Origin of the sequence: Gordonia sp. OPL2 (assembly GCF_003797825.1) — a bacterium.
Classification (GTDB): Bacteria; Actinomycetota; Actinomycetes; order Mycobacteriales; family Mycobacteriaceae; genus Gordonia.
In genome coordinates this window covers 55,088-112,758 of the sequence record NZ_RKME01000013.1, presented here as the reverse complement: position 1 = coordinate 112,758, position 57,671 = coordinate 55,088, and the positions used below count along the sequence as shown (strand labels likewise).

Genomic DNA, 57,671 nt, shown 5'->3' with positions numbered 1-57,671 from the left:
CGGCCTCGCCGACTCGAGACTTTCCACGGCGGTCGGATCATGGTCCGAGGATCACCGGCACGACGAAGCGTTCGAGCATGGCCCGCTCGTCGTCCGGATTCTCGCCGGGGGAGGTCAGCAGGGACACGATCACGCGGACCAGCCATCGCCCGCGCTCGCGCAGATCGGCGGGATCGGGATCGCGCACGCCGACATCGGCGCGGATGTCCGCGAGGAAGCCGTGCACGATCTCCTCGATCGCAGGGGACAGCAGTGCGAGGTTCGACGACGCCCCGGCGGTGTCCGCCGCGAACCACGCCGACAGTGCCGGATTCGCCCGCACCGCCTCGACGGCCGTCGTGACCGCGGAGATCAGCCGTGTTCCGGGGTCGGTCGTGGCGCCGGTGGCCCCGGCGATCGCGACACCCATCTGTGCGGCCGCGCGTTCGACGTAGGCGGCGAGCACCTCGGACTTTCCCGGGAAGTGCCGGTACAGCGTCGCACGCGAACAGCCGACGGCCGTGGCCAGTGAACGCATGGTCACGGCTGCGACCCCGTGCTCGACGAAGAGTCGTTCCGCGACGTCGAGGATGCGCTGGGTGCCGAGTTCGGCGCGATCGGGCGCGAGCCAGTCCGCTGTGCGCATGTCAGGCATGAAAGCCGACGTATGTGGGTCGTCGTACGTAATTTCCTTCTGCCCAACGGATTCCGTCGATGTCGACGGTGAACTGCGGGTGCCGGGCGAGGAGTTCCGTGAGGGCCACCCGAGCCTGCATCCGAGCCGCGGCGGCGCCGAGACAGTGGTGGTTTCCGTGGCTGAACGTGAGGATGTTGCGAGGGCCTCGGGTGACGTCGAGCGCGTCGGCGTCCGGCCCGTACACCGACGGATCGCGGTTCGCCGACCCGTAGCACAACAACACCTTCCGGCCTGCGGGGATCGTGGCACCGCCGTCGGGGGTGTCCGGATAGTGGACGTCGCGAGTCGTCGTCCGGGCGAGTCCCTGGACCGGCGAGGTGAGACGAAGTAGTTCGTCGACGGCTCCGGGGATCAGTTCCGGGTCGTCGACGAGCCGCTGTCGCTGATCCGGAAAGCTGTGCAGCAGAGCAACACTGCCGCCGAGCATGCCGGTCGTGGTGTCGTTGCCGCCGGCGACCATGGTGAAGGTGAACGCCAGGATGGACAGCAGCCCGTGCGGGTCCCCGGGGTCGTCGGCCAACCCGGCGGCGACCAGCGCAGAGACGGTGTCGTCGGCGGGATGGCGCTTACGGAACTCGATGAGTTCGGTGAAGTAGCCGAGCATCTCCATCGTCGCGGCGCCCGCCGATTCGGCGGCAGACCCCGCGCCTGCGATGCCACCGGCGGCCGACGTCGCGCCGACCACGGCCTCCGTCCATCCGTCGAACCGCGACCAATCCTCCTCGGGCACACCGAGGTAATGGGCGACGACCATACTGGGCAGTGGTTTGAACAACTCGCCGACGATATCCGCAGGACCGTCGGAGGGGAGGCGCTCGAGACGATCGAGGACGAACTCGCGCACCGTCGGCTCGATCGCGATGACCTGACGCGGGGTGAATCCCCGGGACACGAGTCGGCGGAATGCGGTGTGGGCCGGCGGATCCTGCATCACCATCGGCGGGTGATCGGCCATCCCGATCGCGTCGAGTTCACCGTAGGCGACGGTGAGTCCCTGGGCCGACGAGAACGTCGTCGCGTCGTTGGCCGCGGCGAGGACATCGGCATGACGGGTGAGGACCCAGTAGTCGCCGTCGGCGAACTGTTCGTCGCTGTCCCCGGGCTTGTCTGGTTCGACGTGATGAACCGGGCAGTGCCGTCGCAGTGCGGCATACATCGGGTAGGGATCCGCCCACGTCGAACCCGATCGGAGCGAGAACCGGGCCTCGGACACATCGACTGTCATGTATCGACAATGAGACACAATGGCTCAAGTGTCAACCACGTGCGGGCGGCGCACAAGGGCGGTGTGCCCGGGCGCGCTGAGCGGTGATGGCGCTTTCTCTAAGCTGGTGGGATGACCAGCCCCCCGTTGCCGCGGCGAGTCGCACTCATCTCCGTGCACACCTCGCCGTTGGCCCAGCCGGGTACCGGCGACGCCGGGGGCATGAACGTCTACGTCTGGCAGACCGCCACCCGCATGGCCCGGCGCGGCATCGAGGTCGAGATCTTCACCCGCGCGACGTCGTCGTCGGATGCGCCGACCGTCGCCGCGGCACCCGGCGTCACCGTTCGCAACGTCGTCGCGGGGCCGTTCGAGGGCCTGGACAAGCGCGATCTGCCGGCCCAGTTGTGTGCCTTCACCGCGGGGGTGTTGCGAGCCGAGGCCATGCACAAGCCCGGCTATTACGACCTCATCCACTCGCACTACTGGCTGTCCGGCCAGGTGGGCTGGCTGGCGCGCGACCGCTGGGGTGTGCCGTTGGTCCACACCGCCCACACCCTCGCGGCGGTCAAGAACGCGTCGTTGGCCAAGGGCGACACCGCGGAGCCGATGCTTCGGGTGATCGGTGAGCAGCAGGTCGTCGACGAGGCCGACCGGATGGTGGTCAACACCGAGACCGAGGCGACCGAACTGATGTCGATGTACCACGCCGACCGCGGACGGATCGACGTCGTCACCCCGGGTGCCGACCTCGACATCTATGCGCCGGGGCCACGTGACGAGGCCCGCGCCGAACTCGGTCTGCGGCCCGACGAGACGGTGCTGACCTTCGTCGGCCGCATCCAGCCGCTCAAGGCCCCCGACGTCCTCCTCGCCGCGGCCGCGCCGATCGTCGAGCGGTCTCGGCGTGTGGGCCGGCCCGTGCGTGTACTCGTCGTCGGCGGTCCGTCGGGCACCGGCCTCGCGCAGCCGACAGCGCTCATCGATCTCGCCGCCGAGCTGGGCATCAGCGACGCCGTCACGTTTCTGCCGCCACAGCCGTCGCATCGCCTCGCCCAGGTCTATCGCGCGTCGGATGTCGTTGCCGTACCCAGCTATTCGGAGAGCTTCGGACTGGTCGCGATCGAGGCGCAGGCGTGTGGGACGCCGGTGGTCGCCGCCGACGTGGGTGGCCTGAGTGTCGCGGTCGCCGACGGCCGCACCGGGCTGCTCGTCGACGGACACGACGTCGAGGACTGGACCGCAGCGATCGGCGGACTGCTCGACGACCCGGACCGGCTCGCCGGTATGCGGCGCAACACGCGCACACATGCCGAGCAGTTCTCCTGGGAACACACCGCGACGCAGCTGTTGTCGAGCTACTCCGACGCGATGGCGTCGTTCGCGGCGCGCAACCCGGGGACGACCGGCGCCGCCTCGGTACGTCGGGGGTCGCGTCGCTGGCGTCGTCGCCGACCACGAATGACCGTCAAACAAGGGTGAACGGGTGAACCAAGCCGAGATCGTCGACCTGCTCGAATCCACGCTCGCCGAACGGGACATCCCGTTCAGCCGCAAGGACGCCGGTGGTGCGCAGGCCGATCACCTCGTCCTCGAGCTGCCCGGCGAGCGCAAGCTCACGACGACCGTCCTGCTGACGGCGGGCCCACACGGTGTGCGGGTCGAGGCCTTCGTCTGCCGCCGACCCGACGAGAACCACGAGGGCGTCTATCACTATCTGCTCCGACGCAATCGTCGGCTCTACGGCGTGGCCTACACCATCGACAACACCGGGGACATCTACCTGGTGGGTCGGATCTCGGGGGATGCGCTCAGCGCCGATGAGGTCGACCGCGTGCTCGGGCAGGTGCTCGAGGCCGCCGACGGCGACTTCAACACCCTTCTCGAGATCGGTTTCCTCTCGTCGATCCAGCGGGAGTGGGCATGGCGCGTCTCGCGGGGCGAGTCGCTGCGGAACCTGCTCGCGTTCGAGCACCTGATCGACAAGGATGCGCTGCCGGAGCCGGGGGAGCCGCTCGAGGGGCGATACGAGCCGGGCGTCACGGCCGTGGATCGGGCGGGTGAGCAGCCGGAGGCGGCCACCGAGGACGACGAGAGCTGAGCCACGGCAGATCTGGCGTCGCCCATGCGGGGAGTCGAGACGCTCTGGCTGCTCACTCGTCCACGAATTCGAGAAGATCGCCGGGCTGGCAGTCGAGCACGCGGCACATGGCCTCGAGGGTGCTGAATCGGATCGCCTTGGCTCGGCCGTTCTTCAGCACCGATACGTTGGCGGCGGTCAGCCCGACCCGCTCGGCGAACTCGGCGACACTCATCTTTCGACGGGCCAGCTCCACGTCGATCCGGACCACGATCGGCATCAGATGACCGCATCCATGTCCGTGCGCAGCGCGGTCGCCTGCCGCAGCAGTGCGCGCATCACCACCATCAGCAGACCGAGGACTCCGGCGGTGACCAGGCACAGGAACATCAGCAGTGGGAGGCCCGGGTCGTCGGCGTGCACACCGACGTAGAGGAAGGCCGCGGCAAAGGCGATCCAGCCGGCCACGATCGACCACACGATCACATCCACCCAGATGAGCGAGGCGGCGGTGAAGATCCGGTCGCCGCGAACGAGCGTCAGCAGTCGCCAGATGCAGATCACCACGATCTCGACGCAGAGGATCAGGAACGCGGCGAGCGCCGTCGACGGCCAGCGGAGGTACGCCATGTCCGGGGATTCGGTTGCCATGTGCGCGAACTGACCGGGTAGCGACAGTGTCTGCAGGACCACCAGGAGCGCGAAGAAGACGAGCAGCGCCGCTCGGAGGACGAGTACCACTCGTTTATCGACGTTCACATATCGATAATCGATGTACAAGTATCGATTGTCAATACGGCTGAAAGGGGCCGGTCATTTTCGCGCAGTCGGGGGTTCGGGTGAGTACCGCCACGTAGAGTGGTGCGCTGTCGAGGCAGAATCCGATTCGCGTGAATCGGACGATGCGGACATGTGTTCAGGTCAATCGTGACAACGCGTGTTGCTACGATTCTCCTGGAGTCCCCCAACGGAGGTGTCATGAGCTTCACGAGTCCTTTTCCCGATGTCGAGATCCCGAATGTGAGTGTCTACGACTTCCTGTTCGGTTCGATCAGCGATGCCGATCTCGATCGGGTCGCGCTGGTCGATCCGAAGTCCGGTGACGAGACGACCTACGGGCGGTTGATCGGACAGATCCATGCGGCGGCCGGCGCCTTGGCCGCGCGTGGCATCGCGGTGGGGGACGTGGTGGGGGTCCTGTCCCCGAACATCCCGGCGTTCGCGACGGTCTTCCACGGCATCCTGCGGGCGGGCGGCACGGCCACCACGATCAATGCGTTGTTCACCGCGCCGGAGATCGCGAAGCAGCTGACGGACTCGAAGGCGAAGATGCTGATCACCATCTCGCCGATGTTCGAGCAGGCCGCGGCCGCGGCCAAGGAGGTCGGGATCTCCGACGAGAACCTCATCGTGCTCGACGGTGAGGGCCAGAAGGCGACCGGCCATCCCAATGCCGTCGACCTGCTGGGCCCGAATCTCCCGGCACCGGAGGTCACGATCGACCCGGCAACCCATGTCGCGGCGCTGCCGTACAGCTCCGGCACCACGGGCAACCCGAAGGGTGTCGCGCTCAGCCACCGCAACCTGGTCGCCAACGTCGCCCAGATCAAGCCGCTGCAGGGGATGACTCCCGATGACGTGGTGATCGCGGTGCTCCCGTTCTTCCACATCTACGGGATGACGGTGCTGCTCAACGCCGCGCTCTACAACCGCGGCCGGCTGGTCATCATGCCGCGCTTCGACCTCGTCGAGTTCCTGGAGAACATCCAGAATTACAAGGTCACCAGCGCCTACATCGCGCCGCCGGTCGCGGTCGCGCTGGCCAAGCACCCCATCGTCGACAACTACGACCTGTCGTCGCTGCACACGATGATGTCGGGTGCGGCGCCGCTGGACGACGAGCTGGGCAAGGCGGTTGCCAAGCGGCTGAACCTGCACATGCTGCAGGGGTACGGCATGAGCGAGTTGTCGCCGGTCAGTCACCTCATCCCGTTCGACACCCAGGCTGCACTGGGCCGCGAGGACCCGCCGCTGTCGTCGACCGGCTGGGCGATCCCCAACTCGGAGAACAAGATCGTCGATCCGGCCAGCGGCGCCGAGATCGACCTGCCGTCCGAGGGGCTCTCCGAGCCCGGTGAGCTGTGGGTGAAGGGGCCGAACGTGATGCTCGGATACCTGAACAACGAGCAGGCCACCGCCGACACCATCGATGCCGACGGTTACCTGCACACCGGCGACATGGCACAGGTCGACCCGACCGGCTGCGTCTACATCGTCGACCGGCTCAAGGAACTCATCAAGTACAAGGGCTACCAGGTGCCGCCGGCCGAACTCGAGGCCCTGCTGCTGACCCACCCGAAGATCGCCGACACCGCGGTCATCGGTGTCAACGACGATGAGGGCGAGGAGATCCCGAAGGCCTTCGTCGTCGCCCAGGCCGACACCGACCTGACCGCCGAGGAGGTCATCGAGTTCGTCGCGGCCAAGGTCGCCCCGCACAAGAAGGTCCGCGCCGTCGAGTTCATCGACGCCATCCCCAAATCGGCGTCGGGCAAGATCCTGCGAAAGGATCTGCGGAAGTAGCCTCGGACGCAGGTGGTCTCGATACGCCGGTTCGCCTGGCGGCTCGCGGGCTACTCGACCAGCGGGGAACAGATCTCGCTGGTCGAGTAGCCCGAGTGCGTATCGAGACCCGTCAGTTCACCTCTTCGAGATGTCCCTCCGGGATGTGTCGACGCCGGTGGTGCCAGTACGTCAGCGCCCACAGGATCACGCCCAGCAACAGGAGCCATCCGGCGATCACGTACTGCTCCGTGTCGCGGCCGGTGACCGGCAGCGTCAGGTAGCCGCACGTCACCGCGCCCAGTACGGCGACGGGCGTCCAGGTGCGGAAATGCTTGTGCTGCACCGGCTTGCGGCGGAGCACGAGGACCGAGATGTTCACCACGGTGAACACGGCGAGGAGTAGCAGCGCGGTGGTGCCGCCGAGCAGACCGACGACCGAACTCTCCGGGTCCGCGCTGACGTACACGAGCAGGCACAGGGCGATGACGGTGGTGAAGATGATCGCCGCGACGGGTGTCCGACGACCCGGGTGGACGTAGGAGAGGAAGCCCGGCAGCACGCCCTGCTTGGACATGCCATAGAGCAACCGGCTGGCCATCATCATGTTGATGAGCGCGGTGTTGGCGACGGCGAACATCGAGATCCACGGCAGCAGTTCACCGATCGGGAAGTCGGGGGCGGCGGCCTGCACCACGTCGACGAGCGGCGTCTCACTCTCGGCGAGAACGCCGACCGGCACGATCGCCACCGCGCAGATCGAGATCAGCACGTACACCACCGCGGTGATCGCCAATCCGCTCAGCATCACCTTGGGGAAGATGCGGACCGGCTCCTTGCACTCCTCGGCCATGTTCACCGAGTCCTCGAATCCGACGAGCGCGAAGAACGCCAGGGACGTCGCCGCCGTGATCGCGATGAAGACGTTCTTGTCGTCGGGGGTCTCGAAGGCCACCACCGCATCCCAGTGATCGGCGTTGCCGCCGACGATGAACCAGTAACCGATGAAGATCACCATCAGCAGACCGGACAACTCGACCAGGGTGAGCACCACGTTGATGCCCACGCCCTCGGCGACGCCACGGAAGTTGATGAACATGACCACCAGGAGGAAGGCAATGGCGAAGAAGAGCAGTGCCGGACTGGTGGTGTCGGGCTTGTCGCCGCCGCTGAACGCGGTCAGCATGTTCACCGCGAACGCCCGGGAGGCCGTCGTCGCCGACGTGATGCCCGAGCACATCACCGTGAACAGCACGATGAACGTGATGAAGTGGACGCCGAACGCCTTGTGGACATAGAGGGCCGCGCCCGCGGCCTGCGGGTACTTCGTCACCAACTCGAGATACGAGAAGGCGGTCAGCGTCGCGACGGCGAAGGCGATCAGGAACGGGACCCACGCGGCGCCGCCGACCTCACCGGCCACCTGGCCGGTGAGCGCGTACACGCCGGTGCCCAGGATGTCGCCGATGATGAAGAGCAGCAGCAGCTTCCATCCGAGGACGCGTCTGAGTTCGGGTTGGTCGGTACTCGGCGCACCGGCCTCAGGGGTGGCTGTCATGGATCAACGCTAGACCCAGAATGTCCGGTATGTGAGATAAACGCACCGGATCGAGACCGTGTGTGCAGGCACTGATTCGCCGACCGGGCCCAGATTCTCGCCGACCGTGTCGGCGAATCCCGCTGACAGTGCTCACCGGCGCCGCGGATCGGCCCCGTCGCGTCGGCGCTGTCGCCGGCCCGGGCTCGGTCGGCGGGAGGGCCGACTCGGCGGGGGTGACGGCTGTGCAGGGGAGAAGCCGCGACCCATCTGTGCAAAACTTTGTGGCATGAGCAACGGCACCTTGATTCTGATGCGGCACGGCGAGAGCGAGTGGAACGCGTCGAACCAGTTCACCGGCTGGGTCGACGTCGCGCTCACCGAGAAGGGCGAGGCCGAGGCGGTCCGCGCGGGCGAACTGCTCGTCGAGCACGACGTCCTGCCCGACATCCTGTACACGTCGTTGCTCCGACGGGCCATCCAGACCGCGCAGATCGCACTGGACAAGGCCGATCGCCATTGGATTCCGGTGACCCGCGACTGGCGACTCAACGAGCGTCACTACGGCGCCCTGCAGGGACTCAACAAGGCGGACACCCTCGAGAAGTACGGCCAGGAGCAGTTCATGCTCTGGCGCCGCAGCTACGACGTCCCGCCGCCGCCGATCGAGCGCGACGCCGAGTACAGCCAGTCCGACGACCCGCGGTACGCCGACCTGGCCGAGGTCCCGCTGACAGAATGTCTCAAGGATGTCGTCGCCCGGATGATCCCGTACTTCACCGAGACCATCGCCGCCGACATCCGGGCCGGCAAGACGGTGCTCGTCGCGGCGCACGGCAACTCGTTGCGGGCGCTGGTCAAGCACCTCGACGACATCTCCGACGCCGACATCGCCGGCCTCAACATCCCCACCGGCAATCCGCTGCGCTACGACCTCGACGAGAACCTCAAGCCGCTCAACCCGGGTGGCACCTACCTCGATCCGGAAGCGGCCGCGGCCGGGGCGGCGGCCGTCGCCGCGCAGGGGCAGAAGTGACCCCCGGGTCGCGGGTGCACCTGTAACACAATCGTCATGGTGCCGAAGGTGTGACGCGCGCTACATTGGATGCCATGGCGGATGTCGGGATTCTGAGAATCAACCATTCCCCAGCTCAGGAGCGTTACGAAGCGATATTGAGCTCGGATTCGACTGCCGACGGGAGCGGCGACGAGGAGACTGTCGGATATCTCGACTATGTCTCGGAGCCCTATCAGGTCGTTCTCACCCATACCGTGATCCGCGAGCAGTTCAGCGGTCACGGATATGCGGGCCAGCTCGTCCGTGTCGTGCTCGACGACATCCGAACGACGGGCAAGCAGGTGGTCCCGGTCTGCTCGTATGTCCAACGGTTCATCTCGCAGAACCCGGAGTATGCCGACATGGCGGTTCCCGTTCCGCAGTGAGGGCGTCGGACCGGGTCCGGGGAGCCGCCGTTTCCCCCGCGTAGCACCGTCGTGTCGCAACCGTGTCCGGTTGGCCGAACAGTGCGTGAACACCCGCGGAACAATGGCGACGAACGTGCAGTGCGCGTTTGTCGAGCCGTAAGCTGCCATTGTGACCGTTGCACTGGTTTTCGCGGCGATCGCGCTCGCATTGTTCTGCGGGGTCCTCCTGGGACTCGGCTGGCACGGACGCGGCTGGAGTGCCTGGCACGTGCGGAGATCGGTGTCCCCGGCCGACGCACGTGTGTCGCAGTCGACCTCTGTCCCGGTCACCACCGACTTGGTCGCGAGCCGGTTGAACCAGGCGAACGCGCCCCGCGAGGTCGCCGAGGCCGCCGAATTGCGCGACTCCGATGTCACCGTGACCACCGACGACGGCCGGATGACCAAGGCGGGGCTGCTCAGCCTCATCGTGCGCAACAGTGAGTCGGCGGTCGCCGTCGTCGATCAGTTCCGTGACGTCGTCCTCTACAACCATCAGGCCGTCGAGATGGGTGTGGTCCGTGACCGCCTGCTCGCCGACGAGGTGTGGGACGCCGCGAAGGAGGTGCTCGACACCGAGGTCGAGGCCCGCTTCGAGTTCAGTCCGCCGCAGTCGTCCCTGGGCTTCATCTCCACCGGACGCACCACCGCGCGCCACTTCGAGTCGGTGCGCTGCCTGATCCGCCTGGTCGCGCACGACGACGAGCGTTATGCCGTCGTCTACGGCGTCGACGACACCGAACACAGTCGCGTCGAGGCGACCCGTCGCGACTTCGTGGCCAACGTGTCCCACGAACTCAAGACCCCGGTCGGTGCGATCGGACTGCTCACCGAGGCCCTGCTGGAATCCGCCGACGACCACGAATCCGTCGAGCACTTCGGCCGTCGGGTGCTGACCGAGGCCGATCGGCTCGGCAACATGGTCAGCGAGCTCATCGCGCTGTCCCGGTTGCAAGGTGGCGAGACGTCGGCGTTCACGACCGTCGACGTCGACGAACTCGTGTCCGAGGCCATCGACACGGCCACCACCTCTGCGGAGGCCGTCGGGATCACCCTCAAGGCCGACATGCCGGCCGGGCTGACCGTGCGCGGCGACCGTGTGCTGCTGCTGACCGCGTTGAGCAACCTCGTCGTCAACGCGATCGCGTATTCGTCGGAGAACACCACCGTCTCGATCAGTCGCCGCGTCGCCACCGTCGACGGCCGCCCGATGGTCGCGATCGCTGTCACCGACCGCGGGATCGGGATCGCGCAGGAGGACCAGGAGCGCGTCTTCGAACGGTTCTTCCGCGTGGACAAGGCTCGCTCACGACGCACCGGCGGCACCGGGCTCGGTCTCGCGATCGTCAAACACGTCGCCGCCAATCACGGTGGCACGATCGGGCTCTGGAGCAAGCCCGGCACCGGCTCGACCTTCACCCTCTGCATCCCGCAGGACCTGACCCCCGACGTCGTCGACCCCGACGACTCCGGTATCGCCGACACCCACCCGGGTGCGGCCACCGACCGTGTTCCGCTGCATCAGTCCGCGGCGGAACGTCCCTGACTACCAAAGGAATCCCATCGGTGACGCACGTACTTATCGTCGAGGACGAGGAATCCCTGGCCGACCCGCTCGCCTTCCTGCTCCGCAAGGAAGGGTTCGAGGCCAGCGTCGTCAACGACGGTGCCCAGGCGCTGTCGGCCTTCGATCGGGTGAGCCCCGACATCGTCCTCCTCGACCTGATGCTGCCGGGCATGTCCGGAACCGAGATCTGCAAGTCGCTACGGGCGCGCTCGGGCGTGCCGGTGATCATGGTGACCGCCCGGGACAGCGAGATCGACAAGGTCGTCGGCCTCGAACTCGGTGCCGATGACTACGTCACCAAGCCGTACTCCGCCCGCGAACTGATCGCTCGCATCCGGGCCGTCCTGCGCCGCGGCGGCGAGGCCGCCGAGGAGGAACTCGCGATCGGGGTCCTCGAGGAGGGGCCGGTGCGGATGGACGTGGAGCGCCACACCGTCGCCGTCAACGGCGACGCGATCACCTTGCCGCTCAAGGAGTTCGACCTGCTCGAGTACCTGCTCCGCAACTCCGGACGCGTCCTGACCCGCGGTCAGCTGATCGATCGGGTGTGGGGCGCCGACTATGTCGGCGACACCAAGACGCTCGACGTCCACGTGAAGCGGTTGCGCTCCAAGATCGAACCCGACCCCGGCAACCCCAAACACCTCGTCACCGTCCGCGGCCTGGGCTACAAGTACGAACCGTAAGAGAGGCACTCAAGGCCACCAGCACGGAGGCTGACTGTGCCCTGTTTTGCGCCGACTGTGCCCGGCCTTCAGTGCAACGCCGGCCGATCGCGCAAGTCCCGGGCACAGTCGGCGCAAAACAGGGCACAGTCAGCGCGAAAGGCCTCCGTGCTGGTGGCGTTGGGAGGTTGGCTTCCGACGGCCTGACCCCGAGCGCTACTCGTCCATCAACTCGTACTTGATGTCGGTCTCGCGGCGGGTGGTGGCGGCAGTCGTCGCCGGATGGACGGCGATGAGCCCCAGGCCGTTTCGACGACGGCACGCGGCGGCGAGGACGTCGTAGGCGGGTTGGCCGATCAGTTCGACGAGTTCCGGGGCGTACGACTCCCACACCTGGGTGGCGCCGACGTGCGCGTCGGGTGAACCGGAGCAGTACCACTTCAGGTCGTGCCCGCCCTCGCCCCAGCCGCGACGGTCGAACTCGGTGATCGTCGTGCGCAGCACCTCGGTGCCGTCGGGCCGCTCGACCCAATCCTGTTCGCGCCGAACGGGCAATTGCCAGCAGACCTCGGGCTTCACGGTCAGCGGTTCGATGCCGCGGCGCAGTGCCATCGAGTGCAACGCGCAGCCGGTTCCGCCGGCGAACCCTGGGCGGTTCAGGAAGATGCACGCGCCCTTGTACTTTCGCGTCTTGAGTGCGGGCTCGTCGTCGAGGTCGCCCTCCTCGAGGTAGCCACGCGGACCGAGCGGGTCCTTGCCGGAGCCCTTCTTGTAGTACTGCCAGTCGTCCTCGGTCAGCATCGCCATGGCCTTCGCCAGCTTCTTGCGATCGTCCTTGTCCGACAGATAGGCGCCGTGACTGCAGCATCCGTCGCTCTCGCGACCCTCGATGATGCCCTGGCACGCGGGGGTGCCGAAGACGCAGGTCCAGTGCGACAGCAGCCACGTCAGATCCGCGTTGATCACATGTTCGGAATCGGCCGGATCGGCGAATTCGTACCATTCGCGAGGGAAATCCAGATCGACCTCCGGCGCAGGTGTCATGCGCTCGGGTGCCTGTCGCGGGGCTTCTGTGCGGGTCACACTCTCAACGGTAACCGCCGTCGGCGAAGTCGCACGGCGGCGGGCGATCGCGTCGGAATTCCACTCCGCGTGCCGAGAACCCCATGCACGGACTAGCCTTGGAGAACGTGCGTCTAGGAGTGCTCGACGTGGGCAGCAACACTGTCCACCTGCTGGTGGTCGATGCTCATCGCGGTGGTCATCCCACCCCCATGAGTTCCACGAAATCCGTGCTTCGGCTCGCCGAGCAGATCGATGAGCGCGGTCGGCTCTCCGATCGCGCGGCGGCCAAGCTGATCGAATCGGTGGACGAGTTCACCCACATCGCGTCGACGTCGGGTTGCGAACAGATCATGGCGTTCGCGACGTCCGCGGTCCGCGACGCGAGCAACAGCGACGAGGTACTGGCCGCGGTCGCGGACAAGACCGGCGTCCAGGTGGCGGTGTTGTCGGGACGTGACGAGGCCCGGCTCACGTCGCTGGCGGTGCGCCGCTGGTACGGCTGGAGCGCCGGTCGCATCCTCGCTCTCGACATCGGTGGCGGGTCGCTCGAGATGTCGAACGGCGTCGACGAGGAACCCGACTCGGCGTTGTCGCTGCCGCTCGGTGCGGGCCGTTTGACCCGGGAGTGGTTACCGGGGGATCCGCCGGACCGTCGTCGTGTCGCCGTCTTGCGCGACTGGCTCGACGCGGAGTTGCGGCCGGCCGCGAAGGCGCTGATCGAGCCCGGTCGTCCCGACCTCGCCGTCGGCACGTCGAAGACCTTCCGCAGTCTGGCCCGCCTCACCGGCGCCGCCCCGTCGAGCGCGGGCCCACGGGTGCAACGGCAGCTCACCACCAATGGTCTGCGACAGCTCATCTCCTTCATCTCCCGGATGACGCGCGACGACCGGGCCGAACTCGAGGGTGTCAGCGCCGACCGCGCTGGTCAGCTCGTCGCCGGTGCTCTGGTGGCGGAGGCGGCCATGCGCGCACTGGCAGTCGATACACTTGAGATCTGTCCGTGGGCGCTGCGCGAAGGCGTCATCCTGCGCCGGCTCGACTCCGAGCCGGTACAGGCCGCCGAGGCCGTCGGAATTGAGACGGTCGGAACCGGATCATCGGGAACCGGGTGACCCGGCCGCGGCGTTGGATGAGCTGACACAGGTCCCGCGTGGGGGCGGGTTTTGATCTCGAGGACGGAGAGCGCACTCTATGGCCAACGAATCGGAGACGGGCGGGCAAGGACGACGCGGGTCGGATGCACCCGATTCCCGGCCTATTTCGGTCTCGGAGTTGTTGGCGCGCAGCCGTGAGCAGGGCGACGCGGGCGCCGGGACACCACGTGAGGGCCGCGGGCGCCGTCGGGTGGGACGTGAGGGATCGGTTTCGGTCTCGGAACTGACCGGCGAGATCCCGCGCGTGCAGTCGGCCGAACCGGCGACCGGACCCGACACGTCCCGACCGTCCGATGCGACGACACGCTCGGCCCCGGACCCCACCTCGGCACGCCCGACGACGGGCCCGACCACACCTGTCGGCCGCCCCAGCGGCGACACCGGCGCGTTCCCGCGTTCGGCCAATCCCGTCGCACGGCGATACGCCGACGACCGGCCCATCGCGGACCGTCCCGCCACGGCTCCCGGCCGTGGTCCGGCCGACGGCGCACGACCGTTCGGTGAACCGCAGGCGCGTCCTACCTCGAGTGGCATGCCCGGCTACGCGCAGCCGGCGACCCGTGACTTCAGTTCGTCGGCGGTCGCCGGCCGGATGGCCGACGACGCGAACGCCAACGCGGTGACCGGAATCATCCCCGTCGTCGGCGATCAGGACGCAGACGGTCTGGCCGTCGTCGAATCCGACGATGTCGATCTGGCCGATCTGTCGGCGCCGGCCACCGATCCCACCTCCGACACCGGCGCTCGGCCGACCAGCGGCTTCGCCGAGGTGATGGACGACGACTTCGAGGCGTACCGCAATTTCGCCGACGTCGAGGACGACGAACCCGAGCCCAAGAAGCGACGCTTCGGCGGCTGGCGCAAGAAGAAGGCCGACCGGACCGCACGACCGGCGGCCGCCCGCCTGCGGGAGAACCTGGACGAATCGGACGAGACCGCGCCCGTCCCGGTACCTCCGGTACCCACCACGTCCGTCTTCGCCGCGCCGGTCGGACCGAGCCCGGCACCCGACGAGTCGCCCACCGGCGATGTGTCCGACGCGCTCGTCGACGACGCCGCCACCGACACCACCGCCGCCGACAACGACGTCGACACCGCTGCCGATGAGGTGCAAGTGCCGCCGACGACCGGTGACGCGACGGCCACGGATCCCGCAGGTCTCGCGGTCCCCACCGACCGCACCCTCGACGCCGACGACCTCACCAGTACGTCCGTCGACGACGCAGCCACCGCGCCGGCCACCGACGAGGCACCTGTCACGGCCCGGCCCGAGCCGGTCGCCGACGATCCCGCGCCGACCGTCGCTGCACCCGAGGTCGACACCGAGGCGTCGGAACATCCCGGCCGGGAGTTCTCGCCCGTGGTCGCGTGGCTGTTCATCATCGGGCAGGCCCTCGCCGGGCTGGCCGTCGGTGTCGGGCTCTTCTGGGGCTTCACCGAGCTGTGGAAGTGGAACGTCTACTTCGCGCTGGTGCTCGCGGTGCTGGTGATCTTCGGCATTGTCACCTTCGCCCACCTGGTGCGGCGGACCAAGGACCTGACCACCACGTTGCTGGCACTCGGCGTCGGTCTGATCGTCACGATCGGTCCACTCGTGCTGCTGGCGACCTAGTCGCGGCCCGTGACCGCACCTGCGCCCGGCGCGCCACACGATGCGCCCGACATCCCGATCGGTCTGTCGACGGCGTCGGTGTACCCGCAGAACACCGAGGCGGCCTTCGCCTACGCGGCCGAACTCGGGTTCGACGGCGTCGAACTGATGGTGTGGGGTGAGCCGGTCAGCCAGGACATCGCCCACGTCGAGTACCTGTCGGAGCGCTACCAGGTTCCGGTGCTGTCCATCCACGCGCCGTGTCTGCTGATCTCCCAACGGGTCTGGGGTCGAGACCCGCTGGTCAAGCTGGCCCGATCGGTGCAGGCCGCCGAGGATCTCGGCGCCTCGACCGTCGTCGTGCATCCGCCGTTCCGCTGGCAGCGCGCCTACGTCGCCGGGTTCGACGACATGGTCGCCGAACTCGAGGAGGACAGCGGCATCGCGATCGCGGTGGAGAACATGTTCCCCATGCGTGCCGACCGCCTCTTCGGGGCCGGGCAGCGATCCGCGCGGCGGCTCCTCGACCGCGGCGGACCGGGACTGGCGGCGTCGGCGTTCGGGAAATCGATCGACCCGACCGACGACGGCTATGCGCACTACACCCTCGACCTGTCGCACACCGCGACCGCGGGCGCCGACGCCCTGGCCATGTTCGAGCGCATGGGCTCGTCCCTGTCTCACCTGCACCTGGCCGACGGCGACGGGGCCGCGACCGACGAGCATCTGCTGCCCGGCGACGGCAATCAGCCCTGCGCCGAGGTGTGCCGTCGGCTCGCGCAGAGCGACTTCCCCGGTGCGGTTGTGTTGGAGGTCACCACCAGCGGCGCCCGCACCAAACCCGAGCGCAGTGCACTGCTGGGTCGTTCGCTAGATTTTGCTCGCCAGCACCTCGCCCGGGGACTGGGGACCGACGATCCCGGGCGGGTTCGATCAGAACGTGGCTGAGAGCGCCGGCGTCGCCCGTCACGCGCCTCCCACGACGCAACCAAGAGCGGAACGATGACCCGAAAGCTTGACGACGTACGCATCCTCACCGAGGTGTCGCGATCCGGATCGGACCGCATCACCTATCGCGCGGTGATCGATCCCGTGTTCACCATCGGGCCGAAGGTGCACGGCGGCAGCCTGCAGATGGTCGTCGCCGCAGCCGCCGAACGCGCACTCACCGAACTGACCCCGTCGTCGGATCCCGCCGACGACCACGACGCGCCCAAGATCCCGGTCGCCATCGCCAGCGACTACCTGCATGCGCCGGACGCCGCCGAGGTCGACCTCGAGGTCCTCGTCCGCAAACGCGGCCGGACCGTCACCGTGATGACCGTGGACGCTGTGCAGAACGGGCGGACGACGGTGTCGTCGTCGATCACGTGCGCACGGCCGGATACCGGTGCGCCACACCATTCGTCGCCGACCGTGCTCGACGGCACGCCCGCCGAACCGCCCGCCGACGGGATCGCGCTCGACGACTCACCCGTCGCCGAGGTCAACCACCTCGGTCCGGCGATGGACCTCGTGCTCGACGCCGCGACGTTCCCGATCGTGCGCGGGGAGACCGGTGAGCCGGTGGTCCGTGGATGGGCGCGACCGAAGAGTGGCGACCCCGACACGGGGTTCGCCGTCCTCGTGTGCGACATCTCGCCCCCGGTGGTGATGAACCTGGCGCTGTTCGGCTGGGCACCGACGGTCCAGCTGACGACCTATGTGCGACGACATCCCGCGCCGGGCTGGTTGCGATTCGCCGCCACGAGCACCGAGGTGGGCCCCGGGATGTTCGAAGAGGATCACGTCGTGATGGACTCGACCGGAACGATTGTCGCGCAGTCGCGGCAGCTGGCCCTCATCCCGCAGCGGTCCTGACCTGCGTCCGGCGATCGCCGCGACCTCGACCGAGACCCCTCGACTCTGAAAGAAAGGCACTCACCCGTGACCGAACGCATCGCCATCGTCGGCGGAGGCAAGATCGGCGAGGCACTGCTGGCCGGCCTGATCCAGTCCGGCAAGCAGACCAAGGACCTCGTCGTCGCCGAGAAGATGCCGAAGCGGGCCAAGGAGATCGCCGACGAGTACGGCGTCCTGGTCACCGACGTGACGTCGGCTGCCGAGGGTGCGCAGTACGTCTTCCTCGCCACGAAACCCGACGACGTCGACGCCGTGCTGCGTCAGCTCTCCGGGGCCGACGACGACGCGGAGTCCGAGCGGGTGACCGTCACCCTGGTTGCCGGTATCCCGATCTCCCGATACGAGAACGCCCTGCAGGCCGGGTCGCCGGTCGTGCGTGTCATGCCGAACACGCCGATGCTGGTCAACGAGGCCATGTCCGCAGTGTCGGCGGGACGCTACGTCGACGAGGACCAGCTCGCCGCGGTGGTGCGGTTGCTCGAGTCCGTCGGCAAGGTCGCCGTGGTCCCCGAGAAGCACATGGACGCCGTCACCGCGATCTCGGGCTCCGGGCCGGCCTACGTGTTCCTCATGGCCGAATCGATGATCGACGCCGGGGTGGCGCTGGGTCTCACCCGCGCGCAGGCATCCGAACTCGCTGTTCAGACGGTCAAGGGCGCCGGCCTGCTCCTCAGTGAGTCGGGACTGTCCCCGGTCGACCTGCGTGCTGCCGTCACCTCTCCGGGTGGCACGACGGCCGCCGCAATCCGCGAGTTCGAGGCCAACGGCTTCCGGCACGGCGTGTACCAGGCAACTCGTGCCTGCGCGGCTGCGAGCGCCAAGTCAGGGCATCGACCAGACGTTGAGGGTTTGAAGGGTAGCCGGAGCGACACGGACACCCCATGATTTGTGGTCGAAGGCCATGAAAACCCCAGCATGTTGGGGTCCTCGCCACTTTCGGCGCAATTTCCACACAACTCACGTCGCTTTTTTCACATCAGCCACGCTAAGCTCCTTTAAGCACGTGCGTGTCTGATGTCCGCCGGAGGGGAAGCCGGCGGCCGCGACGCGTGCTCCGGAGGTATGAGTAATTCATGGCACCTGCAGAAAAGCCTGGTGACAGGACCGGCGCGGTGAGCAATGCGGCCTCGGGCTCGCAGTTCCTCACGGTCGCCGAGGTCGCATCGCTGATGCGCGTCTCGAAGATGACGGTGTACCGGCTCGTGCACAGCGGTGAACTGCCGGCCGTGCGCGTGGGCCGCTCGTTCCGGGTGCATGCCAAGGCCGTGCACGACTACCTGGAGACCTCGTACTTCGACGTCGGCTGACCTAGCCCCGACTCGTTCGACTCCCTCGACCGTCCACCCGCGTGGTGTGACCGGGCGGGGGAGTCGTGGCATTTCGGCAGCCGGATTTCGCCTGCTCCACACCGACCGGTAATGTGGGAGGTCGCGTGCTGATGCCCCCGCGTTGCGTCACGCACCGGCTGGGCACACCAGAGCAATCAGTAGAAACCGCGTCAACCGTGAGGAAGCACCCAAATGGGTTCAGTGATCAAGAAGCGTCGCAAGCGCATGTCGAAGAAGAAGCACCGCAAGCTGCTGCGGCGGACCCGGGTGCAGCGTCGTAAACTCGGCAAATAGTCGACGCGCGGCGCACCGACGTCGAGAAGAACCCGCCTCGTGGCGGGTTCTTCGTGTTTCCGGGGAGCGATGGCTGCACTCGGCTGACCGCCCGGGTCTCCTGCAGCAGGGTGTTGACCGCCGTCACCGGGCGAACCCTCCCACCTCCCGGTTAGCCTGGGGACATGTCTGACGAGACCGCTGCAGCGACCCCTCGGACGGTACTGGTGACCGGTGCCTCCACGTTCCTGGGCGGCTATCTCGTCGCGCGACTCGCCGCGAACCCGGCCATCGAGCGGGTCCTCGCCGTCGACTCCCGCGTCCCGCGCAAGGACCTCATGCGCCGCATGGGCCGTGCCGAGTTCCTGCGCCTGGACATCCGACGGCCCGCGATCGCCAAGGCCATCGCCGGCTACGAGGTCGACACCGTCGTTCACGCGGCGACCTCGATCATGGACACCGCGCCGCACTCGTCGGCGATCAAGGAGTTCAACGTCGTGGGCGCGATGCAGGTGTGTGCGGCCTGCCAGCGCAGTCCATCGGTCAAGCGGCTCATCCTACGGTCGACGGCGATGGTCTACGGCGCCAGCGCGCACGACCCGTCCCACTTCGCGGAGGAGACCCCCGCCCGGCGCGAGCCGAAGCGCGGCTACGGTCGCGATCTGCTCGACATCGAGGGCTATGTCCGCGGGCTGGCCCGACGTCGTCAGGACATCGACGTCACGACCGTCCGTCTTCAGGCGATCCTCGGTCCGAGGATCAACACCCGGATGGGTTCGTACCTGTCGCTGCCGATCGTGCCCACCGTGATCGGGTATCAGCCGCGACTGCAGTTCCTGCACGAGGAGGACGCGCTGGCCGCGATGGAGCACGTGACCCTCGCGGGCAAGACCGGCACCTTCAACGTCGCCGGTGAGGGCGTGGTCAGTCTGACCCAGGCGATCCGGCGTATCGGGCACATCGAACTCCCGGTACCGAGCAGCCTGCTGGCGCCGATCACCGGCGTGTTCCAAGATCTGCGGTCGGCCAAGCTTCGATCGAGCCAGACCGAATACCTCACGTACGGAAGGGTTCTCGACACCACGCGGATGCGCTCGGAGCTGGGTTTCGCGCCGCGGTTCTCGACCGCGGAAACCGTCGACGACTTCATCGAGCGGGGCGGCTCGTCGGCGGTCATAGAGCCGGATTCATGGCGTTCACTCGAACGAAGAGTCGTCGCCACCGCGCATCAATTGCAATGAAATCAACATCAGTGAATCTGATTCGGCATGTCGGCGTGAGATGAGGCACAATCGAGCGCAACGCAAATCCAACCTTTAGACTTGGACGACAGACCCACTGGCGGATCCCGCGTAGCATCGTTCGTGTTGCCCGTGGCCGACGTGGTGATCAATCCATCAAATGGACGCAGGGGTGAGAAGCTTGGCAGGTGGCGGCGTGACCGACGCACGTACCGCGAAGGTGATCCAGCTCTATGCGACTCCCGGCGGTGACGCGCAGGCGTCCGGCAGCCGTCGTGCATCGCGGGATCAGGGCCGCCGACGACATCCCAGTCAGCAGCCAGGTGCGGCCGCGAATTCCCCTGCGGCGCAGCGCAATCCGGGGGATTCTGGACAGCTCGGTCATCCCAACACCGACGGTTTCGGTCGCCCGCCCGCGGCGGTGACGCCGATCAGCGACGACGTCCGGCTCCCCGCGGAGACGCTCGGCGTCGAACATCTCGGACCCTCGCGGTCCAGTCCGCTGTTCTCGCTGTCGGGACTCCGCGGTGCGGTCGCCGACTCGCTGACCGCGACCGCCGGATTCATCCGGGAGCGGATGACCGGGGAGTACGAGGTCGACGAGTTCGGTTTCGACCCGCACTTCACCGAGTCGGTGTGGTTCCCCGCGGTCCGGCAGGTGTACGAGAAATGGTTCCGGGTCGAGGTGACCGGCATCGAGAATCTTCCCGTCGAGGGCGGTGCCCTGCTTGTTGCCAACCACGCGGGCACCATCCCGGTCGACGCGATCATGACCTCCCTCGCGGTCCGCGACAATCATCCGACGAATCGTTACCTCCGAGTCCTGGCCGCGGACATGGCATTTGACACGCCGGGCGTGAGTGAGGTGGCGCGACGCATCGGTGCGACCCTGGCATGCAACAACGACGCGGATCGGCTGCTGCGTGCCGGCGAGCTCACCGCGGTGTGGCCCGAGGGATACAAGGGGATCGGCAAGCTCTACAAGGACCGCTACAAGCTGCAGCGATTCGGTCGGGGCGGATTCGTGACCACCGCGCTGCGCAATGCCGCGCCGATCATCCCCGTCTCGATCGTCGGGTCTGAGGAGATCTACCCGATGCTCGCCGACCTCAAGCCCCTGGCGAAGATCCTGGGCCTGCCCTATTTCCCGGTCACACCCATCTTCCCGTGGCTCGGGCCGCTCGGCGTGGTCCCACTGCCGTCGAAGTGGCACATCCACTTCGGCCGCCCCATCGAGACAGGCTCGTTCGACGAGTCCTCCGCCGACGACCCGATGGTCGTCTTCGACCTCACCGACCACGTGCGCGAGGAGATCCAGCAGACGCTGTTCCGGATGCTCAGTCGTCGCGGTAGCGTCTACTTCGGCTGAGCGGGAAACCGACATCGGCCCGCTCGCGGGACCGCGTCTTCGTGTGCCTGCTCCCTGAGGGGCGAGCGCAGCGTGCGTGTGCCTGTTCCCTGAGGGGCGAGCGCAGCGAGCGTCACGAAGGGCACGAACGGTCACGAGGGGGGACACGTGAGAGCAGTGGCATGCCGGGACGGGCAACTCGAGGTCGTCGACCTCCCGACACCCACACCGGGGCGGGGGCAGGTCCTCATCCGGGTGACCCGGGCAGGCATCTGCGGCTCGGATCTGCACGCCCGCACCCACTGCGACGAGAGTGCTGCGGTCGCCGACGAGGTCGGCTACGACGCGTTCATGCGGTCGTCGGAATCCGTCGTCATGGGGCATGAGTTCACCGGGGACGTCGTCTCTTACGGACCGGACTGTCGTCGACGATGGGCCCCGGGTACCCCGGTCGTCTCGGTGCCGATGATCAAGCACGGCGACGACGCCCACCTCACCGGACTGTCGGCCCGGGCGCCCGGCGCCTACGCGGATCTGCTCCTCGTGTCCGAGGATCTGACCATGCCCGTACCCGACGGGTTGTCGGCGGACCTCGCCGCGCTGACCGAACCGATGGCCGTCGCCCACCACGCCGTTCGGCGCGGCGAGGTCGGCAAGCGTGACGTGGCCGTCGTCATCGGCTGCGGGCCGATCGGTCTCGCGGTGATCCTCATGCTGAAGGCGGCCGGGGTCCGGTCGGTCGTCGCCGCCGACCTGTCGGCAGGACGCCGTGACCTCGCCCGCCGGTGCGGCGCCGATGTCGTCGTCGACCCGACGACCGATTCGCCGTGGGAGGCGACGACACAGAAGCGGCGCTATGTCACCCAGGCGTCCGGACTGTTCGACACCGCGTTCGCTGCCATGCACGAGTTGCAGCGCATCCCGGGTGTGCCGTGGGCGAAGGTGATGCGGGTCGCCGAGCGGGTCGGCGCGACCCCGCAGGGTCCGGTGGTCTTCGAGTGCGTCGGCGTGCCCGGGATCATCGAGGACATCGTCTCGCACGCCCCGTTCCGGTCACGTGTCGTCGTGGTCGGCGTCTGCATGCAGCCCGACACGTTCCGTCCCGCCATGACGATCAACAAGGAGATCGAACTGCGCTTCGTGTTCGCCTATGACCCAGGCGAATTCCACGACACGCTGCACATGATCGCCGACGGGAAGGTGGACCCCGGTCCGTTGATCACCGCCACGATCGGGCTCGGCGGGGTGGTCGCCGCCTTCGATGCCCTCTCCTCCGCCGAGCACCACGCCAAGGTGCTCATCGATCCGACCTCCGACGTCGTCGACCTCTGAAGGCCGCTGCACATGTGAGTCCGGCCGGCCCCGCGTCAGCCCCGGTGCTGCCGGAACAGCCGGGTGGCCGTCGCCGCGCCGGCACCTGCCGCCCCGAGGACGAGGGCCGTCGTCGCGCCGTACTTCGCGGCCTTGCGGGCTGTGCGGAAGTCGTACATCTCCCAGCCGCGCACCTTGGCGACGTCGCGTAGATCCGCATCGGGATTGATGGCGACCGCCGTGCCGACCAGCGACAGCATCGGCACATCGTTGTGCGAGTCCGAATAGGCGGTGCAACGCTTGAGATTCAGCCCCTCACGGATGGCCAGCGCACGGACCGCATGCGCCTTGCCCGGACCGTGCAGGATATCGCCGACGAGACGCCCGGTGAACACGCCGTCGACGCTCTCCGCGACGGTCCCGAGCGCACCGGTGAGTCCGAGACGCTCGGCGATCGTCTGCGCGAGTTCGACCGGCGTCGCCGTCACCAGCCACACCTGCTGCCCCGCGTCGAGGTGTCGCTGCGCCAAAGCCCTTGTGCCAGGCCAGATCTTCTCGGCGATGTACTCGTCGTAGATCTCCTCGCCGAGCTCGACGAGTTCCGAGGTCCGACGACCCGCGATGAACGACAGCGCCTTCTCGCGCCCCTCGGCGACGTCGTCGGCGTTCTCTTTGCCGGTGATCTGGAACTTGGCCTGCGTCCACGCGAAGTCGAGGATGTCGCCGTAGGTGAAGTACTTGTGCGCGGCCAGACCGCGCGCGAAGTGGATGATCGACGCCCCCTGCACCAGGGTGTTGTCCACGTCGAAGAACGCGGCAGCGGTGAGATCCCTTGGCACGTCGGTGGGTTCGACGTCGTCGGACGGCCGCGACCGCAGCGAGTCGACGGCGGCCTTCGCGCTGGCCTCGCCGGCGAGGCTCTGCCGTAGCTCGTGCGCGGTCTGGCGGAACCGTCCGCTGGTGGCGCGGGCGCGCTCGGAGATCCAGGTGGTGACGCGGGACGCCTCTTCGTCGTCGGAGTCGGCATCGTCGGCATCGTCGTCGCCGCCATCCGGGTCGATCGCATCGGCGTGCGCTTCCCAGTCCTCGCCGTCGATCACGTCGACGCCCGGAGTGGTGTCCACCCCGTCGTCGGTTCCCGCGCGCCCGACTCCTGCCGAACCGTCGTCGACGAGGTCCTCGGGGCGCTCGCCCGTCTGATCGGGCCGGTCAGCATCACCGGAGCCAGAGACCTCCTCGGCCACGGCTCACCTCCACTCGCTCGTCCCGTGCCGGAACTCCACACTATCGACGACGAGCCTAGTCGGCACCGATTGCGAGGGGTGACACACTGATCCGCGGACCACGCCCCGGCCGTGCGGACACGAAGGAGGCAGCCATGCCCACGGTGACCCTGCTCACCCGCGCGGAATGCGCGGCATGCGCCGCCGCCCGCGCCGACCTCACCCGGATCTGCGCCGACCTCGGCACGGACTTCGACGAGGTCGATGTCGACCGAGCCGCCGCCGACGGCGACCCCGCCCTCCGGGTCGAATTCGGCGATCGACTGCCGGTGGTCCTGCTCGACGACGACGAACACAGCTACTGGGAAGTGGATGAGGAACGCCTGCGCGCGGACCTGACGACCCGGGGGTGAACACGTTCTCGGGCGGTATACCCTGACATCTGGTATCAGCTCCGGAGGAAGGTGACCACAGGGTGAGCGGCAGTGCGACAACGTCGAGGGCCTCGGACCCCGACGGTGACCCTCGCGCCGACTCTGTCGGGGACCCTCCCGCCGACTCCGTGAGTGAGGAACCCGCCTCGGCCGCCCACTCCGCACTGCCCGCCGATTCGGTGCACATCTCCTCCGACATCCCCGAGCCCGCCGTCACCCGCCTGGCGACCTATCTGCACGTACTGCGCTCGTTCAGCGAACGAGGTGTGCTCGTCGCCTCCAGCGTGCAACTGGCCACCGCCGCGGGCGTCAACTCGTCGATCCTGCGCAAAGACCTCTCCCACGTCGGCGCCAACGGCGTCCGCGGCGTCGGTTACGACGTCGGCCGGCTCACCGCCCGCATCAAACTCGCCCTGCACACCGACAGCACGCACACCGTCGCCCTCGCCGGCGCGGGCCGGCTCGGTCGGGCACTGCTCGAACACGCCGGTTTCGGACGTGGCTTCCGCGTCACCGCGATGTTCGACGCCGACCCCCGACTGATCGGCACGATCATCGACGACGGCGGGCCGACTGTCGCGCCGCTGACCGCCATCGTCGACGTCTGCGCAGGTCGCGACGCCGAACCGATCGAGATCGGCGTGATCGCGACCGCCGATCCGGACGCGCAGAAAGCGTGTGACGCCTTTGTCGAGGCGGGCGTACGGCAACTGCTCAACGTCACACCGACGACCCTGAGGACGGAGTCCGATGTCGTCGTGAGGCAGGTTGATCTAGCCTTGGAGTTACAGGTGTTGGCGTTCAACGCGTCGCGATCGCGTGGACGCCGGACAGTCATGGGTGAGGAAACGGTGACGGCGTGAGTGTTTTGTTGTTCGGGGTCTCGCACCGCAGTGCACCGGTCGAGGTGCTGGAACGGCTTGCGGTCTCCGACCACGATCGGCCCAAGATCGTCGACGAGTTGCTCTCGTCGCGAGCGATCTCCGAGGCGATGCTCGTCTCGACGTGCAACCGCGTCGAGATCTACGCCGTCGTCGACGCGTTCCACCCCGCCCTCGAGGCCGTCGGTTCCGTCCTGGGCGAGCACTCGGGGATGACCGTCAACGAGATGACCCGCCACGCCTACGTGCGCTACTCCGAGGCCGCCGTCGAACACCTCTTCACCGTCGCCGCCGGGCTCGACTCGCTCGTCGTCGGCGAGCAGCAGATCCTCGGTCAGATCCGCAACGCCTACCTCAACGCCGACGCCAACCAGTCCGCAGGCCGCGTGCTGCACGAACTCGCCCAGCAGGCACTGCGCGTGGGCAAGCGCGTGCACACCGAGACCGGTATCGACCGGGCGGGCGCATCGGTCGTCTCCGTCGCGCTGCATCGCGCGCAATCCGTGTTGGGCGGTGTCGTCGGCGCGGAGGAGCCCACACTGCGCTCGGCGGTCGTCGTCGGCGCGGGGGCCATGGGTGGACTCGCCTGCGCTCAGCTCGCCCGCGAGGGTGTGCGCGAACTCGTCGTCGTCAACCGCACCGTCGCCAATGCCGAGCACCTCGCCGGCAACGTCGCCGCCAACCACGGGATGGCCGTCCGCGGCGTCGGCCTCGAACACCTCCCCGACGCCATGGCGGCCGCCGACGTCGTCGTCGCGTGCACCGGATCGGTCGGAGCCGTCGTGAGCGTCGGCGAAGTGCACTCCGCGCTCGCCGCCCGCGATCGCACCCGCCCGCTGGTGATCTGCGACCTCGGCCTGCCCCGCAACGTCGATCCGGCAGCCGGGAGACTTCCCGGAGTGCACGTCGTCGACATCGAGGGCCTGCGCGGCGACTCGGAGACTCAGGCAGCCGAAAACGATACCAGCGCAGCACGATCCATCGTCGCGACCGAGCTCGCCGACTACCTGACCCATCAGCGTCAGGCGGAGGTCACCCCGACGGTCGCCGCGCTGCGGCAACGTGCCGCCGACGTCGTCGAGGCGGAGATCCTGCGTCTCGACGCACGCCTGCCCGGCCTCGACGATCCCCAGCGCGACGAGGTCGCCAAGACCGTCCGACGCGTCGTCGACAAACTCCTGCACGCGCCGACCGTGCGGGTCAAGCAACTCGCCTCGACCCCCAACGGCGATCACTACGCCGAGGCACTGCGCGAACTGTTCGAACTCAAGCCCGGCGCCGCCGAGGCGGTCTCCGCACCCGAAGCTCCCGGCTTCGCTCCCGGCGCGGAGAACAGTCGGCCCGCTCGCTTCGCTCCCGGCGCGGAGAACAGTCGGCCCGCTCGCTTCGCTCCCGGCGCCGGCCGGACCGAGAAGTGAGCCCCTTCACCCCCGGCACCGGCGCAATCCGCATCGGCACCCGGGGTTCGTTGCTGGCCCGTACCCAGGCGCAGACGGTCGCCGATGCACTCGCCGCCGCGGGTCATCCCGCCGAGCTCGTCATCATCAAGACCGCCGGCGACGCCTCGCAGGCTCCCGTGGCCGAGATCGGTGTCGGCGTGTTCACCACCGCCATCCGCACCGCGCTGCAGAACCACGAGGTCGACGTCGCGATCCACTCCTACAAGGATCTGCCGACAGCGCCCGAACCCGGCCTGGTCATACCCGCCATCCCACCGCGCGAGGATCCGAGAGATGCCCTGGTCAGCAGGGATGGAATGGTCCTCGGCGAGCTCCCGCCCGGATCCTCTGTCGGCACCTCCGCCCCGCGACGGGCGGCACAGCTTAGAGCATTGGGTCTCGGTTTGGAAATCCGCCCCCTACGAGGCAACCTTGACTCTCGGTTGGGCAAAGTCGCCGGCGGTGAACTCGACGCAGTCGTGGTCGCCCGGGCAGGTCTGGTACGGATCGGCAGAGCCGATGAGGTCACCGAGGCCTTCGACCCGGTGGTGCTGTTACCGGCACCGGCACAGGGCGCCTTGGCCGTGGAGTGCCGCTCCGACGATGCCGAACTGGTGAGAATACTCGCCGAGTTGGACGACGCGTCCACACGTGCGGCGATCGATGCCGAGCGCGCGGTGCTCGCGGCCCTGGAGGCCGGGTGTACCGCACCGATCGGGGCGATTGCCGAGGTGGTCGAGTCAATCGACGACGACGGGCGCATCTTCGCCGAACTGTCGCTTCGCGCGGCGGTGGCGGCCGAGGACGGATCGGACGTGATCCGGGCCTCGGTGGTGGGTCCCGTGGATCGCGCAGCCCAGCTCGGCAAGGATCTCGCCGCCGAACTGCTGGAGCTGGGAGCGGCCGAGCTCGTCGGCCGCGGTTCGCAAGCCTAGCGGCGCCCTGTGCGCCCGAGGTGAGCGGGTCGCGACCTCGGGGTCACTCACCGTCTCGCAACTCCGGTAGCAGAAGGAACTGCAGCTCCGACAGGGGCAGGAGAGTGCGAACTCATGAGCCGTACGAAAAAGGTCAATCCGGGGCGGATCATGTTCGTCGGGTCGGGACCAGGCGACCCCGAACTGCTGACCGTGCGCGCCCGCAATGTGATCGAGAAGGCGACGACCGCCTACATCGATCCTGACGTCCCCGCCGGTGTGGTGGCCATGATCGGCTCCGCCCACATCGTCGATGACGAGGAGACGTCGCGGTCGTCGAAGAACACCAAGACCGCCGCGAAAGAGGCCGCCCAGGCCGCTGCCGGCGCCGACTCTGCCGATCCCGCCGAGCCGACGCAGCCCGTCGGCGACACCGACGAGGAGCACGAGGCCTCGGTGGTGCACCCGGCTCTCGGCGATCCGGCCGAGGTCGCCAAGACCCTCGTCGCCGCGGCGAGGGCCGGCGACGACGTCGTCCGCGTCGTCTCCGGTGACCCCCTCACCACCGACTCGGTTCTCGCCGAGGTCAACGCCGTCGCACGGTCGTCGGTCCAGTTCGAGGTCCTGCCCGGACTGCCGTCGGCCTCCGTCGTGCCGAGCTACGCCGGCATGCCCCTCGGTTCCACCCACACCGAGGCAGATGTGCGCGCCGAGGGCGTCGACTGGGCCGCGCTGGCCGCCGCACCGGGCCCCCTGGTGCTGCACGCCACCGCCGGACACCTCGCCGAGACCGCCAGCGCTCTGACCGAACACGGGATGGCAGCGCAGACGCCGGTCGCGATCACGGTCAACGGCACCACCTGCGCCCAGCGCACCATCGAGGCCACCCTCGCGACGCTCAACGAGCAGGGCAACGCGCTCGTCGGACCGCTGATCCTGACCATCGGCAAGGTCGTCGGACATCGCGGCAAGCTCTCCTGGTGGGAGTCGCGCGCACTCTACGGCTGGACCGTGCTGGTGCCGCGCACCAAGGATCAGGCCGGCGACATGAGCGACCGGCTCCGGTCGCACGGTGCGATCCCCAAGGAGGTGCCGACGATCGCCGTTGAACCCCCGCGCAGCCCTGCCCAGATGGAAAGGGCCGTCAAGGGTTTGGTCGATGGTCGCTACCAGTGGGTGGTGTTCACCTCGACCAACGCGGTACGTGCCGTGTGGGAGAAGTTCGCCGAGTTCGGCCTCGACGCCCGCGCGTTCTCGGGCGTGAAGATCGCCTGCGTCGGCGAGGCCACAGCGGAGAAGGTGCGCACCTTCGGTATCCAGCCGGAGCTCGTGCCGTCGGGGGAGCAGAGTTCGCTCGGACTCCTCGACGACTTCCCGCCGTACGACGACGTGTTCGACCCGGTCAACCGAATCCTGTTGCCGCGCGCCGACATCGCCACCGAGACCCTGTCCGAGGGGTTGCGCGAACGCGGTTGGGAGATCGACGACGTCACCGCCTACCGCACCGTCCGTGCCGCACCGCCGCCCGCCGAGACGCGCGAGATGATCAAGACCGGCGGCTTCGACGCGGTCTGCTTCACCTCCAGCTCGACGGTTCGCAATCTCGTCGGAATCGCCGGAAAGCCGCACGCGCGCACCATCGTTGCGTGCATCGGTCCGAAGACCGCCGAGACCGCAACGGAATTCGGTCTGCGGGTGGACGTGCAGCCGGAGAACGCGTCGGTGACCGAACTGGTCGACGCGCTCGCCGAGCACGCCGCACGTCTGCGCGCCGAGGGCGCCCTGCCCCCGCCGCGTAAGAAGTCGCGTCGTTCGCGCTCCTGAGTGGCGGGTCGCCGACATGAGCGTCACCGTTGGGCAGTCGTCGGCTGGATTATCCGGTCGACGACCCCTCAGCGGTGATGGTGATGCCGGCCGAACCCCCGGTCCCGGAGGAGCGAGCTCGCGAGCGTCACCCGGTCCCTGAGGAGCGAGGCGCTAGCCGAGCGTCACGAAGGGCCACACGAGGAGGAAGCGCACATGGCACCAACGATCCGTCCCCGCCGACTACGCACCACCCCGGCGATGCGACGTCTCGTCGCCGAGACGAACCTCGCACCGTCCGACCTGGTTCTGCCGATGTTCGTCGCCGACGGCATCGACGCACCGCGGGACATCTCGTCGATGCCCGGCGTCGTCCAGCACACCCTCGACTCGCTGCGCAAGGCCGCCGACGACGCCGTCCGCGCGGGCGTTGGTGGACTGATGCTGTTCGGTGTGCCGGCCACGGCCGACAAGGATGCGACCGGGTCTGGCGCGGACGCCGACGACGGCATCCTCAACCGTGCGCTGCGATCACTGGCCGACGACCTCGGCGACAGCACCGTCCTGATGGCCGACACGTGCCTCGACGAGTTCACCGATCACGGTCACTGCGGTGTTCTCGACGAGCGCGGACGGATCGACAACGACGCCACCCTCGACCGGTACGTCTCGATGTCGATCGCCCAGGCGCAGGCCGGCGCGCACCTGCTCGGACCCAGCGGGATGATGGACGGCCAGGTCGCCGCGATCCGCGCCGGACTCGACGACCAGGGACTCACCGACACCGGGATCCTCGCCTACGCCGCCAAGTACGCCTCGGCGTTCTACGGGCCGTTCCGGGAGGCCGTCGGCTCGTCGTTGCAGGGAGATCGGCGCACGTACCAGCAGGACGCCGCCAACCGGATCGAGGCCCTGCGCGAGATCCGCCTCGACCTCGAGGAAGGCGCCGACCTCGTCATGGTCAAGCCGGCGATGAGCTACCTCGACATCGTTCGCGACGCCGCCGAGATCGCCGACGTCCCGGTCGCCGCCTATCAGATCAGCGGGGAGTACTCGATGATCACCGCGGCCGCCGAACGCGGCTGGATCGATCGCGACGCCGCCATCCTGGAGTCGCTCACCTCGATCAAACGCGCGGGCGCATCGATCATCCTCACGTATTGGGCGACCGAGGTGGCCGGCCGGTTGGCATAGGCCTGCACGGTGTGTCGGTGGACGACCAACGTGGCCGGCCAATCGGCGTGGGCCTGCACGGGCGACATGAGAGTCACCACAGCGCCCCGATGAGTGGATAATCCACTCGACTCCTCTCTCTGGTGACCATGATGCGGGCCGACCTCCGCTGGCCGAGCGCCGGACACCGTCGGAACCCCATTCACTACCCTGGGACCCATGACCGCACCGATCCATCCGGCGCCGACGGACCCGGGCACGCGCCCCGAGCGGCCCGACGCCATCTCCATCGCGACCGAACTGTGGGCGGTGGTGATCCTCGGTCAGCTCGTCGCCTACATCGGCCAGTACCCGTGGCTCCGTGACGCCTGGGATCGGCAGATCCGCACTCTCCCCGCGGACACCCCGGCCGAGCAGGTCGAGATGCTCAACTCGAGCGGCACCCTCATCGTCGTGCTCGCCATCTTTGGGGTCGCACTGACCGCGGTGTCGACGTTTCTCGTCCTGATGACGCGCTCGGGTTACAACTGGGCGCGGATCGTCGTCGCCGCGATGGGGGTGTTCATCACGGTCAACGTGGTCTTCACCCTATTCGGCGACATCGAGCCGCAATGGGTCATGATCCCGATGATCATCAGCGGTGTCGCCGCCCTTGGCGGTTCGGTGCTGCTGCTCAGGCGCGAGTCCGAGCAGTACTGCCGCGACATGACCGCTCATCGTCGTCGGCCGCAGTACCCGTCCGGCGGCGGCCCGGGAGCGTCGTCGTGGCCCGGAGGCCCGGGCCATCAGCAGGGTCAGACACCACCGTGGACGTATGGTGGCGGACAGCACAATCCTCCTCAGCACAGCCAACACCCGCACCATCCGCACCCGCACAACCCTGCCCAGTCATCCGGCGACCGACCGCCGTCGAACGAAGGAAACGACAACCGTGGTGAGTCCTGATCCAGCCCAGCGACCCAAGCAGGTCGTCTGGGCCTACCGATGCTGGACGGTCTCCGGCGGATTGCTCGCCGCGCTGGGCGTCCTGTTCATCGTGATCGGGATCGTCAGTTCGGGTCCGACGTTGCTGCCCATCGGCATCGGCGTGATCGTCGGCATCATCGGCGTCGCGTACATCCTGCTCGGCAGCAAGGCCTTCGTCGGTGATGTCCGGTGGCGCTCGTCCCTCGCCGCCCTGACGCTCGTGATGGTCATCCTGCTTCTCGTGGTCAGCTTCGGCCTGCCGGTCCTTGCCTTCGCCTTGCTGGCGGCGATCGTCGGACTGTTCGGCTCGATGATGGCCTACCGTCCCGAAGCCGACACCTGGTACGCACCGGACGCGCCGAAGAAGCCCAGCAAGAAGAAGTGAGCCGGGCAGAGGTGAACGAATCGAGAGACACCGACGACGGCGACGGTGACAACGCTCTGCCCGACGACCCGTCAGGCGTTGCAGACGAGACGGCCGACGCCGGCGGTGACACGGCTACTCCCGGCGACACCTCCGCCGACGACACCTCCGCCGACGATGAGTCCGCAACCGACGAGCCCGCCGCGGACCCGGACTCGGACGACGACACGCCGTCCGAACCGATCGACGACGGCGAGCTGCTCTTCTACGAGCCCGGTGGCAGCTGGTGGGTGGTCGCGATCGGCCCGGTGCTGATCGGAGCGGTCCTCGCGATGGAGATCGCCGGACCGGGCCAGGTGCACTGGCCCGTGCTCATCATCTTCGCGGTCATCCTGATCGGCTTCTCGCTCGTCCAGGTGTACGCCGCGCGTACCCACGTGAGCGTCCGCCTCACCGAGACCACGCTCAGCCAAGGCACGCGCACGATCCCGTTGTCGGACATCACGAAGATCCTCCCGGCCAACAACGGGCCCGAACCGCAGACGTGGGAGAGCGCCCGTGCCCTCGGCGAACTCCCCGCTGTCCCGCGTCGGCGCAAGGGGATCGGCGTCGAGCTCGCCGACGGCGCGCTCGCCCAGGCATGGGCACGCGACGTCGAACGGTTCCGCACCGAGCTGTCCGAGGCGCACCAGGCCGTGCGGATGGGTCTGCCGCCGCGCGGTCGCAACCACACGGGGGACTGACAACCACGGTGGTTGTTCCCCGGGTGGATGACAGCTCCGCACGTGGATGGCGCGGCGAGGTCGCGCGCAGCGCTCAGCGCGGACCGCGGCCCCCGCTCACCCGTTCTGGATCATCGGCGCCGCGAGCAGCTCCTCCGGGATGCCGAAGGCGTCGACGAGACTGGAGATGTGCGGCCGGAGCTCCAGGCACAGCTCGTTGACGCCGCGACGGATCGCCTTCGCCCGCTCCACCGACACCTGTCGATGCATGAGGAACCACGAGAGGTCGTCCTCGAGTGCCGAGTAGACGAACAGATCGCACACCTTGCCCAGCAGTTCGGCCGCCGACCGTGAGTCGCAGTCGTTGATCGCCTGCACGAACGCCTCGAGCACGATGCGCTCGGTGCGCGCATGCCCGACCTTCAGCAGATGATCCTGCGCGTTGTTGAACACCTCGAACGGGTCGTTCTCGTCCTCGGTCGCACGACGCAGCCGCTGCGCGCAGGTGCGCACCAGATGATCCTCGCGATTGCGGAACAGTCGGAGCTGCGTGCCGCGGTTGGTCAGATTCGACTTCTCGGTGTCCTCGTCGGAGCCCTCCAGCAAGGTCTGCACGACCTGGCGCACCGCGGTCTTCTCGACGACCACATCGCGGGCCATGCCGGCGATGAACTTCACCCAGCCGCCGGCCGACAGGCCGCGGACGTCCTCGGCGTACGCCGAGAGCAACTCCTTGGCGACGAGCTGTGTGAGGACGGTGTTGTCGCCCTCGAAGGTTGTGAAGACGTCGATGTCGCCGCGCATGATCGAGATCTGGTTCTCGTCGAGATAGCCTGCGCCGCCGCAGGCCTCGCGGCTGACATTGATCGCGTGCGAGGCGTGCCAGGTCGAGTACGCCTTCAGACCTGCTGCAGCACTCTCCAATTCGCGTTGACGTCCGGCGTCGGAGTCGTCGGGCGACGTCGACTGCACCTCGTGCAGTTCTTCGGTCAGCTCGTTCTGGGCACACGCGATCGCGTACGACTTCGCGATCAGCGGCAACAACTTCCGTTGATGACCCAGGTAATCCATGATGGTGATCTCGTTGTCGGCATCCGGCGCCTCGAACTGCTTGCGCACCAGTCCATATCGGGTGGCCAGCGTCAGCGCCTTGCGTCCGGCGGCACCCGCGGTGGCCGCCACGCTCACCCGACCGCGGATCAGTGTGCCGAGCATGGTGAAGAAACGGCGATTCGGGTTCTCGATCGGTGACGAGTAGGTGCCGTCGGCCTCGACGTCGGCGTATCGGTTGAGGAGGTTCTCGGCCGGGATCCGCACGTTGTCGAACATGATGCGCCCGTTGTCGACGCCGGCGAGTCCACCCTTGTAGCCGCAGTCGCTGGTGGTGACGCCCGGCATGTCGTTGCCGTCGTCGTCGCGGATCGGCACGACGAAGCAGTGCACGCCGCGACTCGACGGTTCCTCGTCGGGTCCCGCGGTGATCAGCTGGGCGAACACGGCCGCCACTCGGGCGTGCTGGGCCGCGCCGCCGATGTAGTCCTTGCGCGCCGACGGCGACGGCGAGTGCACCACGAACTCACGGGTCTCGGGGTCGTAGGTGGCCGTCGTCTCGAGGGCCTGGACGTTCGACCCGTGACCGGTCTCGGTCATCGCGAACGACCCGAGCAGATCGAGGTTGATGATGTCGGAGACGTAGCGGTCGTGGTGGCGCGCCGTGCCCAGGTTCTCGATGGCCCCGCCGAACAGTCCCCACTGGACGCCCGACTTCACCATCAGCGACAGGTCGGCGTAGCCGAGCATCTCGATGGCGGTGATCGACGCGCCGACGTCACCGGTGCCACCGTGATCGGACGCGAAACCCGCTGAGGCGAAACCGTTCTGCGCCAGCTCACGCATCTCCTCGAGCATGCGATCGCGTGCCTCGTCGAGGGTTCTCGAGGGGTCGGGCAACAGATCTGCCCGGTTGGCATTCTCCCGCACCATGTCGCGGGTGCCGCGCCAGCGTCCGTCGAGCACGTACCTCAGATTGTCGACGAGCAGCGCGCGTTCGTCGTCGGAGAGGTCATCGGTGGGCGACGGTGGGGCGACGACCTCCGGATCGTCGCGGACCGGTTCGTCGGATGCGGCGGGGCTCTCGATGGGTGTGGCCATGCCCTCCACGTTACGTACCGACTACCCGCGAGTAGGTCGAATTGTGGCGCCCGCTACACGTTCGCGACGGTATGGTCACGGCCGGATCAACGGAGCGCCCGGCGGTGGCGGAGTTGACCGATGAGATGTGTCGGCACCAGTTCCTCGGGAATCAGGAAGCCGCCGACCGGATCGATACATGTGAGAACGAGCACGCCGGGTGATTCGGTGGCCCGTACGTGTGTGACGCGCACGATCGAGCGTCGCCGCACCACGTCGATCCGCCCGCCGAGGCGGATGGTGATCTCATCCCGTCCGATCTCGGTGGACATCTCACTTCCGGCCGGCACCTCCCGACGGAAGTGTGCTCGCACGCCGACTGTCGAGTAATAGGCGAGTACGCCCAGGATCACGAGTGTCATGCACAGTCCGAGAATGACTCCGTCACGTGTGAGTCCGCCCTGGGCCGCATCGAACAGGGCGACACCGAGGAGGGGCATGGGTGCGGTCGCGGCGGTGAGCAGTACACCCGGGCTGCGCCTCGTCGCACGGGCGAGGCGGTCGGGGAGTGCGGCGTCCGCGCGTGCGACGGTACGGACCGCGCCGTCGTCGCGGACGTCGACGCGCGGCCGGATCGGGTGTGACGTCGGCGGGCGGCGTGAGCCCGGTTGTGGGATGACTCGTCCTGTCAATCGTTCGCGGGTCGCCGGTGGGACGAGTTCGTCCGGGATGACGAGCGTGGTGTGTCCGCCGGTGATCACCAGCGACGAAGCGATATGTCGGACGCGGGCGATCTGCTCGACGGCCATCGCGTTGTAGACGTCGCCGTATCCGAACCCGATCCATTCGGGCCCGATGTCGGCGTAGATCGGTGTGCCAACGGGGATCCTCAGTCGCGATTGCCGCGGGCCGGTCACGAAGATGAGCGAGACGGCGAAGACCGCGAGCGTCATCGCTCCGAACACCGGGGACAGCACGAGTGTCAGAAGATCGAGATCGCCCGACCCGAAGGTGTATTCGACGTGCGACCACGCAGGCGGCCCGACGACGAAGGCCGGACCCAGAATCCACCAGATGACGCGCTTTCCCGCGTACTCCGCCCGGCCCATGCGGGCGACCATCGCAGCATCGGCAACGGTATGGGTGCGGATCGCGCCTCCGGGGAGGGGGCTGGTTCGCGTCGGAGGCACGGCGACTCCTGGGTCTCGACTCGGGGTTGTCGTGAATTGGACGCACTCGGGTCGTCGATAGGGTGTCGTCTGTTCGGACGAATCCTGTGGGTCTCGCGGCCTCGCGCATACTGTCACCCATGCCGAATGCTTCGACCACCGCCGACGACCCGGCCGACTTCCGCGTGCACGTCGTCGCGGTCTCGATCCGGCTGTTCGCCGAGCAGGGCTATGAGTCGACGACGGTCGAGCAGATCGCGGCCGCGGCGGGGATCTCGCGTCGCACCTTCTTCCGGCAGTTCGGGGCGAAGGAGGACGTGATCTTCGCCGACCACGAGTCGCTGCTGGATCAGGTCGCCGCCCACCTCGACGGAGCCGGGGGAGACCCGTGGGTCGCCGTCTGCTCGGCCGCCGAACTCGTCTTCGGCCACTTCCGGGCCGCCCGGGAGATGGCCGTCCGCCGATTCCACATCGTGCAGGGGGTCCCGGCGCTGCGCGATCGCGAACTCGTCACCACCTACCGGTACCAGCGGCTCTTCGAGGACTTCCTCCGCACGCGGCTGCCCGGGGAATCGCCGGTCCGGATCGTCGGATACGCGGCTGCGGTGACCGGTGCGCACAACTATCTGCTACGCGCGATGATCCGCGGCGACGACGACGCCACACTCGAACGTCTGCGCACCGAACTCGACCACACCCGGATCGCGTTCGACGGGTGGGCCGACCTCTCCGACGGGCCGCGCTCGGACGCTGCGGACCGCGACCTCGCCACCACGGGGACGGTCGTGTCGGTGGTGACCTATCCCGCCGGGACCCCTCCGGCGGAGATCATGCGACAGGTCGGTGAACAACTACGCGGTGACCGCGATGATCGCGGACAATGAAGGTGGCGGTAGAGCAGGTTGACATGGCACTGAGTGCCGTGGTGCACTACCCTAGAACTGGACATTGGCACTCAGTGTCGCACTTTCCGGAGAGTGTGGTCGCTGGGTCGTAAGGAGTGATCATGGCGTTCGGCAATCCCGACTTCCCCGTTTTCGAGCTGCCCGAGGAGCACGTCGCGCTGCGCGAGGCGATCCGCGCTCTTTCCGAGAAGGAGATCGAGCCGCACGCCGCCGACGTCGACGAGAACTCCCGGTTCCCGCAGGAGGCCCTCGATGCCCTCGTGGCGTCGGGCTTCAATGCCATCCACGTGCCCGAGGCGTACGACGGCCAGGGCGCGGACTCGGTGGCCGCCTGCATCGTGATCGAAGAGGTCGCGCGGGTGTGTGCGTCGTCGTCGCTGATCCCCGCCGTGAACAAGCTCGGCACGATGGGCCTGATCCTCAACGGCTCTGAGGAACTCAAGAAGCAGGTGCTGCCCTCGATCGCATCGGGCGAGGCGATGGCGTCGTACGCGCTCTCCGAGCGTGAGGCGGGCTCTGACGCCGGGTCGATGAAGACCCGTGCCCGCAAGGACGGCAGCAATTGGGTCATCAACGGCTCGAAGTGCTGGATCACCAACGGCGGCAAGTCCTCCTGGTACACCGTCATGGCGGTCACCGATCCGGAGAAGGGCGCCAACGGCATCTCGTCGTTCATGGTGCACGAGGATGACCCCGGTTTCACCGTCGGGCCGCTGGAGAAGAAGCTCGGCATCAAGGGCTCGCCGACCGCCGAACTCTACTTCGAGGACTGCACCATTCCCGAGGACCGCATCGTCGGCGACGAGGGCACGGGCTTCAAGACCGCGCTGCAGACCCTCGACCACACCCGCCCGACGATCGGCGCGCAGGCCGTCGGCATCGCGCAGGGTGCGCTCGACAAGGCGATCGAGTACGTGAAGGACCGCAAGCAGTTCGGCCAGTCGATCAGCAAGTTCCAAGGCGTCGAGTTCATGATCGCCGACATGGCGATGAAGGTCGAGGCCGCCCGCCTGATGGTCTACACCTCGGCCGCTCGCGCCGAGCGTGGTGAGAAGAACCTCGGGTTCATCTCCGCCGCGTCGAAGTGCTTCGCCTCCGACGTCGCGATGGAGGTCACCACCGACGCCGTCCAGCTGTTCGGCGGTGCCGGGTACACCCGCGATTTCCCGGTCGAGCGCATGATGCGTGACGCCAAGATCACCCAGATCTACGAGGGCACCAACCAGATTCAGCGCGTCGTCATGAGCCGCGCACTGCTGCGCTGACGACTGCACCGCTGTTCCCTGAGGAGCGAGGCGACCGCACCGCTGATCCCTGAGGAGCGAGGGGCACGCACCGCCGATCCCTGAGGAGCGAGGCGATAGCCGAGTGTCACGAAGGGTCCCTTCGTGACACTCGCAAGCTCGCTCCTCAGGGATCGGAGGTGGCAAGCTTGTTCCTCAGGGATCGACGGCGGTGAGCTCGCTCCTCAGAGGATCGGGGGCAGCCTCGCTCCTCGCGGATCAAGAGCCGCAATCTCGACGAGCGGACCGCGAATTGCTCACGGCGCCACGGCGACTCGCAGCTTACCCGTCGGGGCCGGCGACAACGCCGACGCGATCTCACCCAGGCCGACTGGATCGGTGATCAGCGATTCCCACGGGTACGAGTGGAGCGTCCTGCGCAGGAGGCCGATCGCCTGGTGCAAATGGTGCGGTTCGTAGTTGTGCACACCACGGAGCGTGAGCCATTGACGGACAACGCGTTCCGGATCGACGGCCAACGAGGGTCCCGGTGTCACCGAGCCGGCCAGGACCATCGTGCCTCCGATTTCCAGCCGCGCGAAGGCGTCGGCGACGGCATCGGTGGACCCGGTGAAGTCGATCGCGACGTCGACGGCGCCCCCGTCGTCGGCGCTCGCCCCGAACATCTCGGCGAGCACGAGTCGGTCGGCATGCCGGTCGGTGATGACGACATCGGCGCCGAGATCCCGGCAGGCCGCTGCGGCGGTGACCCCGAGCATCCCGGCGCCGGCGATGAGCACACGCCGCCGCCACACGTCGCCGGCTCGCTCGACGGCGGCCATCACGGTCGCGGTGGCGCACGCCGCCGGCGCCGCGACGGCGTCCGGCACGTCGTCGGGGACACGCACGACAGTCGTGCCGCGCGGCAGCAAGATGTGTTCGGCGTAGCCTCCCGACAGCGGCCAATCACCATGGAACGGTTCGTGTCCCACCTTTCGGACATGACGGCACTTCGCGGTCATCCCACTCGCACAACGGTCACAGGTCCCACAGCACACCGTCACCGACCAGATCACGCGCTCGCCGACCGACACCGGTGCGCCGTCGCCGACCGCGACGACCTCACCGACCGATTCGTGCCCGAGGATCGACGGACATGGCGACGTGCGACGGCCCGACACCGTGTGCAGGTCGCTCCCGCAGATGGTGGCCAGGCGGACCCGCACCAGCACCTCCGACTCGGCGAGGGGTGGGATCGCGACCTCCTCGACGGCGACGGCGGAACCGCGCCAGATCGCTGCTCGCGTCAGACCAGGCGTGAGCGTATCCATCCGGACAACCTTTCGATGGCGTAGACGATGACGAAGATGACGATGACGATCGCGCCCGCGACGTCGAAGTCGAGCGTGCGGAGCGACTCGAAGAGCAGGAATCCGATACCGCCCGCCCCGACGATGCCGAGGACGGTGGACGTGCGGATGTTGACGTCGAGCAGATAGAGGCCGGAGCCGACGAGAGACGGCATCGCCTGCGGGATCACCGCGGCGAACAGCGTCTTCCACCAACCACATCCGACCGACCGGGCCGCCTCGAGCGGCCCCGGGGCGATCTCCTCGACCGCGTCGGCGACGAGCTTCGCGAGGAAGCCGATCGACCCGATGGCCAGCGCGCAGGTCCCGGCGACCGGACCGAGCCCCAGCGCCGCGACGAACACCACCGCGAGGATCAGCTCGGGCACCGCCCGAACCAGCAGAATCCAGCCGCGGGCCGCCCAGTAGACGCTGATGTGCGGAGACGCGTTGCGCGCAGCCAGGATTCCCACCGGGATCGACAGCACCGCGCCGATCGCCGTCGAGACGACACCGATCGCGACGGTCTGTGCCGCCGCCTCGAACAACTCGGTGTCGACGGCGGTGAAGTTCGGCGGGATCATCCGGCCGAAGACCTCGACACACGGCCCGACCCAACTGATCAACGACCACGGCGTGATGTCGAGGACGACGAGTGCCGTCACCGTCGAACTGATCACGCCGAGCGAGAACGCCGTCCGGGCGATGCGTTCCCGCCTCGGATTGGACCCGACGGGACTCATCAGCATGCGACGCACCCAGATGGCGAGCACTTCCATCGCCGCGATGATCACCAGGACCACCAGGACGATGCCGAGGGCGCGGGGATAGATCAACCCGCGCAACGCATCCTGGAGGGCGAAACCGATGCCACCCGCACCGACGAACCCGAGTACCACCGACATCCGCAGGTTGATGTCGATCCGATACACGAACGCGCCGATCCACGCGGGCACGCTTTGTGGGACAACGGCGTTGATCATCTCGCGCAGACGGCCGGCGCCGGCCGACCGGACGGCTTCACGCGGCCCGACATCGGTCTCCTCGATGGCATCGGCGAACAGCTTGCCCAACATGCCGATCGAGTGCAGGGCGAGTGCCAGGACGCCGGGCAGGATCCCGATGCCGAGTGCACGGACGAACAGCACCGCGAAGAGCAGATCGGGCATCGCGCGACAGAACGTGATGACACCACGTGCGACGGTGTGGACCGCCGGGTGCGGTGTCGTGTTGCGCGCTGCCAGGAAGGCCAGCGGCACCGACGCGACGGCGGCCAGCACAGTGCCGAGAATCGCCATCAGCAGCGTCTCGACGGCCAGCGTGCCGATGCGGCCGGGGTCGTCCATGCGCGGCGGGAGCATCCGCTCGATCAGCGCGACCACGTCCTCGAGTCCGCCGAACAGAGTCCCGGGAGCGAAGTCGATCCACCAGGCCGAGATCAGGGTGGCGACGACCGCACCCACCGCCAGGCACGGCATCAACAGCCGGGACCTGCGACGTGGGCGTCCGGTCCTCTGTGGCTCCGGACCCGCGGGTCGTTCGGTCAGCTGTGTGGTCACAGCGGACCCGTCGCCCTGGTCGACGCAGGCAACGACAGCGGGTCGACCCGTTCGTAGATGCCCATCACGTCGTCCCGGCCGAGACCGACCGTCGGACGGTCGAGAACCTTTCGGCCGGAACGGAGCCCGACGATGCGATGTGCCCATCCCATGGCGAGATCGACCTGGTGGAGGGTGCAGATGACGGTCAGCTTCTCCTCCATGCACACCTGGAACAGCAGGTCCATGACGACGCCGGCGTTCTCCGGGTCCAGCGAGGCGACTGGTTCGTCGGCGAGTAGCAGCGTGGGCCGTTGCATCAGCGTGCGGGCGATGCCGATCCGCTGTTGCTGTCCGCCGGACAGGGTGTCGGCGCGACGATCGGCGAAGTCGGCCAGACCGACCCGGTCGAGGTGTGCCATCGCCTCGGCACGCATCTTCCGCGGGTAGGTGAGCGCACCGTAACGCGCTACGCGGAGCCGACCCAGACCGCCGATGAGGACGTTCTCCAGACAGCTCAGCCGGCCGACCAGGTTGAAGTGCTGGAACACGAATCCGACGTCGCGGCGCAACGCGCGGAGGTCGCGGCCACCGGCGAGATCGACCCGTGCCCCGTGCACTTCGATGCTCCCGGATGTCGCGGGGTGCAACCCGTTGAGGCAGCGCAGGAACGTCGACTTGCCCGAACCCGACAACCCGAGCAGGACTACGAGCTCACTCCGGTGGACGTCGAGGGACACGTCGCGCAGGGCGGGCTCGCCGTCGAACGACTTGGTCAGTCCCTCTACGTGGACGACGCGGTCGTCGCCGGCGACCTTCGGCAGCTCCCGGGATGCGGACATGGTCATCCCTGACACTTCTCGGACTTGGTGACGTCACACACGTGGCGGACACCGTCGTAGTCGGAATCGTTGGCGGGCACGACACCCCAGGCGCGCTCATCGGTGATACGGCAGTCGTCCGGGGTGCAGTAGCCCGCGGCGGCCATCGACTCGGCGTTCACGTCCTCGGTGAACACAGTCCTCAGTGTGTCGATCGCCTCGGTGCCCAGCGAGTCGTTCGCGGCGAACACCGACCCGGCGATCGTCTCGGACTTCCAGACGTTCTTGAGTTGGCCCGGCTTCAGTTCGCCCTTCTCGACCATGGTCTTGTCGACCATCGTGTCGAAGGCGAAACCGGCGTCGCACTGTCCGGACGCGATCGCCAGCGCGGACGCGTCGTGACCACCCGCGTAGATCGGGGTCACTCCGGCCGAGACGTCGGCCTCCGTGCCGGACGTGATCACGCCGGCCTCGATCAGACCTGCGCTGGGATAGAGGAAGCCCGAGGTGGAGCCGGGGTCGACGAAGCACACCTTCTTTCCGGCGAAATCCTTGAGCCCGTTGACCGACGAGTTGTCCGCCTGGGTCAGGCCATAGGACTTGTAGCCGGGCTGCTCGCCCTTCTCCTTGACGACAGCGCCGACCGGGGTGATCTCCGCGCCGTTGTGCTTCGCCACGACGTACGCGAACGGTCCGAAGAAGGCGAGGTCGACGTTGTCGGCGATCATGCCCTCGACGACGCCTGCATAGTCGGTGGCCTGCACGAACTCGACCTTTGATCCGGTCTCCTTCTCGAGGACCTTGATCACCGGCTCGTAGCTGGCCTTGAGGTCGGAGGAGTTCTCCGCGGGGATCGCGGCGAGCGTGATGGTCTCGGGGAAACCCTGCGCGTTCGTCGCATCCGCGTCCGAGCCGGAGCAACCGGCGGCGACCAGGCTGAACGACGCGGCGGCAGCGGCAGCTGCCAGGACACGGCGGGAACGAATTCTCATGGGGATGAACCTTTCTCAGGAAGGCGAACGATGGGTGACGCGGTGGTGACGAGGCAGTGATGACGAGACAGTGATGTCTAGACAGCGATGACCGGACAGCGGTGACGAGACGGTGGTGCGGAGACGGTGTGAGGCGGTGGTGACGGTTCAGCGCGGCAGGATGATCTCGGGCAGTTCGGCGACCGACGCGACGACGTGTGAGGCACCGGCGTCCCGCAGGGCGCGTTCGTCGTGTGCGCCGGTGAGGACACCGACGACGATCTCGGCCCCGGCGCGGTGGCCGGTGAGGATGTCGTTGGCGGTGTCGCCGACGACGGCGACCTCGGCGACGTCGGTGACCTGCGCGGCGAGCGCGGCGCGCAGGACCAGGTCGGGGAACGGACGTCCGCGTGTGCCGGCGCCGGGTGCCAGCACGATGTCGACCAGGTCGGTCCAGCCGAGTTCGTCGAGCACGGCGTGCTGTGTCGAGGGGCTGAACCCGGTGGTGAACACGGTCGTGATGCCGACATCGGACAGGCGCGTGATCGTCTCGGCGGCACCGGGCACCGCGGTGACACCGCCGGGAATGGCGTCCTCGTAGGCACGTTCGAATGCCGCGTTCGCGGTGACGGCGCGCTCCTCGGAGTCGACTAGTGCGCGGAAGACCTCGATCTTCGACTGCCCCATGGTGTCGAGGACGTACTGCCGAGCAGCGTCGCGTTCAGGTCCCTGTTCGGGGATTCCGGCCGCGGTCGCGGCGATGTCGAAGGAGGCGAGTACCAGCCCGTCGTCGGTGACTGTTGTTCCGGCCATGTCGAAGACGGCCACGGTGATCTGCATGGAAACCATCGTGGGGTTTGGTATAGACCAATCGGTGCTCAGTGGGCGAACGCGAGATGAACGCGAGATGCACAATTGGTCTAGACCAATGCCTCGGTATTCTGTCGGCATGTCATTCGCCGCCGAGCCTCGTGTTCTGAAACATCACGTCGTGCGCGCGCAGCTCGAGGATCGTCTCGACGGCATGGCGGAGGGGGACCCGTTCCCCGCGGAGCGCGAGATCGCGGATCAGTACTCGGTGGCGCGCGAGACGGTTCGTCAGGCCTTGCGGGAGTTGCTGTTGGCCGGTCGGATCGAGCGTCGTGGACGCGCCACGGTGGTCGCGGGCCCGAAGATCCTGCAGCCGCTGATGATCGGCTCCTACACGGAGGCGGCGCGGCACCGGGGTCGACCGGCCAGTCGAATCCTTGTCGGCTGGACCGATCTCGAGGCCGACGACGAGCTCGCCGCGCGACTGCACATCGCGCCCGGCGACCCGATCATCCAACTCGAGCGTGTGCTGACGACCGACGACGTCCGCGTCGGGCTCGAGCGCACGCGCCTTCCCGCCCGCCGCTACCCGGGACTACGGGAGGCGTTCGAGACCACCTCGTCGCTCTACGCGGCGATCATGGAGCGCGGCATCGAGTTCCGTCGCACCGACGACACGATCGACTCGACCCTGCCGGATGCGCGGGAGGCGGCGTTGCTGACTGTCGACGCACGGACTCCGATGTTCCTGCTCAACCGTGTGTCCTACGACCAGAACGGTGTGCCCATCGAACATCGGCGGTCGCTGTATCGCGGTGACCGGATGACGTTCACCACCACCATGCTCGCCCCGCACGACTGATTCGCATCGGCTTCGGTCGCTGGGGAGCGGGGCGTTGGTCGTTTGTTTTCGGTCCCTGAGGAGCGAGGCGCTAGCCGAGTGTCACGAAGGGACAACCGATCAGGCGTACGCCGCCTGGAACGTGAGACGGGCGTGCTGTTTGCCGGCCGCGTCCCGGAAGTCCTTCATCGCGCGCGGCATGTGGAAGCCGTTGGTGACGATCAGCGCGCCACTCGCGCCCATCGCCTTGAGCATCGCGACGGTGTTGCTCGCGTTCTGCACGGTGCTGGTCGAGGCGCCCTCGTTGACCATCTGCCACATCGGCACGCCGCGTCGGATCAGTCCGATGTTCATGAACTGCGCCTCCGACACCGGCAACCACCACGTGTTGCCGCCGGACACGATCATGCGGTTGAACGGGTGGGTCTTCGCCAGGTGCGCACCGACGTCGAGGCGGCGCTGAAGGATCTGCGGCGTCTGGCCGAACGTCCCCATCTTGGCGCCGAGTACGACGATGTACCGCTGCGGCGGGCTCTGCCACAGGAACAGGCTGTTCGGCGACAGCAGGTCCGCGCTGCCGGCACCCAGGCTGCCCGTGTCGGCGCGGGCAGGTGCCGCGACGGCCACGCTCAGTGCGGTCAGGAGTGCGATCACCAGTGCTGCAACCCGAATACGCATGGGGGCGAGTGTACGGAATGGATTGAGCCGTCGCCGGTCTCGGGGCCGACATGCTCAGGTTGTGTTCAGGTACGGTCGTGCCGAATGTCCGGTGTGGACCCTTCGAGACGCTCGCAGGCTCGCTCCTCAGGGATCGTCGAGACGCTCGCTCCCAGAGAACCGCGCGGCCTGGATCCCTGAGGAGGGCCGGAGCGTGCGGAGGCCCGTCACGAAGGGTCCCCAGCGCAGGCTCAGGTCAGCGCCACGTACTTGATCGACAGGTACTCCTCGATGCCCTCGCTGCCGCCTTCGCGACCGATGCCGGACTGCTTCACCCCGCCGAACGGCGCCGCGACGTCGGAGATCACGCCACGGTTGACACCGACCATGCCGGAGTCGAGCCCGGAGGCGACGCGCATGCAGCGGTCGAGGTCCTTGCTGAAGAAGTACGCCGCGAGACCGTACTCGGTGGAGTTGGCGGCCTTGATCGCGTCGGCCTCCGAGTCGAAGGTGCTGATCACCGCGACCGGCCCGAAGATCTCCTCACGGGTGATCGCCGCATACGGGTCGACCTGATCCAGCACCGTCGCCGGGTAGAAGAAGCCCTTGCCCTCGGGGACCTTGCCGCCCAGACGCACCCGCGCCCCGTCGGCGATCGCCCCGTCGACGAGCTCGGCGACCTTGTCGCGCTGTTTGGCGCTGACCAGTGGCCCGAGGGTCACCCCGGACTCGTGGCCGGCCCCGAGCCGGACCGCCGACATCTTCTCGGTGAGCTTGGTGGTGAACTCCTCGGCGACGCCGGACTGCACGAGGAAGCGGTTCGCCGCAGTGCACGCCTCCCCGCCGTTGCGCATCTTCGCAGCGAAGGCGCCCTCGACGGCGGCGTCGACGTCGGCGTCGTCGAAGACCAGGAACGGTGCGTTGCCGCCGAGCTCCATCGACGTCCGCTGAACGCGTTCGGCGGCCTGACCCATCAGGGTTCGTCCCACCGGGGTCGAGCCGGTGAAGCTGATCTTCCGGATGCGGTCGTCGGTGATGATCGCCGTCGACACCTCGCCGGACGCCGTCGTCGGCAGGACCGACAACACGCCTGCCGGGAGTCCCGCCTCGGCGAAGATCTCGGCGAGAGCGAGCATCGTCAGCGGCGTCTCGTGGGCGGGCTTGACCAGCATCACATTGCCCGCGGCCAGTGCCGGCCCGATCTTGCGGGTTCCCATGGCGAGTGGGAAGTTCCACGGCGTGATCGCCAGGCACGGGCCCACCGGCGCATGCGAGACCAGGACCCGTCCGTTGCCGGCGGGGGCATGCGTGAAGCGACCGCTGATCCGGACCGCCTCCTCGGAGAACCAGCGCAGGAACTCGGTCCCGTACTTCGTCTCGGCCATACTGTCGGGCAGCGCGCGGCCGAGTTCGAGGGTCATCAGCAGTGCGAGGTCGTCGGCGCGATCGGTCAGCAATTCGAAAGCACCGCGCAGGATCTCACCGCGTTCGCGGGGTGCAGTCGCGGCCCAGTCGTCGGCGACGGCGACCGCCTTGTCCAACGCGCGCCGGGCATCGTCGACGCCGGCATCGGCCACCGACACCAGCGGCTCCTCGGTGGCCGGATCGAGGACCTCGAACGTCGCCCCGGACGCGGCCGGGACGGATTCGCCGTCGATCCAGAGTCCGGTCGGGACGCGGTCGAGGACGGCCTGTGGGTCGAGCTTCTCCTGCGTGGTCATTCGAGTTCTCACCTTTTCGTGTTGCGGGCGTGCAGTGTCGGACGGCGCGGCGTCAGTCGTGATGGCAGCCGTGTGCGCCGGGGGAGGGTTCGACGTCGAGCGCGGGGTTGCGATCGAAGAACCCGAAGGGTTTGAGCCAGAAGGAGACCGTGTCGACGGGCATCACCGGCCAGTCCTCCGGCCGGGTGATGTGATGGATGCCGAACGTGTACCAGAGCACGACGTCGGTGTTCGAGATGGACCGGTCGGCCTTGGTCCACTCACCGAGGCCGGTGTCGTGATCGGACTGGTTGACGAACTCGCCCGCCGGCCAGCGCTCGTCGGCGCGGTTCGGGGTGACCCACAGGGTGTGTCCGATGACCGTGGCGCGCCGGAAGATCGGTGACGCGGGATCGAACATCGCGGGGAACGCGCCGGTGGGCACCAGTTTGTATGCCGGATGATGACCGAGCGAGGTGGTCACGTTGGTGTTGGCGACCTTCCACGTGCGTTGCGTCGCGAAGTCCGGGTTCTGTCTGCCCTCCGACTCGGTGAGCAGCGCGGTGTTCTGTTGCACCAGTGACAGTCCCAGCGGATTTCCGGGACCCATCGGCTCGGCCACCGTCTCCGACGCGAACACGGTGTTGTCGCTGCCGTCGATGTCGAGGTCGAGGCGTGCCACCAGGAAGTGCTGGTGGAATGGTGCGTACGTGCGGTTGTCGATGGTCGTGCCGTGCGGGTTCGACGACACGCCGGGCGGCATCGGGGTGGTGACCATGATGCCGGTCGCGCGCACCTCGCACTCGATGTTGCCGTCCTGATAGAACCGCCAGTACACGAGGTACTCGTAGTTGGCCACGGTGACATGGGAACTCACCGTCAGCCGGCGCATCCGGCGCACCTCGGCACCCGCGTCGTGGTCGACGTGTTTCCAGAGGACGGCGTTGTCCTCCTCGTGGATACAGATGGCGTTGGTGATCGTGAACGGCTCGCCGGCGCTGTTGTGCAGGACGGCATCGAGGTAGCGGATCTCGCCGAGGCAGTCACATCCGAGTTCCAGCGAGGTGGTCATGAAGCCCAGGCCCCACTCGCCGATGTCGAATGCTGTGCGACGGTAATGATCCTCGCAGTGATCGCGATAGGGGACCACCATCTCGGCGAACGAGAGTCGATGGGCGACACTGCGTTCGCGTCCGGAATCGGTGTAGGTGATGGCATGCAGGGTCATGCCCTCGCGATAGTTGAAGCCCACGCGCACCGACCAGTTCTGCCAGGTCAGCTTGTTGCCCTCGAGGGTGAACGACGGCCCTTCGGGCTGGGTGATGTCCAGCGGCTTCAGCGGTGGTCGACGGAACTCGTCGCGGACGCGCGCCGGGATGTGCCGCGGCACGTACTCGCCCATCACCTCGGGCTGTTCGAATCCACCGCTGTCCTCGATCCGCAGCAGCTCCATGGTGTTGACGTCGATCACGCAGTGGAGTCCGGCGACGGGGTTGGCGTACGGGTTGGAGCCGTCCGCGTTCTTCACCCAGGTGTCCGACCATCCCAGCCGACGTCCCTCGAATTCCTTCGGGATCACCGCCCCGCCGTAGGTCCAGGTGTCCATGAAGACCTTGTCCAGGTCGGTGATCCCGCGTGCGGCCAGCGCGGCCTGCACATCCGGGTGAGCCCGCAGGACCCGGTCACACTCCTCGAACTCGTCGACGGTGAAGTTCGCCTGCACGCCCGGGACGTGGTCGAACGACTCGACCCGGTCTTCGGAGAGCGACACGAACGACTTGTAGGTGGCGTTCTCGCCCGAGTCGAGACAGATCACGATCGCGCGGCGTGCCGGGACCGTACCGTCCGCGGCGTAGGCGGCCAGTTCGGCCTTGCTCGGTTCGGCCAGTTCGATCGACGCGATGCGCCAGCCGTCGCCGACTCCCTGCTCCCGGGCCAGGATCGCGGTGACCGCGCGGAACTCATCGGTGCCGAGCGGATCGAGGGGATGCGCGAAATCCGTTGCTGCGGGGACGGTGTCGGTCATCGGTGGAACTCCTCACGGGGTTGGCGGGCGGGAGGTCGACGGGTGTGCGGGCGGGCAGGACTGGTCGGGGCAGGATGGCGAGCGGCCGATGGCTCGAGACCGTCAGCCGGCGGCGAGCGCTTCGCCCAGGATGGTGAGGGCCTCTCTGAGCAGGTCGTCGCCGATGACCAGCGGAGGCAACAGGCGCAGGATGTTGCCGTAGGTGCCACAGGTCAGTACGACGACTCCCCGGGAGATCGCGTGGGCGGCAGCCGCCTTGGCCAACTCCGGGTCGGGTTCGCTGGTGCCGTGCTTCACCAGTTCGACAGCGATCATCGCGCCGCGGCCGCGGATCTCGCCGATCACCTCGCGGCCGGACGCCGCCAGCGACTCCGCTGTCGACGACAGTGAAGCCGTGACGATTTCGCCGATCTCACGAGCGCGGCCGGCGAGGTCGAGGGTCTGCATCGTCTCGATCGCGGCGAGTGCCGCTGCACACGCCACGGGGTTCCCGCCGTAGGTCCCACCCAGGCCGCCCGGATGGACGGCATCCATCAGGTCGGCACGGCCGGTCACCGCGGCCAACGGCATCCCACCCGCGATGCCCTTGGCCATGGTGACCAGGTCGGGGATGACGCCCTCGTGATCGCAGGCGAACCAGTCGCCGGTCCGGCAGAACCCGCTCTGTACCTCATCGGCGACGAACACGACGCCGTTCTCCCGGCACCACTGGGCGAGGGTGGGCAGGAAACCCGGTGCGGGGACCACGAATCCGCCCTCGCCCTGGATTGGCTCGACGATGATCGCCGCGACGCTGTCGGCCGACAGCTGTTTGTCGATCATGCTGATGGCGCGCTGTGCGGCGGCGACACCGTCGGTGCCGAGGGGATCGCGGTACGGATAGCTCATCGGCATCCGATAGACCTCGGGGGCGAACGGTCCGAAATTGTGCTTGTACGGAATCGATTTCGCGGTGAGCGCCATCGTCAGGTTGGTGCGCCCGTGGTAGGCGTGGTCGAATGCGACGACGGCGGGACGGCCGGTGGCCAATCGCGCGATCTTCACCGCGTTCTCGACGGCCTCGGCACCCGAGTTGAACAGCGCCGACCGCTTCTCGTGATCGCCGGGGGTGAGCTCGTTGAGCTTCTCGGCGACGGCCACGTACCCCTCGTACGGGGTGACCATGAAGCAGGTGTGGGTGAAGTGATGCGCCTGCTCGGCGACGGCGTCGGCGACCGCCGGGTTGCTCGCCCCGACGGTGGTGACGGCGATGCCCGAGCCCAGGTCGATGAGTGAGTTGCCGTCGACGTCGACGATGATCCCACCGTCGGCGTCGACGGCGTAGACGGGGACGGCCGACCCCAACCCGGCGGCCACCGCGGATCTGCGGCGTGTCGTCAGCTCGGACGATCGCGGCCCGGGCAGCTCGGTGACCAGGTGACGCTTCTGCGGTAGCCGGTGGGTGGTGGTCATCGTCGCCTCACTTCGATCGGACTCGCTACTCGATGTTGCTCATGACGTGCTTGACCCGGGTGTAGTCCTCGATGCCGTACAGCGACAGGTCTTTTCCGTGGCCGGAGTGCTTGAATCCGCCATGCGGCATCTCGGCGACCAGTGGGATGTGGCAGTTGATCCACACACATCCGAAGTCGAGCGCGGCCGACATCCGCATCGCGGTCGAGTGATCGGAGGTCCAGACGCTCGACGCCAAACCGTAGGCGACGTCGTTCGACATCTCGATCGCCTGCTTCTCGTCGGAGAACGGCTGCACGGTGATGACCGGTCCGAAGGTCTCCTCCTGCACCAGTTTGTCGTCCTGGCGGACGCCGGTGATGACGGTCGGCTCGATGAAGAAGCCCTTGTCGCCCTTGCGCTTCCCGCCGGCGGCGACGGTCGCGTGCGGAGGGATGTTGTCGAGGATGGACGACACCTTGCCGAAGTGGTTGATGTTGTTGAGCGGTGGGACCGTCGCCTTCTTCGCCTCTTCCACCAGCAGGTCGACGACCTTGTCGTGGATGGACTCGTGCACGAGGACGCGGGTGACCGCGGTGCAGTCCTGGCCGGCGTTGAAGAACGCCGCAGCCGCAAGGGGTTCGACGGTCTTGCCGAGGTCGGCGTCGGCGAACACCACGGCCGGAGCCTTGCCGCCGAGTTCGAGGTGCGCGGTCTTGAGGTTCTGCGCGGCCGACACGGCCACCGCGATCCCGGCCCGCACCGACCCCGTGATCGAGACCATGCGCGGTGTCGGATGCCCGACGACCGCGGCGCCGGTCTCACCGTTGCCGAGGACGACATTGAGGACGCCCGGCGGCAGGATGCCCTTGCTCGCCTCGGCGAGCGCGAGCGTGGATTCCGGCGTCGTGTCCGACGGCTTGAGCACCACCGTGTTGCCGGCGGCGATGGCCGGGGCGATCTTCCAGATCGCCATCATCAGCGGGTAGTTCCACGGGGTCACCTGTCCGATGACACCGACCGGCTCGCGGCGGACGAAGGAGGTATGGCCGGTCATGTACTCGCCTGCGGACTTGCCCTCGAGCATCCGTGCTGCGCCCGCGAAGAAGCGCACCTGGTCTGCGCCGACGGTGACCTCCTCGTCGGCGATCTGCTCCCCGGGCTGACCGGTGTTGCGGGCCTGCGCCGCCACCAGCTCGTCCGATGCGGCCTCGATCGCGTCGGCGAACTTCAGCAACGCCTTCTGCCGTTCCGACGGGGTGGTCTGGCTCCAGCCGGGGAACGCGGCGGCGGCCGCTTCCATGGCCGAGTCGACGTCGGCGGCGGTGGACACCGGCGACACCGCGACCACGGACTCGTCGACGGGATTGACGATGTCGATGGTCTCGGTCGAGGTGGACGCGACGAATTCGCCGTTGATGTAGTTCTGCAAGACGGACATGCTGCTGTCGGACATGGTGCTGGCCCTCGCGGTGGTGCGGTGGTGGATTGTCGGTTCAGACCCCAGTGTTCGCCCCTGGGCGCCCCGACGTGGCCTGCCAATCTGTACAAGCACTTTCGGAGATCGCTCCACTATGTCCATGGATGGGTAGGGTGGCGGTGTGACGACCGTGCGGTGGTTGATGGCCCAGCGCCGGCTGGAGCTCGCCCTGCGCGGAGGTGCGGCAGGCCTCGGCCGGCAACTGGACTGTGCGGTGTCGTCGGAGCTGGTGACTGCAGGTGAATGGCTGTCCGGTGGCGAGGTCCTGCTGACCACGGGCATGCGACTCGCCGACGACCCCGATCAGCGGCGCGACTACCTCCGTCGCCTCGACGACGTGGGTGTCGCGGCCGTCGGATTCGGCGTCGGATTCGGGTTCGACGCGGTGCCGTCGGAGATGTCGGAGGCCGCCGATCACCTGGGCCTTCCGCTGTTCGAGGTGCCGCTACCGGTCCCGTTCTCCGCGATCACCCGAACGGTGCTCGACCAGATCGCCGCCCAGCGCTCGGCGCGGCTGGTGTCGGCCACCAAGGCGCAGCCGCGGATGACCCGCGCCGCCGCATCGGGCGGATCGGCCGCACTCGTGCGTGAACTCGCCGACGCGGTGGGCCACGACGTGGTCCTTCTCGACACCGGCCTGGCGGTGGTCGCGACGGCACCCCGCACGATCGCCACCGCGGACCTCAACCGCATCCGCGACCTCGTGATGCGCGACCCGGCGTCGGCCGGAGCCGTCCGGGTCACGGGCACGGCCACGATCACCGTCGCGCGAATCGGGTCGGGCGGCCGCACCTACGGGCATCTCGGGGTCGTCGGACCGACCGCGCTCGACGACGTCGAGCGCATGCTTCTCGGGCACGCCATCTCCCTGCTCGCCATCGAGCACGCCGCGCCGCGCCAGGTGTCGCGTGATGTCGCCGACGTGCACGACGACGTGCTCGCGCTGGCCATGGACTCGGCCGCCGGAGGGGGCACGGTGGGGCCCGGTCTGCATCGCATCCTCGGTCGGGCCGCCGATCCCTCGGGTCGAGTCCGTGCGGTGGCGTTCGCCTTCGCCGATGCCGACGCCGCCACACACGGACGCCGCCGCCTCGTCGACGAACTGGAACATCGGTGGCGGCCGGTGTTCGTGCACCGCGACGGCCCCGACGTCATCGCGGTGCTCCGCGGCGACGACCGCACCGACCTCGCCGCCGGACTGCTGACCATGCTGAATGCGACGGCCCCGGTGTCGGGCGGCATCGGATCGGTCACCCTCGCACGTGATGTCGGCGAGTCGGTGCGGCAGGCGCGGCTGGCCTGCCGGTCGGCCGCCGTCGGGCAGATGGTCGATCTGCACGGCAGCCGGTCGCTGCTGGCGATCGACCCGGTGCGTCGTGCGCTGAACGACGCCTTCGATCAACGCCTCCGGCCGGTGCTCGAGCACGACGCCGACCGCGGCACCGCACTGCGGGAGAGCCTGCTCGCCTATCTCGAGGCCAACGGCAACTGGGGCGTGGCCGCCGCCGCGCAGGGCGTGCACCGGCACACCCTGCGGCACCGTATCGAACGGATCGAGGACATGCTCGCCGTCGACCTGTCGGACGCCCGGACGCGTGCCGAGTTGCTGTTGATGTTGTTGGGGGCCAGCGCATGAGGGGCGCGCGGACAGTATGCGCGGCGGCGACGGTCGCCGCGATGGCGATCGCCGGGTGCGCGTCGTCGACCGATGACGGCGGGCCGGTGACCTCGAGTGCGGGGCAGGCAAGTACGGGGCAATCGGGTTCTGCGACATCGGGTTCTGCGGGTTTCGGGGCGTCGAGTTCCGCCGCGGCCGACGACACGAGAACCCTCACGAACCTCGGCGACAGCTTCAGCGCCGCCGTCGGCGTGCAGCCACTCGTCGAGGACTCCTATTTCCTGTGCATGCGGTCATCACGCAACTTCGCGCACCTGCTGGCCGCGGAGGAGTCCTATCGGCTCGACGACGTCAGTTGCGGCGGCGCGGACACCTCCGACTTCTTCGGCGCCCAATACGACGGTGTGCCACCGCAGATCGAGGCGGTGGCGGCAGACACCGACGTCGTGACCGTGATGATCGGCGGCAACGACAGCAGCATCTACACCCGGGCGATCGGCACCTGCTCGGACCTGGCCGCCGACGACCCGTCCGGCTCGCCGTGTCGGGACGCGCACGGCGCCGAGTACGTCGACATCATTCGCGACCGCACCTATCCGGCTCTGCGACGGGCACTCTCGGCCGTGCGGGCCAAAGCCCCGGACGCGCGGGTCATCGTCGTCGGATATCCCTGGATCCTGCCCGAGCGGACCGGTTGCTATCCGACGATGCGGGTCGCGGCGGGCGACGTGCCCTACCTGCGCGAACTGCAGGCCGAACTGAACGATGCGATCCGCCGGGCCGCCGAGATCACCGGCGCCTCCTATGTCGACATGTCGTCGGTGTCGCAGGGCCACGACGCGTGCGCCCCGGTCGGGCAGCGCTGGATCGAACCGCAGACCGGCGCGAACGGCGCGGCCCCGGTCCATCCCAACGAGCTCGGCCAGCAGGCGATCGCCGACCGGGTCGCGGCGGTGCTCCGCTAGCCCGATCCGAGAGCAGCCCTGGAGGTCACGGGCGACAACTATTGTCGCCCGTGACCTCCAGGGCTGCAGCTGCATATGGCTTGTTTCGTCCACAGGCAGAAATCGCTCCACAGATCTGCGTCCGAGTCGTCGGCAGGCAGTAGCGCACCTCGCTCAGGCGACATCCTCTGTGCCATGACCTTGCTCGAGATCGAGAATCCGTACGGGGTGCTGTCCTGGGCCGAGATGTCATCACGAGGGGTGACGCTCGCCGAGGCCAGGCGGGGACTGGCGGACAAGACGATACGCAGGATCCGGCGTGGTTGGTACGCATTCACCTCCGCGGATGCCACTGTCCTCGAGGCGGTCACGGCCGGCGGAGTGCTGAGCTGCCTCTCCGCGCTCAAGCTCCACGGGGTGTGGGTCCCGGTCCACACGAAGAAGGTTCATGTGCGTGGTCGCGAGTCTGCTCATCGCGGTGGCCGGGGGAGACGCTTCTGCAAGTGTTACGGCGCTCCGGAGCCGGAGGTGTCGGCTGTCGACGACGTCCGGACGGCGTTCCGCCACGCACTGAAGTGTCTCGACGACGAAGGCATCGTCGTGATCTGCGACTCGCTACTCCACAAGGAACTGCTCGAGATGTGTGACCTCGAACAGCTGATGGCATCTGCGCCGCGACGAATCCGACGCCTGCTCGCGCGGTGCGACTCGAAGGCCGAGTCCGGTACGGAGACGATGGTTCGGCTTCGCCTACAGCTCGCCGGGATCAAGGTACGCACTCAGGTGAAGATCAAGGGAGTCGGACGTGTCGACCTGTTGGTAGGCACTCGCCTGATCATCGAGGTGGACAGCGAAGAGTTCCACGACCGGACGCCCGAGCAGCGAGAGAAGGATCGACGACGCGATGAGGCGGCCGCACGTCTCGGGTACGTGACCTTGCGATTCAGCTATCAGCGGGTGGTCAACGACTGGGACCAGGCCGAGGACACCGTGCGTGACCTGGTCCGCCGACGCGAACATCTGAAGAAGCTGCCGACCGGCAGGCGCCGCCGGCGCCGGAAGAAGGCCGATCCGACAGCAGCCTGAGCGGGCGACGGCGACACCAGTTGACGTGACATCACTCTCTTGCGGCAGCTGAATCGGCGGCAGAACCCGCAGGCCACAGCCTGAGAGCAGGCTGAACGATTTTGGCCACGTCGGCGGCGTTTGGAACACTGGAGGCCGTGACCCGTCCCGCTGATGCCGCCCCGACGTCTGCGGCGCTGTTCCGCCGCGCTGCACAGGCGATTCCCGGAGGGGTCAATTCCCCGGTTCGCGCGTTCTCCGCGGTCGGCGGAGATCCCCGCTTCATCGCGTCGGCCAAGGGCAACCGCCTGATCGACGCCGACGGCAACGACTACGTCGACCTCGTCTGCTCCTGGGGTCCGATGATCCTCGGACACGCACACCCGGCCGTGGTCGAGGCGGTACAGAAGGCGGCCGTCGACGGTCTGTCGTTCGGTGCGCCCACCGAGGCCGAGATCGCCCTCGCCGAGGAGATCATCGACCGCGTGGACCCCGTCGAACTCGTCCGGCTGGTCAACTCGGGCACCGAGGCCACCATGTCGGCGATCCGCTTGGCCCGCGGATTCACCGGCCGGTCCAAGATCATCAAGTTCGCCGGCTGCTATCACGGCCACGTCGACGCCCTGCTCGCCGACGCCGGGTCCGGCGTCGCCACCCTCGGCCTCCCGACCTCCCCGGGCGTCACCGGGGCATCCGCCCACGACACCCTCGTCCTGCCGTACAACGACCTGCAGGCCGTCGCGAAGGCGTTCGAGGAGTTCGGCGACGACATCGCCGCGGTCATCACCGAGGCCGCCGCCGGCAACATGGGTGCCGTCGCACCGCGCGACGGCTTCAACGCCGGCCTGCGCGAGCTCACCCGCCGCCACGGCGCGCTGTTCATCATCGACGAGGTCATGACCGGATTCCGGGTGAGCCCCGCCGGCTGGTACGGACTCGAAGGGGTCGGCGCCGACCTGTACACCTTCGGCAAGGTGATGAGCGGTGGGCTGCCCGCGGCGGCCTTCGGCGGTCGCGCCGAGGTCATGGAACGTCTCGCCCCGACCGGCCCGGTCTATCAGGCGGGCACGCTGTCGGGGAATCCGGTCGCCGTCGCCGCGGGACTCGCGACGCTGCGCCATGCCGATGCCGCCGCCTATGCCGCGCTCGATGCCCACGCCGATCGTCTCGATGCGCTGCTCACCGACGCCCTGACGACGGCGGGCGTGGCCCACCGCGTGCAGCGCGCCGGGAACATGCTGTCGGTCTTCTTCACCGATCAGTCCGCGCCGATCGTCGACTACGCGGGCGTGAAAGCCACCGAGACCTGGCGTTTCGCCCCGTTCTTCCACGCGCTGCTCGACCAGGGGGTCTATCCGCCCCCGAGCGCGTTCGAGGCCTGGTTTGTCTCGGCGGCGCTGGACGAGGATGCTTTCTCACGAATCGCCGATGCACTTCCGGCCGCTGCCCAGGCCGCTGCATCTGCCGTACAGAGCTGACCCGGGGGAGACCAGGTGACCAACACGATCGTCCACATGATGCGCCATGGCGAGGTGCACAACCCCGACGGCATCCTGTACGGCCGGCTGCCCGGCTTCCGGCTGTCGGAGAACGGTCGGGCGCAGGCCCGCAAGGTCGCCGATACCCTCGCCGACCACGACATCACGGCCGTGTTCGCGTCGCCGCTGCAGCGTGCGCAGGAGACCGCGACACCGATCGCGTCCGCGCACGGTCTGTCGATCGTCACCGATGACGAGCTCATCGAGGCCGACAACGTTTTCGAGGGCCTCAAGGTCTCCGTCGGCGACGGCGCGCTGAGCAAGCCCCGGCACTGGCCCAAGATGCGCGATCCGTTCACCCCGTCCTGGGGCGAGCCCTACATCCAGCTGGCCCACCGCATGCTGGCGGCGGCCAACAAGGCGCGCGACGCCGCCCGCGGGCACGAGGCGGTCTGCGTGAGCCACCAGCTGCCGGTGTACACCCTGCGCCGCTTCCTCGAGGGCCAGCGCCTGTGGCACGACCCGCGTCGTCGGCAGTGTTCGCTGGCCTCGGTGACCAGCCTCATCTACGAGGGGGACGCCCTCGTCGACATCATCTACTCCGAACCGGCGGGGTCCTCGGATCCGC

53 protein-coding genes (1 of these 53 cut by a window edge) are annotated in these 57,671 nt (G+C 68.0%); 34 read left to right on the top strand and 19 right to left on the bottom strand.

Annotated elements, in window-relative coordinates; all coding sequences use genetic code 11:
• Nucleotides 1-37 precede the first annotated feature (37 nt).
• Together EEB19_RS14515 and EEB19_RS14510 are read right to left on the bottom strand one after the other, a co-directional pair.
• Nucleotides 38-625: a TetR/AcrR family transcriptional regulator gene (locus EEB19_RS14515; protein WP_316245473.1), complete on the bottom strand. Its 588-nt coding sequence runs from the start codon at nt 623-625 to the stop codon at nt 38-40.
• A gap of 1 nt (nt 626) precedes the next feature.
• Nucleotides 627-1,901, bottom strand: coding sequence for a cytochrome P450 (locus tag EEB19_RS14510; RefSeq protein WP_187587396.1), 1,275 nt, complete (start codon nt 1,899-1,901; stop codon nt 627-629).
• Between the two features lie 111 nt (nt 1,902-2,012).
• Between EEB19_RS14510 and mshA the strand changes: the two genes are divergently transcribed.
• A complete protein-coding gene (gene mshA, locus EEB19_RS14505; RefSeq protein WP_187587394.1) occupies nt 2,013-3,362 on the top strand; it encodes a D-inositol-3-phosphate glycosyltransferase in 1,350 nt (449 codons plus the stop codon).
• A gap of 4 nt (nt 3,363-3,366) precedes the next feature.
• Nucleotides 3,367-3,981 (top strand): YbjN domain-containing protein, encoded by a 615-nt coding sequence (locus tag EEB19_RS14500; RefSeq protein WP_187587392.1) that lies wholly within the window; start codon nt 3,367-3,369, stop codon nt 3,979-3,981.
• A gap of 52 nt (nt 3,982-4,033) precedes the next feature.
• Here EEB19_RS14500 and EEB19_RS14495 read toward each other — a convergent pair whose 3' ends face one another.
• Together EEB19_RS14495 and EEB19_RS14490 are read right to left on the bottom strand one after the other, a co-directional pair.
• On the bottom strand, nt 4,034-4,240 hold the full coding sequence (locus EEB19_RS14495; protein ID WP_187587390.1) for a helix-turn-helix transcriptional regulator: 207 nt from the start codon (nt 4,238-4,240) through the stop codon (nt 4,034-4,036).
• Nucleotides 4,240-4,719 (bottom strand): DUF2975 domain-containing protein, encoded by a 480-nt coding sequence (locus EEB19_RS14490; protein WP_187587388.1) that lies wholly within the window; start codon nt 4,717-4,719, stop codon nt 4,240-4,242. Before EEB19_RS14490 ends, EEB19_RS14495 begins: the two co-directional genes overlap by 1 nt.
• Before the next feature lie 219 nt (nt 4,720-4,938).
• Between EEB19_RS14490 and EEB19_RS14485 the strand changes: the two genes are divergently transcribed.
• Entirely contained in the window at nt 4,939-6,543 is a 1,605-nt protein-coding gene (locus EEB19_RS14485; protein WP_187587386.1) for an AMP-binding protein, read from the top strand.
• 112 nt (nt 6,544-6,655) lie between these two features.
• On the opposite strand, the gene EEB19_RS14480 is transcribed toward EEB19_RS14485, so the two are convergent.
• Nucleotides 6,656-8,080: an APC family permease gene (locus tag EEB19_RS14480; protein ID WP_187587384.1), complete on the bottom strand. Its 1,425-nt coding sequence runs from the start codon at nt 8,078-8,080 to the stop codon at nt 6,656-6,658.
• A gap of 268 nt (nt 8,081-8,348) precedes the next feature.
• Between EEB19_RS14480 and EEB19_RS14475 the strand changes: the two genes are divergently transcribed.
• The 4 genes from EEB19_RS14475 to EEB19_RS14460 all read left to right on the top strand — a co-directional run bounded on the left by EEB19_RS14475 (nt 8,349) and on the right by EEB19_RS14460 (nt 11,776).
• A complete protein-coding gene (locus EEB19_RS14475; protein ID WP_187587382.1) occupies nt 8,349-9,095 on the top strand; it encodes a phosphoglyceromutase in 747 nt (248 codons plus the stop codon).
• A 74-nt stretch (nt 9,096-9,169) separates the two neighbouring features.
• Entirely contained in the window at nt 9,170-9,502 is a 333-nt protein-coding gene (locus tag EEB19_RS14470) for a GNAT family N-acetyltransferase (protein WP_187587380.1), read from the top strand.
• Between the two features lie 151 nt (nt 9,503-9,653).
• Nucleotides 9,654-11,069, top strand: a complete 1,416-nt coding sequence (locus EEB19_RS14465; RefSeq protein ID WP_222929943.1) for a cell wall metabolism sensor histidine kinase WalK — start codon at nt 9,654-9,656, stop codon at nt 11,067-11,069.
• Nucleotides 11,070-11,089: 20 nt separating this feature from the next.
• Nucleotides 11,090-11,776 carry a response regulator transcription factor gene (locus EEB19_RS14460; protein ID WP_187587378.1) on the top strand — a complete coding sequence of 229 codons (687 nt, stop codon included), beginning with the start codon at nt 11,090-11,092 and terminating at the stop codon, nt 11,774-11,776.
• Nucleotides 11,777-11,971: 195 nt separating this feature from the next.
• On the opposite strand, the gene EEB19_RS14455 is transcribed toward EEB19_RS14460, so the two are convergent.
• Complete coding sequence (locus EEB19_RS14455; RefSeq protein ID WP_187587459.1) at nt 11,972-12,799, bottom strand: hypothetical protein; 828 nt, start codon at nt 12,797-12,799, stop codon at nt 11,972-11,974.
• Nucleotides 12,800-12,945: 146 nt separating this feature from the next.
• Here EEB19_RS14455 and EEB19_RS14450 point away from each other — a divergent pair, with 146 nt between their 5' ends.
• The 10 genes from EEB19_RS14450 to EEB19_RS14405 all read left to right on the top strand — a co-directional run bounded on the left by EEB19_RS14450 (nt 12,946) and on the right by EEB19_RS14405 (nt 22,989).
• Nucleotides 12,946-13,932, top strand: a complete 987-nt coding sequence (locus EEB19_RS14450) for a Ppx/GppA phosphatase family protein (protein ID WP_187587376.1) — start codon at nt 12,946-12,948, stop codon at nt 13,930-13,932.
• A 79-nt stretch (nt 13,933-14,011) separates the two neighbouring features.
• On the top strand, nt 14,012-15,586 hold the full coding sequence (locus tag EEB19_RS14445) for a hypothetical protein (RefSeq protein WP_187587374.1): 1,575 nt from the start codon (nt 14,012-14,014) through the stop codon (nt 15,584-15,586).
• Between the two features lie 9 nt (nt 15,587-15,595).
• The gene (locus EEB19_RS14440; RefSeq protein WP_187587372.1) at nt 15,596-16,513 is read left to right on the top strand and encodes a sugar phosphate isomerase/epimerase; all 918 of its coding nucleotides are present in this window, start codon (nt 15,596-15,598) and stop codon (nt 16,511-16,513) included.
• Nucleotides 16,514-16,567: 54 nt separating this feature from the next.
• A complete protein-coding gene (locus EEB19_RS14435; RefSeq protein ID WP_187587370.1) occupies nt 16,568-17,425 on the top strand; it encodes a thioesterase family protein in 858 nt (285 codons plus the stop codon).
• A 66-nt stretch (nt 17,426-17,491) separates the two neighbouring features.
• Nucleotides 17,492-18,352: a pyrroline-5-carboxylate reductase gene (gene proC / locus EEB19_RS14430; RefSeq protein WP_187587368.1), complete on the top strand. Its 861-nt coding sequence runs from the start codon at nt 17,492-17,494 to the stop codon at nt 18,350-18,352.
• A 188-nt stretch (nt 18,353-18,540) separates the two neighbouring features.
• Entirely contained in the window at nt 18,541-18,774 is a 234-nt protein-coding gene (locus tag EEB19_RS14425; RefSeq protein WP_161061838.1) for a helix-turn-helix domain-containing protein, read from the top strand.
• Nucleotides 18,775-18,987: 213 nt separating this feature from the next.
• Nucleotides 18,988-19,089, top strand: coding sequence for an AURKAIP1/COX24 domain-containing protein (locus EEB19_RS14420; protein WP_003402602.1), 102 nt, complete (start codon nt 18,988-18,990; stop codon nt 19,087-19,089).
• Nucleotides 19,090-19,253: 164 nt separating this feature from the next.
• Nucleotides 19,254-20,309 (top strand): NAD-dependent epimerase/dehydratase family protein, encoded by a 1,056-nt coding sequence (locus EEB19_RS14415; RefSeq protein WP_187587366.1) that lies wholly within the window; start codon nt 19,254-19,256, stop codon nt 20,307-20,309.
• A gap of 160 nt (nt 20,310-20,469) precedes the next feature.
• Nucleotides 20,470-21,678 (top strand): lysophospholipid acyltransferase family protein, encoded by a 1,209-nt coding sequence (locus EEB19_RS14410; protein WP_187587364.1) that lies wholly within the window; start codon nt 20,470-20,472, stop codon nt 21,676-21,678.
• Nucleotides 21,679-21,825: 147 nt separating this feature from the next.
• Nucleotides 21,826-22,989 (top strand): zinc-binding dehydrogenase, encoded by a 1,164-nt coding sequence (locus EEB19_RS14405; RefSeq protein ID WP_187587362.1) that lies wholly within the window; start codon nt 21,826-21,828, stop codon nt 22,987-22,989.
• Nucleotides 22,990-23,024: 35 nt separating this feature from the next.
• Here the strand turns inward: EEB19_RS14405 and EEB19_RS14400 are convergent, their stop codons facing one another.
• Nucleotides 23,025-24,092 carry an HAD family phosphatase gene (locus tag EEB19_RS14400; RefSeq protein ID WP_262365675.1) on the bottom strand — a complete coding sequence of 356 codons (1,068 nt, stop codon included), beginning with the start codon at nt 24,090-24,092 and terminating at the stop codon, nt 23,025-23,027.
• Nucleotides 24,093-24,346: 254 nt separating this feature from the next.
• Here EEB19_RS14400 and EEB19_RS14395 point away from each other — a divergent pair, with 254 nt between their 5' ends.
• The 9 genes from EEB19_RS14395 to EEB19_RS14355 all read left to right on the top strand — a co-directional run bounded on the left by EEB19_RS14395 (nt 24,347) and on the right by EEB19_RS14355 (nt 32,908).
• A complete protein-coding gene (locus EEB19_RS14395; RefSeq protein WP_187587358.1) occupies nt 24,347-24,604 on the top strand; it encodes a glutaredoxin family protein in 258 nt (85 codons plus the stop codon).
• Nucleotides 24,605-24,753: 149 nt separating this feature from the next.
• Nucleotides 24,754-25,488, top strand: coding sequence for a redox-sensing transcriptional repressor Rex (locus EEB19_RS14390; protein ID WP_187587356.1), 735 nt, complete (start codon nt 24,754-24,756; stop codon nt 25,486-25,488).
• Nucleotides 25,485-26,924, top strand: coding sequence for a glutamyl-tRNA reductase (locus tag EEB19_RS14385; protein WP_187587354.1), 1,440 nt, complete (start codon nt 25,485-25,487; stop codon nt 26,922-26,924). The genes EEB19_RS14390 and EEB19_RS14385 overlap by 4 nt, the downstream gene beginning before the upstream one ends.
• Entirely contained in the window at nt 26,921-27,880 is a 960-nt protein-coding gene (gene hemC / locus EEB19_RS14380; protein WP_187587352.1) for a hydroxymethylbilane synthase, read from the top strand. The genes EEB19_RS14385 and hemC overlap by 4 nt, the downstream gene beginning before the upstream one ends.
• Before the next feature lie 114 nt (nt 27,881-27,994).
• Complete coding sequence (locus EEB19_RS14375; RefSeq protein ID WP_187587350.1) at nt 27,995-29,683, top strand: bifunctional uroporphyrinogen-III C-methyltransferase/uroporphyrinogen-III synthase; 1,689 nt, start codon at nt 27,995-27,997, stop codon at nt 29,681-29,683.
• 195 nt (nt 29,684-29,878) lie between these two features.
• On the top strand, nt 29,879-30,856 hold the full coding sequence (hemB, locus tag EEB19_RS14370) for a porphobilinogen synthase (protein WP_187587348.1): 978 nt from the start codon (nt 29,879-29,881) through the stop codon (nt 30,854-30,856).
• 198 nt (nt 30,857-31,054) lie between these two features.
• Nucleotides 31,055-31,780 (top strand): hypothetical protein, encoded by a 726-nt coding sequence (locus EEB19_RS14365; RefSeq protein WP_187587346.1) that lies wholly within the window; start codon nt 31,055-31,057, stop codon nt 31,778-31,780.
• On the top strand, nt 31,767-32,186 hold the full coding sequence (locus tag EEB19_RS14360; RefSeq protein ID WP_187587344.1) for a hypothetical protein: 420 nt from the start codon (nt 31,767-31,769) through the stop codon (nt 32,184-32,186). The genes EEB19_RS14365 and EEB19_RS14360 overlap by 14 nt, the downstream gene beginning before the upstream one ends.
• Before the next feature lie 11 nt (nt 32,187-32,197).
• Nucleotides 32,198-32,908 carry an EbsA family protein gene (locus EEB19_RS14355; RefSeq protein ID WP_262365668.1) on the top strand — a complete coding sequence of 237 codons (711 nt, stop codon included), beginning with the start codon at nt 32,198-32,200 and terminating at the stop codon, nt 32,906-32,908.
• Nucleotides 32,909-33,004: 96 nt separating this feature from the next.
• On the opposite strand, the gene EEB19_RS14350 is transcribed toward EEB19_RS14355, so the two are convergent.
• Both EEB19_RS14350 and EEB19_RS14345 read right to left on the bottom strand, forming a co-directional pair.
• Nucleotides 33,005-35,038 (bottom strand): acyl-CoA dehydrogenase, encoded by a 2,034-nt coding sequence (locus EEB19_RS14350; protein ID WP_187587342.1) that lies wholly within the window; start codon nt 35,036-35,038, stop codon nt 33,005-33,007.
• An 86-nt stretch (nt 35,039-35,124) separates the two neighbouring features.
• On the bottom strand, nt 35,125-36,207 hold the full coding sequence (locus tag EEB19_RS14345) for a hypothetical protein (protein ID WP_187587340.1): 1,083 nt from the start codon (nt 36,205-36,207) through the stop codon (nt 35,125-35,127).
• 119 nt (nt 36,208-36,326) lie between these two features.
• Between EEB19_RS14345 and EEB19_RS14340 the strand changes: the two genes are divergently transcribed.
• Nucleotides 36,327-37,070: a TetR family transcriptional regulator gene (locus EEB19_RS14340; protein WP_187587338.1), complete on the top strand. Its 744-nt coding sequence runs from the start codon at nt 36,327-36,329 to the stop codon at nt 37,068-37,070.
• Between the two features lie 122 nt (nt 37,071-37,192).
• Nucleotides 37,193-38,356: an acyl-CoA dehydrogenase gene (locus tag EEB19_RS14335; RefSeq protein ID WP_187587336.1), complete on the top strand. Its 1,164-nt coding sequence runs from the start codon at nt 37,193-37,195 to the stop codon at nt 38,354-38,356.
• A gap of 275 nt (nt 38,357-38,631) precedes the next feature.
• Here EEB19_RS14335 and EEB19_RS14330 read toward each other — a convergent pair whose 3' ends face one another.
• From EEB19_RS14330 to EEB19_RS14310, 5 genes are all read right to left on the bottom strand, one after another.
• Nucleotides 38,632-39,645, bottom strand: a complete 1,014-nt coding sequence (locus EEB19_RS14330; RefSeq protein ID WP_187587334.1) for a zinc-binding dehydrogenase — start codon at nt 39,643-39,645, stop codon at nt 38,632-38,634.
• Nucleotides 39,621-41,141 (bottom strand): phosphonate ABC transporter, permease protein PhnE, encoded by a 1,521-nt coding sequence (gene phnE / locus EEB19_RS14325; protein ID WP_187587332.1) that lies wholly within the window; start codon nt 41,139-41,141, stop codon nt 39,621-39,623. The genes EEB19_RS14330 and phnE overlap by 25 nt, the downstream gene beginning before the upstream one ends.
• Nucleotides 41,142-41,218: 77 nt before the next feature.
• On the bottom strand, nt 41,219-42,043 hold the full coding sequence (gene phnC / locus EEB19_RS14320; protein WP_187587330.1) for a phosphonate ABC transporter ATP-binding protein: 825 nt from the start codon (nt 42,041-42,043) through the stop codon (nt 41,219-41,221).
• A gap of 2 nt (nt 42,044-42,045) precedes the next feature.
• Nucleotides 42,046-43,014: a phosphate/phosphite/phosphonate ABC transporter substrate-binding protein gene (locus EEB19_RS14315; protein ID WP_187587328.1), complete on the bottom strand. Its 969-nt coding sequence runs from the start codon at nt 43,012-43,014 to the stop codon at nt 42,046-42,048.
• A 147-nt stretch (nt 43,015-43,161) separates the two neighbouring features.
• Entirely contained in the window at nt 43,162-43,833 is a 672-nt protein-coding gene (locus EEB19_RS14310) for a phosphonatase-like hydrolase (RefSeq protein WP_187587326.1), read from the bottom strand.
• A gap of 109 nt (nt 43,834-43,942) precedes the next feature.
• Here EEB19_RS14310 and EEB19_RS14305 point away from each other — a divergent pair, with 109 nt between their 5' ends.
• The gene (locus tag EEB19_RS14305; RefSeq protein ID WP_187587324.1) at nt 43,943-44,665 is read left to right on the top strand and encodes a GntR family transcriptional regulator; all 723 of its coding nucleotides are present in this window, start codon (nt 43,943-43,945) and stop codon (nt 44,663-44,665) included.
• A gap of 99 nt (nt 44,666-44,764) precedes the next feature.
• Here EEB19_RS14305 and EEB19_RS14300 read toward each other — a convergent pair whose 3' ends face one another.
• The 5 genes from EEB19_RS14300 to EEB19_RS14280 all read right to left on the bottom strand — a co-directional run bounded on the left by EEB19_RS14300 (nt 44,765) and on the right by EEB19_RS14280 (nt 51,899).
• Nucleotides 44,765-45,322, bottom strand: coding sequence for a YdcF family protein (locus EEB19_RS14300; protein ID WP_187587322.1), 558 nt, complete (start codon nt 45,320-45,322; stop codon nt 44,765-44,767).
• 230 nt (nt 45,323-45,552) lie between these two features.
• Nucleotides 45,553-47,022 carry an NAD-dependent succinate-semialdehyde dehydrogenase gene (locus EEB19_RS14295; RefSeq protein WP_187587321.1) on the bottom strand — a complete coding sequence of 490 codons (1,470 nt, stop codon included), beginning with the start codon at nt 47,020-47,022 and terminating at the stop codon, nt 45,553-45,555.
• 52 nt (nt 47,023-47,074) lie between these two features.
• A complete protein-coding gene (locus tag EEB19_RS14290) occupies nt 47,075-49,027 on the bottom strand; it encodes a primary-amine oxidase (protein ID WP_187587319.1) in 1,953 nt (650 codons plus the stop codon).
• Between the two features lie 102 nt (nt 49,028-49,129).
• On the bottom strand, nt 49,130-50,479 hold the full coding sequence (gabT, locus tag EEB19_RS14285; protein ID WP_187587317.1) for a 4-aminobutyrate--2-oxoglutarate transaminase: 1,350 nt from the start codon (nt 50,477-50,479) through the stop codon (nt 49,130-49,132).
• A gap of 25 nt (nt 50,480-50,504) precedes the next feature.
• Nucleotides 50,505-51,899: a gamma-aminobutyraldehyde dehydrogenase gene (locus EEB19_RS14280; RefSeq protein ID WP_187587315.1), complete on the bottom strand. Its 1,395-nt coding sequence runs from the start codon at nt 51,897-51,899 to the stop codon at nt 50,505-50,507.
• Nucleotides 51,900-52,059: 160 nt separating this feature from the next.
• Here EEB19_RS14280 and EEB19_RS14275 point away from each other — a divergent pair, with 160 nt between their 5' ends.
• The 5 genes from EEB19_RS14275 to EEB19_RS14255 form a co-directional block, all read left to right on the top strand.
• Nucleotides 52,060-53,574 (top strand): PucR family transcriptional regulator, encoded by a 1,515-nt coding sequence (locus EEB19_RS14275; RefSeq protein WP_262365667.1) that lies wholly within the window; start codon nt 52,060-52,062, stop codon nt 53,572-53,574.
• Between the two features lie 41 nt (nt 53,575-53,615).
• Nucleotides 53,616-54,521, top strand: coding sequence for an SGNH/GDSL hydrolase family protein (locus EEB19_RS14270; protein WP_262365666.1), 906 nt, complete (start codon nt 53,616-53,618; stop codon nt 54,519-54,521).
• 174 nt (nt 54,522-54,695) lie between these two features.
• On the top strand, nt 54,696-55,586 hold the full coding sequence (locus EEB19_RS14265) for a DUF559 domain-containing protein (RefSeq protein ID WP_187587311.1): 891 nt from the start codon (nt 54,696-54,698) through the stop codon (nt 55,584-55,586).
• 137 nt (nt 55,587-55,723) lie between these two features.
• Complete coding sequence (hemL, locus tag EEB19_RS14260) at nt 55,724-57,043, top strand: glutamate-1-semialdehyde 2,1-aminomutase (protein WP_187587309.1); 1,320 nt, start codon at nt 55,724-55,726, stop codon at nt 57,041-57,043.
• A 36-nt stretch (nt 57,044-57,079) separates the two neighbouring features.
• A protein-coding gene (locus EEB19_RS14255) for a histidine phosphatase family protein (protein WP_187587453.1) crosses the window boundary here: on the top strand, nt 57,080-57,671 show its 5' portion. Its footprint extends 17 nt past the window's final position; 592 of the gene's 609 nt are visible here — the first part of the coding sequence; the start codon lies at nt 57,080-57,082; its stop codon lies beyond the right edge, outside the window.

What these genes read in the sequence shown, in the direction of transcription:
- EEB19_RS14515 (WP_316245473.1), bottom strand. Translation starts at nt 625, where the DNA reads ATGCGCACAGCGGACTGGCTCGCGCCCGATCGCGCCGAACTCGGCACC.
- EEB19_RS14510 (WP_187587396.1), bottom strand. Translation starts at nt 1,901, where the DNA reads ATGACAGTCGATGTGTCCGAGGCCCGGTTCTCGCTCCGATCGGGTTCG.
- mshA (WP_187587394.1), top strand. Translation starts at nt 2,013, where the DNA reads ATGACCAGCCCCCCGTTGCCGCGGCGAGTCGCACTCATCTCCGTGCAC.
- EEB19_RS14495 (WP_187587390.1), bottom strand. Translation starts at nt 4,240, where the DNA reads ATGCCGATCGTGGTCCGGATCGACGTGGAGCTGGCCCGTCGAAAGATG.
- EEB19_RS14485 (WP_187587386.1), top strand. Translation starts at nt 4,939, where the DNA reads ATGAGCTTCACGAGTCCTTTTCCCGATGTCGAGATCCCGAATGTGAGT.
- EEB19_RS14480 (WP_187587384.1), bottom strand. Translation starts at nt 8,080, where the DNA reads ATGACAGCCACCCCTGAGGCCGGTGCGCCGAGTACCGACCAACCCGAA.
- EEB19_RS14475 (WP_187587382.1), top strand. Translation starts at nt 8,349, where the DNA reads ATGAGCAACGGCACCTTGATTCTGATGCGGCACGGCGAGAGCGAGTGG.
- EEB19_RS14470 (WP_187587380.1), top strand. Translation starts at nt 9,170, where the DNA reads ATGGCGGATGTCGGGATTCTGAGAATCAACCATTCCCCAGCTCAGGAG.
- EEB19_RS14455 (WP_187587459.1), bottom strand. Translation starts at nt 12,799, where the DNA reads ATGACACCTGCGCCGGAGGTCGATCTGGATTTCCCTCGCGAATGGTAC.
- EEB19_RS14445 (WP_187587374.1), top strand. Translation starts at nt 14,012, where the DNA reads ATGGCCAACGAATCGGAGACGGGCGGGCAAGGACGACGCGGGTCGGAT.
- EEB19_RS14435 (WP_187587370.1), top strand. Translation starts at nt 16,568, where the DNA reads ATGACCCGAAAGCTTGACGACGTACGCATCCTCACCGAGGTGTCGCGA.
- EEB19_RS14425 (WP_161061838.1), top strand. Translation starts at nt 18,541, where the DNA reads ATGGCACCTGCAGAAAAGCCTGGTGACAGGACCGGCGCGGTGAGCAAT.
- EEB19_RS14420 (WP_003402602.1), top strand. Translation starts at nt 18,988, where the DNA reads ATGGGTTCAGTGATCAAGAAGCGTCGCAAGCGCATGTCGAAGAAGAAG.
- EEB19_RS14415 (WP_187587366.1), top strand. Translation starts at nt 19,254, where the DNA reads ATGTCTGACGAGACCGCTGCAGCGACCCCTCGGACGGTACTGGTGACC.
- EEB19_RS14410 (WP_187587364.1), top strand. Translation starts at nt 20,470, where the DNA reads ATGGACGCAGGGGTGAGAAGCTTGGCAGGTGGCGGCGTGACCGACGCA.
- EEB19_RS14395 (WP_187587358.1), top strand. Translation starts at nt 24,347, where the DNA reads ATGCCCACGGTGACCCTGCTCACCCGCGCGGAATGCGCGGCATGCGCC.
- EEB19_RS14375 (WP_187587350.1), top strand. Translation starts at nt 27,995, where the DNA reads ATGAGCCGTACGAAAAAGGTCAATCCGGGGCGGATCATGTTCGTCGGG.
- hemB (WP_187587348.1), top strand. Translation starts at nt 29,879, where the DNA reads ATGGCACCAACGATCCGTCCCCGCCGACTACGCACCACCCCGGCGATG.
- EEB19_RS14365 (WP_187587346.1), top strand. Translation starts at nt 31,055, where the DNA reads ATGACCGCACCGATCCATCCGGCGCCGACGGACCCGGGCACGCGCCCC.
- EEB19_RS14350 (WP_187587342.1), bottom strand. Translation starts at nt 35,038, where the DNA reads ATGGCCACACCCATCGAGAGCCCCGCCGCATCCGACGAACCGGTCCGC.
- EEB19_RS14340 (WP_187587338.1), top strand. Translation starts at nt 36,327, where the DNA reads ATGCCGAATGCTTCGACCACCGCCGACGACCCGGCCGACTTCCGCGTG.
- EEB19_RS14335 (WP_187587336.1), top strand. Translation starts at nt 37,193, where the DNA reads ATGGCGTTCGGCAATCCCGACTTCCCCGTTTTCGAGCTGCCCGAGGAG.
- EEB19_RS14330 (WP_187587334.1), bottom strand. Translation starts at nt 39,645, where the DNA reads ATGGATACGCTCACGCCTGGTCTGACGCGAGCAGCGATCTGGCGCGGT.
- phnE (WP_187587332.1), bottom strand. Translation starts at nt 41,141, where the DNA reads ATGCCGTGCCTGGCGGTGGGTGCGGTCGTCGCCACCCTGATCTCGGCC.
- phnC (WP_187587330.1), bottom strand. Translation starts at nt 42,043, where the DNA reads ATGTCCGCATCCCGGGAGCTGCCGAAGGTCGCCGGCGACGACCGCGTC.
- EEB19_RS14315 (WP_187587328.1), bottom strand. Translation starts at nt 43,014, where the DNA reads ATGAGAATTCGTTCCCGCCGTGTCCTGGCAGCTGCCGCTGCCGCCGCG.
- EEB19_RS14310 (WP_187587326.1), bottom strand. Translation starts at nt 43,833, where the DNA reads ATGCAGATCACCGTGGCCGTCTTCGACATGGCCGGAACAACAGTCACC.
- EEB19_RS14305 (WP_187587324.1), top strand. Translation starts at nt 43,943, where the DNA reads ATGTCATTCGCCGCCGAGCCTCGTGTTCTGAAACATCACGTCGTGCGC.
- EEB19_RS14300 (WP_187587322.1), bottom strand. Translation starts at nt 45,322, where the DNA reads ATGCGTATTCGGGTTGCAGCACTGGTGATCGCACTCCTGACCGCACTG.
- EEB19_RS14295 (WP_187587321.1), bottom strand. Translation starts at nt 47,022, where the DNA reads ATGACCACGCAGGAGAAGCTCGACCCACAGGCCGTCCTCGACCGCGTC.
- EEB19_RS14290 (WP_187587319.1), bottom strand. Translation starts at nt 49,027, where the DNA reads ATGACCGACACCGTCCCCGCAGCAACGGATTTCGCGCATCCCCTCGAT.
- gabT (WP_187587317.1), bottom strand. Translation starts at nt 50,479, where the DNA reads ATGACCACCACCCACCGGCTACCGCAGAAGCGTCACCTGGTCACCGAG.
- EEB19_RS14280 (WP_187587315.1), bottom strand. Translation starts at nt 51,899, where the DNA reads ATGTCCGTCTTGCAGAACTACATCAACGGCGAATTCGTCGCGTCCACC.
- EEB19_RS14270 (WP_262365666.1), top strand. Translation starts at nt 53,616, where the DNA reads ATGGCGATCGCCGGGTGCGCGTCGTCGACCGATGACGGCGGGCCGGTG.
- EEB19_RS14265 (WP_187587311.1), top strand. Translation starts at nt 54,696, where the DNA reads ATGACCTTGCTCGAGATCGAGAATCCGTACGGGGTGCTGTCCTGGGCC.